The sequence below is a fragment of the Rhizobium sp. AP16 genome, assembly GCF_000281735.1.
GTDB lineage: Bacteria > Pseudomonadota > Alphaproteobacteria > Rhizobiales > Rhizobiaceae > Rhizobium > Rhizobium rhizogenes.
Genome location: NZ_AJVM01000035.1, coordinates 1 through 41,853 on the forward strand (window position 1 = coordinate 1; position 41,853 = coordinate 41,853).

The 41,853-nt window shown below is 59.3% G+C and carries 36 protein-coding genes, 2 pseudogenes and 1 riboswitch; of the genes and pseudogenes, 22 read left to right on the top strand and 16 right to left on the bottom strand.

The window, feature by feature from the left end:
* Positions 1 to 416, top strand: a pseudogene (locus PMI03_RS13480) (polysaccharide biosynthesis protein GumK); the annotation flags it as partial.
* A gap of 5 nt (positions 417 to 421) precedes the next feature.
* Here PMI03_RS13480 and PMI03_RS13485 read toward each other — a convergent pair.
* A complete protein-coding gene (locus PMI03_RS13485; RefSeq protein ID WP_007694025.1) occupies positions 422 to 1,930 on the bottom strand; it encodes a lipopolysaccharide biosynthesis protein in 1,509 nt (502 codons plus the stop codon).
* 93 nt (positions 1,931 to 2,023) lie between these two features.
* On the opposite strand from PMI03_RS13485, the gene PMI03_RS13490 reads away from it, so the two are divergent.
* Complete coding sequence (locus PMI03_RS13490) at positions 2,024 to 2,962, top strand: ATP-grasp fold amidoligase family protein (RefSeq protein WP_007694027.1); 939 nt, start codon at positions 2,024 to 2,026, stop codon at positions 2,960 to 2,962.
* A 60-nt stretch (positions 2,963 to 3,022) separates the two neighbouring features.
* Positions 3,023 to 3,511: a heme-degrading domain-containing protein gene (locus PMI03_RS13495; protein ID WP_007694029.1), complete on the top strand. Its 489-nt coding sequence runs from the start codon at positions 3,023 to 3,025 to the stop codon at positions 3,509 to 3,511.
* A 45-nt stretch (positions 3,512 to 3,556) separates the two neighbouring features.
* Here the strand turns inward: PMI03_RS13495 and PMI03_RS13500 are convergent, their stop codons facing one another.
* Positions 3,557 to 4,813, bottom strand: a complete 1,257-nt coding sequence (locus PMI03_RS13500; protein ID WP_007694030.1) for an AGE family epimerase/isomerase — start codon at positions 4,811 to 4,813, stop codon at positions 3,557 to 3,559.
* A gap of 268 nt (positions 4,814 to 5,081) precedes the next feature.
* Here PMI03_RS13500 and metH point away from each other — a divergent pair, with 268 nt between their 5' ends.
* The gene (metH, locus tag PMI03_RS13505; protein WP_007694031.1) at positions 5,082 to 8,858 is read left to right on the top strand and encodes a methionine synthase; all 3,777 of its coding nucleotides are present in this window, start codon (positions 5,082 to 5,084) and stop codon (positions 8,856 to 8,858) included.
* Positions 8,859 to 8,971: 113 nt separating this feature from the next.
* Here the strand turns inward: metH and PMI03_RS13510 are convergent, their stop codons facing one another.
* Positions 8,972 to 9,736, bottom strand: a complete 765-nt coding sequence (locus PMI03_RS13510) for a GntR family transcriptional regulator (RefSeq protein WP_007694032.1) — start codon at positions 9,734 to 9,736, stop codon at positions 8,972 to 8,974.
* A complete protein-coding gene (locus PMI03_RS13515) occupies positions 9,733 to 10,617 on the bottom strand; it encodes an N-acetylglucosamine kinase (RefSeq protein ID WP_007694033.1) in 885 nt (294 codons plus the stop codon). Before PMI03_RS13515 ends, PMI03_RS13510 begins: the two co-directional genes overlap by 4 nt.
* A 554-nt stretch (positions 10,618 to 11,171) precedes the next feature.
* Here PMI03_RS13515 and PMI03_RS13520 point away from each other — a divergent pair.
* The 8 genes from PMI03_RS13520 to phnF all read left to right on the top strand — a co-directional run bounded on the left by PMI03_RS13520 (position 11,172) and on the right by phnF (position 19,220).
* Positions 11,172 to 12,431, top strand: coding sequence for an ABC transporter substrate-binding protein (locus PMI03_RS13520; RefSeq protein WP_007694034.1), 1,260 nt, complete (start codon positions 11,172 to 11,174; stop codon positions 12,429 to 12,431).
* 216 nt (positions 12,432 to 12,647) lie between these two features.
* Positions 12,648 to 13,601, top strand: coding sequence for a carbohydrate ABC transporter permease (locus PMI03_RS13525; RefSeq protein WP_007694035.1), 954 nt, complete (start codon positions 12,648 to 12,650; stop codon positions 13,599 to 13,601).
* A gap of 12 nt (positions 13,602 to 13,613) precedes the next feature.
* The gene (locus PMI03_RS13530) at positions 13,614 to 14,453 is read left to right on the top strand and encodes a carbohydrate ABC transporter permease (protein ID WP_007694044.1); all 840 of its coding nucleotides are present in this window, start codon (positions 13,614 to 13,616) and stop codon (positions 14,451 to 14,453) included.
* Entirely contained in the window at positions 14,450 to 15,514 is a 1,065-nt protein-coding gene (locus PMI03_RS13535; RefSeq protein WP_007694045.1) for a Gfo/Idh/MocA family protein, read from the top strand. The genes PMI03_RS13530 and PMI03_RS13535 overlap by 4 nt, the downstream gene beginning before the upstream one ends.
* Positions 15,515 to 15,526: 12 nt before the next feature.
* Complete coding sequence (locus tag PMI03_RS13540) at positions 15,527 to 16,531, top strand: ABC transporter ATP-binding protein (protein ID WP_007694046.1); 1,005 nt, start codon at positions 15,527 to 15,529, stop codon at positions 16,529 to 16,531.
* Between the two features lie 174 nt (positions 16,532 to 16,705).
* Positions 16,706 to 17,620, top strand: coding sequence for a 4-hydroxybenzoate octaprenyltransferase (gene ubiA, locus PMI03_RS13545; RefSeq protein WP_039973969.1), 915 nt, complete (start codon positions 16,706 to 16,708; stop codon positions 17,618 to 17,620).
* A gap of 183 nt (positions 17,621 to 17,803) precedes the next feature.
* Complete coding sequence (locus tag PMI03_RS13550; protein WP_007694051.1) at positions 17,804 to 18,490, top strand: bifunctional 2-polyprenyl-6-hydroxyphenol methylase/3-demethylubiquinol 3-O-methyltransferase UbiG; 687 nt, start codon at positions 17,804 to 17,806, stop codon at positions 18,488 to 18,490.
* Position 18,491: 1 nt separating this feature from the next.
* The gene (gene phnF / locus PMI03_RS13555) at positions 18,492 to 19,220 is read left to right on the top strand and encodes a phosphonate metabolism transcriptional regulator PhnF (protein ID WP_007694053.1); all 729 of its coding nucleotides are present in this window, start codon (positions 18,492 to 18,494) and stop codon (positions 19,218 to 19,220) included.
* A 5-nt stretch (positions 19,221 to 19,225) separates the two neighbouring features.
* Here phnF and PMI03_RS13560 read toward each other — a convergent pair whose 3' ends face one another.
* The 7 genes from PMI03_RS13560 to PMI03_RS13590 form a co-directional block, all read right to left on the bottom strand.
* On the bottom strand, positions 19,226 to 19,576 hold the full coding sequence (locus tag PMI03_RS13560) for a VOC family protein (protein WP_007694055.1): 351 nt from the start codon (positions 19,574 to 19,576) through the stop codon (positions 19,226 to 19,228).
* 58 nt (positions 19,577 to 19,634) lie between these two features.
* A complete protein-coding gene (locus PMI03_RS13565) occupies positions 19,635 to 20,111 on the bottom strand; it encodes a 6,7-dimethyl-8-ribityllumazine synthase (protein WP_007694058.1) in 477 nt (158 codons plus the stop codon).
* Positions 20,112 to 20,200: 89 nt separating this feature from the next.
* A riboswitch (FMN riboswitch) is annotated at positions 20,201 to 20,347 on the bottom strand.
* A gap of 88 nt (positions 20,348 to 20,435) precedes the next feature.
* A complete protein-coding gene (locus PMI03_RS13570) occupies positions 20,436 to 21,497 on the bottom strand; it encodes an ABC transporter ATP-binding protein (protein ID WP_007694060.1) in 1,062 nt (353 codons plus the stop codon).
* Positions 21,498 to 21,508: 11 nt separating this feature from the next.
* Entirely contained in the window at positions 21,509 to 22,297 is a 789-nt protein-coding gene (locus tag PMI03_RS13575; protein WP_007694062.1) for an iron ABC transporter permease, read from the bottom strand.
* Positions 22,294 to 23,187, bottom strand: coding sequence for an ABC transporter permease subunit (locus PMI03_RS13580; RefSeq protein WP_007694065.1), 894 nt, complete (start codon positions 23,185 to 23,187; stop codon positions 22,294 to 22,296). Before PMI03_RS13580 ends, PMI03_RS13575 begins: the two co-directional genes overlap by 4 nt.
* 72 nt (positions 23,188 to 23,259) lie before the next feature.
* Positions 23,260 to 24,363, bottom strand: coding sequence for an ABC transporter substrate-binding protein (locus PMI03_RS13585; RefSeq protein WP_007694066.1), 1,104 nt, complete (start codon positions 24,361 to 24,363; stop codon positions 23,260 to 23,262).
* Between the two features lie 185 nt (positions 24,364 to 24,548).
* On the bottom strand, positions 24,549 to 25,421 hold the full coding sequence (locus PMI03_RS13590; RefSeq protein WP_007694067.1) for a MurR/RpiR family transcriptional regulator: 873 nt from the start codon (positions 25,419 to 25,421) through the stop codon (positions 24,549 to 24,551).
* 180 nt (positions 25,422 to 25,601) lie between these two features.
* On the opposite strand from PMI03_RS13590, the gene PMI03_RS13595 reads away from it, so the two are divergent.
* From PMI03_RS13595 to PMI03_RS13615, 5 genes are all read left to right on the top strand, one after another.
* Positions 25,602 to 26,369, top strand: a complete 768-nt coding sequence (locus PMI03_RS13595) for an N-formylglutamate amidohydrolase (protein WP_007694069.1) — start codon at positions 25,602 to 25,604, stop codon at positions 26,367 to 26,369.
* A gap of 126 nt (positions 26,370 to 26,495) precedes the next feature.
* Positions 26,496 to 28,067 (top strand): amino acid permease, encoded by a 1,572-nt coding sequence (locus PMI03_RS13600; protein WP_007694071.1) that lies wholly within the window; start codon positions 26,496 to 26,498, stop codon positions 28,065 to 28,067.
* A gap of 142 nt (positions 28,068 to 28,209) precedes the next feature.
* Entirely contained in the window at positions 28,210 to 29,580 is a 1,371-nt protein-coding gene (locus PMI03_RS13605) for a glutamine synthetase family protein (protein WP_007694073.1), read from the top strand.
* 160 nt (positions 29,581 to 29,740) lie between these two features.
* Positions 29,741 to 31,126 (top strand): aldehyde dehydrogenase family protein, encoded by a 1,386-nt coding sequence (locus PMI03_RS13610; protein ID WP_007694075.1) that lies wholly within the window; start codon positions 29,741 to 29,743, stop codon positions 31,124 to 31,126.
* Positions 31,123 to 32,271 (top strand): iron-containing alcohol dehydrogenase, encoded by a 1,149-nt coding sequence (locus PMI03_RS13615; protein WP_007694077.1) that lies wholly within the window; start codon positions 31,123 to 31,125, stop codon positions 32,269 to 32,271. Before PMI03_RS13610 ends, PMI03_RS13615 begins: the two co-directional genes overlap by 4 nt.
* 109 nt (positions 32,272 to 32,380) lie before the next feature.
* On the opposite strand, the gene PMI03_RS13620 is transcribed toward PMI03_RS13615, so the two are convergent.
* Positions 32,381 to 33,799: a L,D-transpeptidase gene (locus tag PMI03_RS13620; protein WP_007694079.1), complete on the bottom strand. Its 1,419-nt coding sequence runs from the start codon at positions 33,797 to 33,799 to the stop codon at positions 32,381 to 32,383.
* A 227-nt stretch (positions 33,800 to 34,026) separates the two neighbouring features.
* On the opposite strand from PMI03_RS13620, the gene PMI03_RS13625 reads away from it, so the two are divergent.
* The 3 genes from PMI03_RS13625 (at position 34,027) to PMI03_RS13635 (ending at position 35,718) form a co-directional block, all read left to right on the top strand.
* Entirely contained in the window at positions 34,027 to 34,866 is an 840-nt protein-coding gene (locus PMI03_RS13625; RefSeq protein ID WP_007694081.1) for a DUF4432 family protein, read from the top strand.
* A 73-nt stretch (positions 34,867 to 34,939) separates the two neighbouring features.
* Complete coding sequence (locus tag PMI03_RS13630) at positions 34,940 to 35,278, top strand: TIGR01244 family sulfur transferase (RefSeq protein WP_007694084.1); 339 nt, start codon at positions 34,940 to 34,942, stop codon at positions 35,276 to 35,278.
* Between the two features lie 95 nt (positions 35,279 to 35,373).
* Positions 35,374 to 35,718, top strand: coding sequence for a RidA family protein (locus PMI03_RS13635; protein ID WP_007694086.1), 345 nt, complete (start codon positions 35,374 to 35,376; stop codon positions 35,716 to 35,718).
* Positions 35,719 to 35,803: 85 nt separating this feature from the next.
* Here PMI03_RS13635 and PMI03_RS13640 read toward each other — a convergent pair whose 3' ends face one another.
* Genes PMI03_RS13640 through PMI03_RS13655 form a run of 4 tightly spaced genes read right to left on the bottom strand, consistent with a single transcriptional unit; the run spans position 35,804 to position 40,589 of the window.
* Complete coding sequence (locus PMI03_RS13640; protein WP_007694087.1) at positions 35,804 to 37,462, bottom strand: thiamine pyrophosphate-binding protein; 1,659 nt, start codon at positions 37,460 to 37,462, stop codon at positions 35,804 to 35,806.
* The gene (locus PMI03_RS13645) at positions 37,459 to 38,661 is read right to left on the bottom strand and encodes a CaiB/BaiF CoA-transferase family protein (protein WP_007694089.1); all 1,203 of its coding nucleotides are present in this window, start codon (positions 38,659 to 38,661) and stop codon (positions 37,459 to 37,461) included. The genes PMI03_RS13640 and PMI03_RS13645 overlap by 4 nt, the downstream gene beginning before the upstream one ends.
* Before the next feature lie 17 nt (positions 38,662 to 38,678).
* Positions 38,679 to 39,638: a DMT family transporter gene (locus tag PMI03_RS13650; RefSeq protein WP_007694091.1), complete on the bottom strand. Its 960-nt coding sequence runs from the start codon at positions 39,636 to 39,638 to the stop codon at positions 38,679 to 38,681.
* 18 nt (positions 39,639 to 39,656) lie between these two features.
* Entirely contained in the window at positions 39,657 to 40,589 is a 933-nt protein-coding gene (locus PMI03_RS13655) for an alpha/beta fold hydrolase (protein ID WP_007694093.1), read from the bottom strand.
* 165 nt (positions 40,590 to 40,754) lie between these two features.
* Here PMI03_RS13655 and PMI03_RS13660 point away from each other — a divergent pair, with 165 nt between their 5' ends.
* Both PMI03_RS13660 and PMI03_RS13665 read left to right on the top strand, forming a co-directional pair.
* Positions 40,755 to 41,501 carry a ribonuclease T2 family protein gene (locus PMI03_RS13660; protein ID WP_007694095.1) on the top strand — a complete coding sequence of 249 codons (747 nt, stop codon included), beginning with the start codon at positions 40,755 to 40,757 and terminating at the stop codon, positions 41,499 to 41,501.
* 127 nt (positions 41,502 to 41,628) lie between these two features.
* Positions 41,629 to 41,844, top strand: a pseudogene (locus tag PMI03_RS13665) (ATP-binding cassette domain-containing protein); the annotation flags it as partial.
* Between the last annotated feature and the right edge of the window lie 9 nt (positions 41,845 to 41,853).

Consider the following 41,853-nt stretch of genomic DNA (forward strand, 5'->3'; position numbering starts at 1 on the left):
TGGCTGCCGCGGCGCCTGACATAAATTTCCACATCTTCGGCGCGCATTGGCGGGGTTCTGCGCCGTCAAATGTCACAGTCTATGGTGAGCGGGCGTTCGAAAGCATCGTGCCGTTTTTGCAGCACGCGGATTTTGGCATCGCACCCTATCGTTTGACGAGGGACGAGGTCTATCTGGCGGAGTCGAGCCTGAAGCTCGCGCAATATAGCTATTGTGGCTTGCCTATCCTCTTGCCTGACCTGATCCCCTTTACCCGCGCCAATGCTGTCGCCTATCGATTGGATGGCGAAACCGCTTGGCGCGAGAAGATCGACATGGCGCTGGCGATGCAGCGTTCGTCGGCTTTTAGTGAGGGAATTTTGACCTGGGATGATGTTGCCCGGCAAACGCTCGACGCGGCCTTAGAGACGAAATAAACGCCTTAGCCTGGTGCAAGGAAAGTCAGCAAATTGTTGATCAGCGGACGGGCTGGCCCGGGCAGCTTGCCGCCAATCGTATCCATCAGCAATCGGCTATCGCTCGCCTCCAGTAGACGCAGGATGCGAACGGCAAGCAGGTAAGCGATCCCGCCAACGGGAATGGCAGTTGCGATTGCCGCCAACCCATCGAGATAATAGACGGCGACACCGGCCGACGCGGCGCAAATGGCTGCTGCGAAGATTGTTCTTGCAAGAGCCCCAAATGGGACGGAGGTATGGACGCTCGTCCATGCGGTCCAGGCGAGCAGGGTAAAGGTCAGTGTGGTGATCGTCGCGCGGGCGATGGCCGCGCCTTCGAGGCCAGCCAGCGGCACCATGGCTGCAAGCAGCAGCATTGTCAGCAAACCGCAGATAATCTGTACGCGCAATAGTAGATCGCTGCGTCCGGACGCGCTGATCATGCCCCAGGGAATGACCGAAAGGCCAGCAAGCCAGACGAAAGCAAGCAATGTCGCAGCGGCCGGAATGGCGGGCTCGAAGGCATTGCCGAAGATAAGCGGCATCAGGTCGGGTATGATGATCGCGCCGCCGAAGCTGATGGGCAGCATGACGAGGGCTACCATACGGATAACGCGCCCATAAGTCGCTTGCAGCGCCTGCCGATCCCCCTTCGCATGGGCGTCTGCAAAGCTGACGATCAGCGCCGGGGAGATCTGCAGCATGACCTGCTCGATCAGTCCGGCGAGACCGAGGCCGGCTGCGAAATAGCCGATGCCGGTTGACGAGAAGAAGAAGCCGAGAAACAGGAACTCGATGCGTGACAGCACCAGGATCTCGATGAGATCGCTCAGCCACATATAGCGGCTATAGCGGTGCATTTCTGGCGTCAACGCTCCGCTCGAAGCAGGGACGTTACGGTCGATATAACTGCGCAGGTGCAATGCTTGCGGCAGATAGCGGGCGACATAGCCGATCAGTGCTCCCGTCGGGCCGAGCAGCCAGGCGCCTGCGAAGACGAGTGGAATCTGGAGAGTACCACCGACGACCGTGCTGCGCGCCGTTTGTCCGAACCGATTGCGACCGCGCGCGATGGCGGTTGAAAAGACGTAGAACGCGTAGCTCAGAAATAGCAGCGCCGTCACGACCCAGAACCAGGCATGTCGCGCATCACGATAGGTATAGGTGATCACAGCATAGAAAAGGATGCCGGTGCCCACCATGGCGACGGAGATCATGAAGCTGCGGAATGCCGAGCGTACCAATGCCTTCCAGGCATCCCCTTCGCCCGAGAGAGCGCCGGCATTGCGCAGCAACGTCTGGGGCAGGCCCATATCGGCCAGGGCAGTTGCGGATGTCGCGATCCAGAGTGCGTAGGCAACCTTGCCGGAGCCGGCAGGACCGAGCAGGCGCGCGGCGATGACGCTGCTGACGAAACCCGCTGCAAGCGAAACCACCGTCGCCGCCAAGCTGATCAGCGAACTCTTCAAGAGGTTGGACGTATAGGCACTCATGACGACCAATCATGAGGGCAGTCTCATAACCTTGTGTTAAAGGCCGACTGATACTTCTTACTAGCGTTCAAGTTGAGATTTGAGACCGCTGCCGTGACGGACAAGACTGCCGAACAAGATGCATTCCTCATTCCCGGATATTTGCAGAAGGGATTGGGTGAACGCGTGCGCAACCTGCTCTGGCGGCTGATGTCGCCACTGCCGGACAGGCCCTATTGTGCACTCAAATATTTCGTCATTCGCGGAAAGTTCCCCAATCTAACGTCACCGCAGACCTTCACCGACAAGATCCAGGCCCGCAAGCTCTACGACCGCAATCCGCTGTTTCCGGGTTTTGTCGATAAAGCCGGCGCCAAGACACTGATTGCCGAACGGGTCGGCAGCCAATATGTCATTCCCACGCAATGGGTTGGCACGGATCTTTCCACGATCGATTGGTCTGCCATCACTTTGCCCGCCGTCGTCAAGCCGACGCATGCGAGTGGTGTCGGACGCTTTCTCTATGGGCAGAATGATATTGAGCAGCTGCTGAAGAACGACCCTTCAGCCGAGTGGCTGGCGATCGACCATGCTTCCTACAACAGGGAATGGGCCTATAGCCGGGTTGAACCTCGCATTCTCATTGAGACCATGTTGCTTGCCGACGGGCATGTTCCCTGGGACTACCGGCTTTTCACGTTCAACGGCAAGGTCTCGCATATCGAGATCGACATCCGTGAAAATGGTCGGGGCTATTCCTGCAATTATACGCCAGATTGGCAGAAATTGCCGTTCTACGATCCCGACTATCTCGGTCTCTATCCCGGCGAGGTGGCTCGGCCATCACGGCTTGAAGAGATGATCCATATCGCCGAGACGATTGCCCGCGACATCGATTTTGTCCGCGTCGATCTCTATGCTTCCGCTGATTGGGTCTATGTCGGCGAGCTGACGTTCTATCCCGGTGGTGGTTTCGAGGCTTTTGAGCCTGAAGACTACGATCTCGTACTCGGCCAGAAATGGCAGCTCGGTTTTGAGATACCGAAGAGATAGGTAGACAAATCACTTTGCCCGCGTTTCATAGGCCGACCGAATTTTAGAGGAAGGGTTTCCATGACGATCGAACAGGACCTCAGCCGCATCGCTTTGCAGGAAGAGACGTTGCGTTTCGATGCTTTCGATCTCTCAACCGCCTGGGTGCTTGGCAAATTGCTGCATGACCTTGCCAGCGAGCGCAATCTCGGGGTCGCGATCGACATCACGCTGCATTCCATGCCGGTTTTCTATATTGCGCTGCCCGGTGCGACACCGGACAACTCCAATTGGGTCCGGAGGAAGCGCAATATGGTGCTGCGCTATTTCCGCAGCAGCTACGCCAGCACGCTGCGTCTGGAAAAGCAGGGCAAGACGATCGAGGACAACGGGCTTACCAGCGCCGACTACGCTGCATCCGGCGGCAGTTTTCCGATCTTCGTCAACGGCACGGGCTGCATCGGCGCCGTCACCGTGTCAGGTCTTCCGCAGCGCGAAGACCATAATCTGGTCGTCGAGGCCCTGGCGCTGACGCTTGGCCACGAACTGCACAATCTCAACCTGTCGTAAAAGGCGAGTGCGGCGCCAGGCTTGAAGCAGGCGCCGCCTTCGATCTCAGATTTCTCCACCGGCCTCGGCGATGACTTTCGTCAGGCTGCCGGTTGCCGGGAACAAGGGGATGAGGCATGCCTGCAGGGCATGATAAATGTCGCCTTTGCCGGGGAAGAGCGTGTGGGCGGGAACGAGGTCTTCCGTCAGTTCCTCATGCCAGCCACCATTCTGGTGGTCGATGAAGGAAGTGCCGATGGCGCCCCAGATCTTGCGGTAGCTCGCCTCATGGAAATCGCTCGGTTGATGCTGGTTGAGATAGTGCGCAGCACCGGCGCCTTCGCTGGCCGGCCACCACAGCTTGTTGCGCTTGGCCGGCACGTCGGCCCAATCCAGCGTATAGAAGAAGCCGCCCCTATCATTGTCCCAGCCCAGTGACATGGATTGGGAGAACAGGCCCTTTGCAGCCTCCGGCATCCAGTCGTGACGCTGGCCGCCGAGCGACCAGAGTTGCAGGATAAGACGTGCCCACTCCAGCCAATGTCCCGGCGTCGTGCCGGACGGGCGGAACATCTCGTTGCCGCGATAGTCCTTGTCGAGCACCCAATCGGCATTGAAATGCTCGGCAACGCGCCAGCCGACGGAACCGGCGGAGCGGCGGATGACGAGATCGGCGATGCTTTCAGCCTTGTCGAGATAGGCCCTGTCACCGGTTGCTTCGAAGGCGGCCATCAAGGCTTCGGTCAGGTGCATGTTGGAATTCTGGCCGCGATAGCTGCCGCCATCGATCGGTGACCAATCCTGGTTGAATTCCTCGGCGATGGCGCCGTGCTTCTCTTCCCAGAATTTCGTATTCAGGATCTCGGTGACATCGGCGAGCATGCCGTCGGCAAGCGGATGGCCGATGATCTTGGCGGAGGAGGCGGCGAGCAGCACAAAGGCGTGGCCATAGCCTTGCTTGCTGGAATCGACCGGACCGTCATTGTTGAGCGACCAGACATAGCCGCCATACTTGGCATCGCGATGATGCTTCCAGAGATAGTTGATGCCGTGGTCGACGATATCTTCCGAGCCGGGACGACCGAGCAGCGAACCGATTACGAAGCAATGCACCATGCGCGCGGTCGAGTGAATGCCGCGCACGGGATCGACCGCATCGAGCGGCTTGCCGGCATCATCCATATCGTAGAAGCCACCCTTGGGATTGACGCTGCGATACTGGAAGAAATCGAAAAGTCCGCTTGCCTGGTCAAGCAGCCAGCGCCGGTGGTAGGCACGCGTACTCCAATTCCCCAGAGCCGCCGTTTCACGCTGTATGCTCATGCTATCCTCCTGAGACACTTTTGCCGTAAGCCCTATAGCGCCGCCTGAAAGCGCTGTCATGGCTTTATGGGATGAAACTGTGTCGGCGGCTTTGCATTATCCACCCCTGTCGGAATTTTTAGTCGATCGCATCAACTTTTCCCAAGGGCGGGAAATCATAGCAGTATTGTTCTTGCGCCAAGGCACGATAGCGCATAGATATGTTGACATAAAGATATCTTTATGTGATCTGGATGCGCAGTCGCAATCAGGCCAAGGGAATTCGCTTATGTTTGACAATCTTTTTGGTTCGGAAACGGCGAAACGCGACGGCAGCGAGGTGTTTGCAGCCTTGAGGCAGGCTGCAAGCGAGCGCATTCTTGTGCTTGATGGCGCCATGGGCACGCAGATCCAGGGTCTTGGCTTTGACGAGGATCATTTTCGCGGCGATCGCTTCATTGGCTGTGCCTGTCACCAGCAGGGCAACAACGACCTTCTGATTCTCACGCAGCCTGATGCCATCGAAGAAATCCATTATCGTTATGCCAAGGCCGGCGCGGATATTCTGGAAACCAATACGTTCTCTTCGACCCGCATCGCCCAGGCCGATTATCAGATGGAAGGCGCGGTTTACGATCTGAACAAGGAGGGCGCCGCCGTTGTTCGTCGGGCAGCGCTCCGTGCCGAACGCGAAGACGGCAAGCGCCGTTTCGTCGCTGGCGCCATTGGGCCGACCAATCGTACCGCGTCGATTTCCCCTGACGTCAACAATCCCGGCTATCGTGCCGTCAGCTTCGATGATCTGCGCTTGGCCTATGGCGAGCAGATCGATGGCCTGATCGACGGCGGTGCCGATATCATCCTGATCGAGACCATCTTCGATACGCTAAACGCAAAGGCGGCGATCTTCGCTTGCGAAGAGCGGTTCGAGGCCAAGGGCGTTCGTCTACCGGTGATGATTTCCGGCACGATCACCGATCTCTCTGGCCGCACGCTCTCAGGTCAGACGCCGTCGGCCTTCTGGAACTCGGTGCGTCACGCCAGCCCCTTCACGATCGGCCTCAACTGCGCGCTCGGCGCCAACGCCATGCGCCCGCATCTGCAGGAGCTTTCTGGTGCTGCCGATACCTTTATCTGTGCCTATCCCAACGCCGGCCTGCCGAACGAATTCGGCCAGTATGATGAATCGCCGGAGATGATGGCAGAGCAGGTCGAAGGCTTTGCCCGTGACGGCCTCGTCAACATTGTCGGCGGCTGCTGTGGCTCGACACCGGAGCATATTGCCGCGATCGCTGAAGCGGTTTCCAAATATCCGCCGCGCCAGCTCCCGGCGCATCGTCCGTTCATGTCGCTCTCCGGCCTTGAGCCCTTCGAGCTGACCAAGGACATTCCCTTCGTCAATGTCGGTGAGCGTACCAATGTCACGGGCTCGGCAAAATTCCGCAAGCTGATCACCAATGCCGACTACACGGCAGCGCTGGCCGTTGCCCGCGACCAGGTCGAGAACGGCGCGCAGGTGATTGACATCAACATGGACGAGGGCCTGATCGATTCCGAAAAGGCGATGGTCGAGTTCCTCAACCTGATTGCTGCCGAGCCCGATATCGCTCGCGTGCCTGTCATGATCGACAGCTCGAAATTCTCGATCATCGAGGCCGGCCTGAAATGCGTGCAGGGCAAGCCGATCGTCAACTCCATCTCTCTCAAAGAAGGTGAGGAGAATTTCCTCAAGCAGGCGCGGCTGCTGCGCAATTATGGTGCAGCCGTCGTGGTCATGGCCTTCGATGAGCAGGGGCAGGCCGATAGCTACCAGCGTAAGGTCGAGATCTGCGCGCGCGCCTACAAGATCCTGACCGAAGAGGCCGGGCTGCCGCCGGAAGACATCATCTTCGATCCGAATATCTTTGCGGTCGCGACCGGCATCGAAGAGCACAACAACTATGGCGTCGACTTCATCGAGGCGACGCGGACAATCCGCAAGACCATGCCGCTGGTTCATATCTCCGGTGGCGTGTCGAACCTGTCCTTCTCCTTCCGCGGCAACGAGCCGGTCCGCGAGGCGATGCATGCCGTGTTCCTCTACCATGCCATTCAGGCGGGTATGGACATGGGCATCGTCAATGCCGGCCAGCTTGCGGTCTACGACAACATCGATCCCGAATTGCGCGAAGCCTGTGAAGATGTGGTTCTGAACCGCCGATCCGATGGTACCGAGCGGCTGCTGGACGTTGCCGAACGCTTCCGCGGAGCCGGCACCCGAGAAGCCAAGGTACAGGATCTCGCCTGGCGTGAATGGCCGGTCGAGAAGCGGCTGGAACATGCGCTGGTCAACGGCATCACCGAATACATCGAAGCCGACACCGAGGAGGCCCGTCAGACCGTAGCGCGGCCCTTGCATGTCATCGAAGGGCCGCTGATGGCCGGCATGAACGTCGTCGGCGATCTCTTCGGTTCGGGCAAGATGTTCCTGCCGCAGGTGGTGAAGTCGGCTCGTGTCATGAAGCAGGCCGTTGCCGTATTGCTGCCCTTCATGGAGGCGGAGAAGCTCGCCAATGGCGGTAGCGGTGAACGTCAGGCTGCCGGCAAGGTGCTGATGGCGACCGTCAAGGGCGACGTGCATGATATCGGCAAGAATATCGTCGGCGTCGTGCTCGCTTGCAACAATTACGAGATTATCGATCTCGGTGTCATGGTGCCCGCGACGAAGATCTTGGAAACCGCGATTGCCGAGAAGGTCGATATCATCGGCCTCTCCGGCCTGATTACTCCCTCGCTGGATGAAATGGTGCATGTCGCCTCGGAAATGGAGCGGCAGGGTTTTGATATTCCATTGCTTATCGGCGGCGCCACCACCAGCCGCGTGCATACGGCTGTGAAGATCAATCCGCGCTATGAGAAGGGCCAGACGGTCTATGTCACCGACGCCAGCCGTGCTGTCGGCGTCGTCTCGGCGCTGCTGTCGCCCGAGGCGAAGCAGGGCTATGTCGACACCATCAAGGCGGAATATGCCAAGGTGGCCGCGGCGCATGCCCGCAGCGAGGCTGAGAAGGTGCGCTTGCCAATCGCAAAGGCCCGTTCGAATGCCGAGAAGTTGGATTGGGCGAACTATAAGACCGTGAAGCCGCAGTTCTTCGGGACGAAGGTGTTCGAGAACTACGATCTGGCCGAGCTCGCGAAATACATCGACTGGACGCCGTTCTTCCAGACCTGGGAGCTCAAGGGCCGCTTCCCGGCGATTCTTGAAGACGAAAAGCAGGGCGAGGCGGCACGGCAGCTTTATGCCGATGCACAGGCGATGCTTGAGAAGATCATCGCGGAAAACTGGTTCCGTCCGCGTGCCGTCATCGGCTTCTGGCCGGCGGGCGCTGTCGGCGACGATATCAAGCTGTTCACGGATGAGACGCGGACGAACGAACTTGCAACCTTCTACACGCTGCGTCAGCAGCTGTCGAAGCGTGACGGACGTCCGAACGTGGCTCTGTCGGATTTCGTGGCGCCGGTTGCCAGTGGCGTCGAGGAGTATGTCGGCGGTTTCGTCGTCACGGCCGGCATCGAGGAAATAGCCATTGCCGAGCGTTTCGAGCGCGCCAATGACGACTACTCCTCTATCCTTGTCAAGGCATTGGCCGACCGCTTCGCTGAAGCTTTTGCCGAGCGGATGCATGAGCGGGTGCGGCGCGAGTTCTGGGGCTATGCGACAGACGAGAACCTGAGCAGTGACGAACTGCTGTCGGAAACCTATGCCGGCATCCGCCCGGCGCCCGGCTACCCGGCCCAGCCCGATCACACCGAGAAGGAGACCTTGTTCCGCCTGCTCGATGCGGAAGCCGCGACTGGCGTCAAACTTACCGAAAGCTACGCCATGTGGCCCGGTTCTTCCGTCTCCGGCATCTATATCGGCCACCCCGCCTCCTATTATTTCGGTGTCGCCAAGGTCGAGCGCGATCAGGTCGAAGACTATGCGGCCCGCAAGGGAATGCCGGTCGTGGAGGTGGAGCGCTGGCTCGGGCCGGTGCTCAACTATGTGCCGGAAAAGCGCGATGCCGTCGTGGACGACGCAGCATAATTGCGAGTCGTTTCGGCGGCTTAGGTCTCTGTGTTGATAAATTGATTCAGACTATTGGCGCGGCCGGAGGGTGATTCATCTTTCGGCCGCATCTTTTTGATTCCATTTGTGATTTATGTTGTCGCGATCGTTAGCTCCGCGACGAAATCATAGGCGTCGCCTCGATACAGCGAGCGTGTGAACTCCACCGCCCGGCCGGAGCCGAGATAAGAGATACGCTCGATAGAAAGGCCAGCCGCGCCGACGGGGACGCCGAGCAGTCCGGCGTCGGCTTCCTTCATGTTGGTCGCGGAGATGCGTTGCACGGCGCGCACCGGGCGGACCTGGCGTTTTTCCAGTTCGGCATAGAGCGAGGATGTGACGATCGAAGGGTCGGGCAGGAACTCGCCGGAGACGCTGGCATGTTCGATGGCGAGCGGCTGATCGTCGGCGATGCGCAATCGGCTGAGGCGGGAGACCTTGGTATCGGCGGCAAGGCCGAGGATCATCATTTCGTCGGGCGAGGGTGTGTGCACGCCCTTATGCAGCCATTGCGAACGCGCCGTCATGCCGCGCCGCGCCATGTCTTCGGTAAAGGATGTCAGCTGCGACAGGCGCTGTTCGACCTTGGAAACGGGTTTGGTGACGAAGGTACCGGAGCCGTGTCGGCGGACGAGGATACCCTCGGCAACGAGATCGTCGATCGCCTTGCGCACCGTTACGCGGCTGACGGCGGCATATTCGGCAATGTCGCGTTCCGCCGGCAGGGCGTCACCCTGTTTCAGCGTTCCGACCTTGACGGCGTCCTCAAGCGTTCGGCGCAGCTTGACGTAGAGCGGGCCTGTGCCACCGGCGAGTAGGCGTCCTGACGAGAAGATACGGCTCAGATCCTCGGTCATGGCGTATTCCCCTTGTCATCCCGCAGGAGCTTGGCCGCCAGTTCTATCGCGCCGCTCAATGCATCACCTTTCGGCTCCCTGAGAAGCGCCTTATAGCGGCTATCAAGCCAGGGGTAATATGCCTTGGAAAGGCCACCGAGGAGGCAGATCGACGGGCAGTCCGGCCAGAGCAGAGCATCGAGGCTTTGGGTGATCGCGTTCACCGCCGTCTTGACGATATCGACAGCGACGGCATCGCTCTTTTCGGCATACTCGAAGACCATAGGCGCGTAGCGCGCGAAATCCTTCGGCTTGGCGGCGTGCGCGAATTCGACGACACGTTCGGGATCGCCTTCAAATTCTGCCATGAGTATTTCCGTGAGCGGTGAGGGGCGTGAGACCGAGTCATGCGCCAGAATCGATCGCTCTAGCAAGTCGCGACCGAGGCGCGCGCCGCTGGCTTGATCGCCGACGACAAACCCCCAGCCGCCAATCCCCCAGCTCTTGCCATCGCGGCGGGCATTGTAGACGGAGCCGGTGCCAAAGGCGCCGATGATGCCGTCGGCATCGCCGAGCGCGCCCTGAAGCGCAATCGCCGCATCGGTGACGACATGCACAGTCGCAAATGACAGGGCCTTTTCAAGGCGTTTGCCGTAGTCCCCGACATTTGCGCCGGCGGTGCCGATGACGGCGGGCAATTTATCCGTCAATCCCGGATCGAGGCCGGCGTCAACAAGCGCCTGTCGGGCGGATGCAACGACGTTGATCCGAGAGTTTTCCAGATCGGAAAGAATATTGGAGGCACCTGCCTTGCCGGTGCCGAGAATTTTGCCCGTCCTGTCCGTTACGGCAGCGCGACAGCTTGTTCCGCCGCCGTCGATACCGATTGAAAACTCCGCCATTACACCCTCCGGATACTGTCCGTTCCCCGTTTTTTAATACAATACCAAAAAAATACCATTTACCAAGAGACAATGCGCTGCTTTTTATTTTTCTGTATCATATTGAAAAATATTGGTAAAATTTTTTTGTCTGTTTTTGTTGTATCAAAAAGTTAAATTCGGCTGGACAATTGGTATTTTTTTGGACTTAATTCCTACCAAGGGAACAGTATCGAACTGATATCGGCGGAACCGGCAAAATAACAATAGCCGGAAGGCCCAGCAGCAAGGTGGCGAACCTCTGCCGTTGTCAGGAGCCGCGTGGATCAAGAGGGGCCGCGCGACGGTGTTCGTCATGATTTTCCCGTGTGTTGAGTTTCCGGTGTCTCTGTCCGGTCGTCCGGCAGGTCACGATTGATCGGGCCGGTCGGGCGCACAGCTTCGAGCGCCCTTATGCATTTGGGGTTGGCAATGTTGGCAGCCCTTGTGGAGTGTTGGCCGTTTCCTCGGATATGCCAACGGATTTTTCAGACTAAGAACAGCGCCTCACCAGGCGCTCAAAACAGGAGAGGGAAATGAAAAACAATGTTCTGAAAGGCTTGCTCCTCGCATCCAGCCTGCTGACGTCAGTCAGCTTCGCGCATGCGGCGGACGTGACGCTGACGGTTGAAAGCTGGCGCAACGACGACCTGCAGATTTGGCAGGAAAAGATCATCCCCGCTTTCGAAGCCAAGAACCCCGGCATCAAGATCGTCTTCTCGCCCACGGCTCCGACCGAATACAACGCATCGCTGAACGCGAAGCTCGATGCAGGCTCTGCGGGCGACATCATCACCTGCCGCCCCTTCGACGCTTCGCTCGATCTCTTCAACAAGAAGCATCTGTCGGACCTGACGTCGCTGCCGGGCATCGAAAACTTCTCGCCGGTCGCCAAGGCCGCCTGGAGCACGGATGACGGCAAATCGACCTTCTGTGTGCCGATGGCTTCGGTCATCCACGGCTTCATCTACAACAAGGATGCCTTCGACAAGCTCGGCCTCAAGGTTCCGACGACGCGCGACGAGTTTTTCGCCGTTCTCGACAAGATCAAGGCTGACGGCACCTACATCCCGATGGCCATGGGCACGAAGGATCTCTGGGAAGCCGCAACCATGGGCTACCAGAATATCGGCCCGAACTACTGGAAGGGCGAAGATGGCCGTCTGGCTCTGATTTCCGGCAAGGAAAAGCTGACGGACGCTCCGTGGGTCGAACCCTACAAGGAACTTGCCAAGTGGAAGCCTTATCTCGGCGACGGCTTCGAAGCCCAGAGCTATCCCGATAGCCAGAACCTCTTCACGCTCGGCAAGGCCGCCATCTATCCGGCTGGTTCGTGGGAGATTTCGCTTTTCAACACGCAGGCTCAGTTCAAGATGGGCGCCTTCCCGCCGCCGGTCGAAAAGGCTGGCGACACCGCCTACATTTCCGACCATCCGGACATCGGCGTCGGCCTGAACGCCAAGAGCGCGCATCAGGAAGAAGCCAAGAAATTCCTGAGCTGGGTCGCTTCCGACGAATTCGCCAGCATCTACGCCAACTCGTTGCCGGGCTTCTTCAGCCTGAATTCGCATCCGGTGAAGATGAGCGATCCGCTCGCCCAGGAGTTCGTCTCCTGGCGTGACAACCACAAGTCCACCGTTCGCTCGACCTACCAGATCCTGTCGCGCGGTACGCCGAACTTGGAAAACGAAACCTGGACGGAATCCGCCAACGTCATCAACGGTACGGATACGCCGGACGCAGCCGCCGCAAAGCTGCAGAAGGGCCTCGACAGCTGGTACAAGCCGGCTAAGTGATCCTGCTTTGATGCAATCCGGGTGAGGGGCCTCATAGCTCCTCACCTTTCGTCATGTCCTGTTCCGGCAGGCAGTCGAACCGACGACTATCGCAACATCAGTATCGTGCCGAGCCCAACATCGCTTCTCCATGCTTGGCTGGAGAAACCGGGTTAGCGGACGAATTTGAACATGTGCGCTGCCTCGATCAGCAGCCAATAAACCAGGCAGAGAGCCATGAGCGAAGCCGATATTTCCGCCGCATTCGATGTGGCTCCGATCAAGCGCCAGAGGCGCTGGCATATCCTTGTTTTTCTTTTTCCGGCCTTGATCGTCTATACGGCCGTAATGATCCTGCCGCTGATCGAAACGCTGCGGCTGTCGCTCTACAACGTCGTCGATGGCCAGACGACCTTCGTGGGACTCAACAATTTCAAAGTGTTGTTCGGGGACGAGCGCTGGTCGCACGACTTCTGGAATGCGCTGCGCAACAACCTGATCTTCTTCGCCATCCATATGTGCGTGCAGAACCCGATCGGCGTCGCGCTTGCGGCTCTTCTGTCGCTGCCGAAGCTGCGCTTCGTTGCCTTTTATCGCACCGCGATCTTCCTGCCGACGCTGCTTTCCTTCGTCGTCGTCGGCTTCATCTGGAAACTGATCCTGTCGCCGCTATGGGGCGTGGCGCCCGATTTGATGGGCATGGTCGGTCTCAAGTCATTCTTTGCTCCCTGGCTCGGTAGGCCGGGGACAGCCTTGATCACGGTCGCGCTGATCTCGGTTTGGCAATATGTCGGCATCCCAATGATGCTGATCTATGCCGCGCTGCTGAACATTCCGGAAGAGGTCATCGAGGCGGCCGAGTGCGATGGCATTACTGGCTGGAGCCAGTTCTGGAAGATCAAGCTGCCGCTGGTGTTGCCGGCGATCGGTATCATCTCGATCTTGACCTTCGTCGGCAATTTCAACGCTTTCGACCTAGTCTATACCGTGCAAGGCGCTCTAGCCGGGCCTGACGGTTCGACCGATATTCTCGGCACGCTGCTCTACCGCGTCTTCTTCGGCTTCCAGCTGCAGCTCGGTGACCGCTCGATGGGCGCGACGATCGCGACGGTGATGTTCCTGATCATCCTCACCGGCGTTTCCTTTTATCTTTTCATCGTCCAGCGACGCATCCGTCGCTACCAGTTCTGAGGAGCGGCGACCATGTCCAAGGCACGCACGTCCCTTGCCCGCACCGGCCTCGTGCATCTGGCGCTCATCGCCTATACGCTCGTTGCCATTTTCCCGGTGTTTCTGACCATCATCAATTCGTTCAAGGATCGCGCTTCGATCTTCCGCGCGCCCTTGAGCATCCCGACGCCATCCAGCTTCAGCCTGATCGGCTATCAGACCGTGCTCGGGCAGGGGAGCTTCCTCACCTATTTCCAGAACAGCTTCATCGTGACGATCGTTTCGATCATCTTCACGCTGCTGTTTGGCGCCATGGCTGCCTTCGCGCTGTCGGAATATCGTTTCCGCGGCAATACGGTGATGGGACTTTATCTAGCCATCGGCATCATGATCCCGATCCGCCTTGGTACGGTTGCCATCCTGCAGGGCATGGTCGCAACCGGTCTGGTCAATACGCTGACCGCGCTGATCCTCGTCTACACGGCGCAGGCGCTGCCGCTTGCCGTCTTCATCCTGTCGGAATTCATGCGAACCGTGTCCGATGACCTGAAAAATGCGGGCCGTATCGATGGCCTCAGCGAATATGCGATCTTCTTCCGCCTCGTGCTGCCGCTGGTCCGTCCGGCCATGGCGACCGTTGCCGTCTTTACGATGATCCCGATCTGGAATGACCTGTGGTTCCCGCTGATCCTGGCGCCGAGCGAGGCGACCAAGACGGTGACGTTGGGCTCGCAGATCTTCATCGGCCAGTTCGTTACCAATTGGAACGCCGTGCTGGCGGCGCTGACGCTCGCCATCCTGCCGATCCTCGTACTTTACGTGATCTTCTCTCGCCAGCTCATTCGCGGCATTACCTCTGGAGCAGTCAAGTGAGTGCATCCGAAAAACCGATCCGCGTCTTGGTCGCCGGCCTTGGCAATATGGGCCGCAGCCATGCGCTCGCCTACCACAACAATCCCGGCTTCGAGATCGTTGGCCTCGTCAACCGCTCCAGGCCGAAGCTTGCGGAGGAGCTGCAGGGCTACACGATCCATCCGGATTTCGAGACGGCGCTGAAGGAGCTGAAGCCCGATCTCTGCTCGATCAACACCTATTCCGACAGCCATGCTGACTATGCCGTCATGGCCTTCGAGGCAGGCTGCGATGTCTTCGTCGAAAAACCGCTGGCGACGACAGTTGAAGATGCGGAGCGCGTGGTTGCCGCCGCCAAGAGGGCCGGCCGCAAGCTGGTGATCGGCTACATCCTGCGTCATCACCCCTCATGGACACGGTTGATTGCTGAAGCCCGCAAGCTTGGCGGCCCCTATGTCTTCCGTATGAACCTGAACCAGCAATCGAGCGGACCGACCTGGGAGACGCATAAAGCGCTGATGCGGACGACGTCGCCGATCGTCGATTGCGGTGTGCACTATGTCGATGTCATGTGTCAGATTACCGACGCCAAGCCGGTCGAGGTGCGCGGCATGGGCCTGCGCCTGTCAAACGAGATCGCGCCGGACATGTACAATTACGGGCATCTGCAGGTGATCTACGAGGATGGCTCGGTCGGCTGGTACGAGGCCGGCTGGGGCCCGATGATGTCCGAGACTGCCTTCTTCGTGAAGGATGTGATGTCGCCGAATGGTGCGGTGTCCATCGTCATGGACCCGAACGCCAAGTCAGATGATATCGACGCGCACACCAAGACCTCCGTCATCCGGCTGCATAGCGCCGAGACCGGGCCGAGCGGCCAATTCATCCGGCCGGATCGGGACCTTCACATGGACGGCGAGCCAGGTCATCAGGAGCTGTGCGATCTTGAGCAGGCCTTCATGCTCAAGGCCATCCGCGAGGATATCGACCTTGGCCGCCACATGACCGACGCCGTTCAATCGCTGCGCATCTGCCTTGCCGCCGACGAGAGCGTACGCACCGGCAAGCCCGTTTATTTGTAAGGATAAAAGACTGTGGGATCGCTTCAACTGAAATCCATCCGTAAGGCCTATGGCACGCATGATGTGCTCAAAGGCATCGACCTCGAGGTGAAGGACGGCGAGTTCGTCATCTTCGTCGGTCCCTCCGGTTGCGGCAAGTCGACCCTGCTGCGCAGTATTGCCGGCCTTGAGGACGTGACCTCGGGCACCGTGCTGATCAACGGCAAGGACGTGACCGTGACGCCGCCGGCCAAGCGCGGCATTTCCATGGTGTTCCAGTCCTACGCGCTCTATCCGCATCTGACGGTGAAGGACAATATGGGCCTCGGGCTGAAACAAGCGGGCACGGCGAAGGAAGAAATCGAGAGCCGTGTTGCCAAGGCGTCGGGCATGCTCTCCCTCGAGCCTTATCTTGCCCGTCGTCCGGCCGAACTTTCCGGTGGTCAGCGTCAGCGCGTTGCCATCGGCCGCGCCATTGTGCGCGAGCCGGAACTGTTCCTGTTCGACGAGCCACTGTCGAACCTCGACGCGGCGCTCCGCGTTCAGACCCGCCTCGAAATCGCCCGCCTGCATCGCAGCCTGAAGGCGACGATGATCTATGTCACCCACGATCAGGTCGAGGCGATGACGCTGGCCGATAAGATCGTCGTGATGAATGCCGGGGCTATCGAGCAGATCGGCTCGCCGATGGAACTCTACAATCGCCCGGCTAATGTCTTTGTCGGTGGCTTCATCGGCTCGCCGCAGATGAATCTCATCCCGGCGGAAAAGCTCGAACAGGGGGGCGCCAAGACCATCGGCATCCGTCCCGAGCATATCACGCTATCGCGTGAGCAGGGCACCTGGGCCGCCAAGGTCGTCCATGTCGAACATCTCGGCGCCGACACCATCATCTATCTCGAATCCGACCACACCGGCCTTTTGACCGTGCGCCTGTTCGGTGAGCACCAATATGAGCCGGACGAGACGGTCTATGCGACGCCGGACACGGGACATATGCATCGCTTCGACGAGAATGGTCAGGCCATCCGGGCTTAGCCTTTAGATCCAGCAAATAAGAGAGGGCTCCGTCTCCTCGGAGCCCTTAAGCGATATGTAGAATCAGCTTAGATAGTGGTGTTGAAGCCGCCCGCGTTTCTTCGATATTGCGAAATGCAGTTGCAAAACTCCTGCTTTCATTGGGAGTTTGGCGACGCGAACCTGGATCATTCCATGACGCCTTTAAGCCGCCCGGATTTAAGTGACATTCATCGAGGCGACTGGGTGGAGCGTCGGTTGCCCATCACATGGCGGCCATTCGCAAGGTTGGCACGGCTGGACCGCCCGGTGGGAATATGGCTGACACTTTTTCCCTGTTGGGCTGCGCTAGTTCAGGCGTCGCATGGATTTTCCGATCTCCGGCAACTGGCGATCTTCTCTCTCGGTGCTTTGCTGATGAGAAGCGCCGGTTCCACTGTCAATGATATTGCCGACCGAAAGTTTGATGGTCACGTTGAGCGGACCCGCTTCAGGCCCTTGGCAAGTGGACAGACCGGCGTGCCGCAAGCCCTGGCCTTTCTGGCCATCCAGCTTGCGTTGGCGGCCTCTCTCCTGTCTTTCCTGACGCCCTACACGCGCCTTGTCACCATATGCGTTCTGCCACTCGTGTTCGTCTATCCGCTCTGCAAGCGCTTCACCCATTGGCCTCAGGCCGTTCTCGGCGCGGCGTTCAATTGGGGGATGCTCATGGCATGGGCCGAGGTTACGGGACATATTCCGCTGGGAGCGGTCCTCATGTGGGCGGGAGCCATCGCATGGCAGATTGGTTACGACACCGTCTATGCTTACGTCGATGTGAAAGACGATTCCCGACTTGGCCTCAAATCGACGGCGATCCTGTTTGGGCGAAATGGCAAGATCTGGATCGGCGTGTTTTACGCCTTGACGGTCGGTGCGTGGTCGCTCGGGGGCTGGCTGTTGGGCATGTCGTTGCCCTACGCCATCGGAATGCTGGTCATTGCGGCGCACCTTGCCTGGCAAACCTGGCGGATCGATCTTTCCCGCCCCGAGGTGAATTTCCGTCTGTTCCTGGCAAATATTTTGACGGGTGGGTTGTTGGCCAGCGCGGCGTTCATCGGAACTTGGTGAGCAGATCGACCGATTGTTCCGACAATGAGCATCTCACATTTTAGCCAATGGCTCCGTTTCGGCGGAGCCTTTTTTTATTTGCCTGGTGGCGGCTTGGAATAGTCCAGTCGTCCGGACGAATTCATATCCTTGTCACAGAGGCGCGTTATCTCTCGCTCAGTCCACTCCAACAGCGAGCGCATCATGACAAACGCAGCTTCCACTTATGCGACATGGCATACCGAACCGAATGGCGACATCGCGATGGCGGCATCGCATAGTCCGCTTTGGCGGCATTTCATCGAGACCGTGCCGGAGCGGGATTTTTCGTCGAAGACGGTACTGGATTTCGGCTGCAATCGCGGCGGTTTTCTGCGGCTGCTTTATGCAATGCGGCCGTTTCGCCGCGGTGTCGGCATCGATATTGCCTCGGAATCCGTTGCCGCCGCTGATGCCGCCAAGGGCAATATGCCGCTGCAATTTCACGTCACGACTGATCTCTCACCCTTTGCCGACAGCTTCGACGTCGCCTTCAGCTATGAGGTCGTCTATCTCTTGCCGGAGTTGCGGCAGCATGCCGAGCAGATGTTTCAGGTCATGCGCAACGGCGGCGTCTATTATGCCGTCACCGGCTGCCACAATGAAATGCCGCTCTGGCCGAAATGGCGGGAACTGATCGGCGGCAACAGCAATGCGCCGGTGCAGGACCGGTCGCCGCAGGATTACATCGACGCTTTCGTGGCGGCCGGCTTCGATGTCTCCGTCCGACGTTTCGGCTATGATGGCTTCGTGAGTGGCTCGAAGGACCGCAAATATTACCCGAGCATTCTCGATGCGCTCTCCTATCCCGCCGAATACAAGCTGTTGTTCCGGCTCGAGAAGCGCGTGTGATATGGAGACGATCGATCGCAAGAGCGGCAGCGCTCTCTGGCATCAGATCGGCGAGGTTCTGGCGGCGGATATTGCCGCCGGGACGTTTGCCGCAGGCGCCAAATTGCCGACAGAACCGGAGCTGATGGAGCGCTTCGGTGTCAGCCGCTTTACCGTCCGTCAGGCGCTCGGGCATCTGGAGCAGCGGGGATTGGTACGCGCCGAGCAGGGGCGTGGCACGTTCGTGCACAGGGGTGCTATCGATTATACGCTCTCGAAGAAGACGAGGTTTTCCAAGAATCTCATCGAGCAGGGCTTCGAGCCCGGTGGGGAATTGCTGATCCACGAGATCATTCCGGCATCCGAGCGCGTGGCGGCGCGGCTGAAGCTTGTTCCCGGCGCGCCGGTCATCCATCGCCGCGGCGTGATGACCGCCGATAACGTTCCCATCGAACTCGGCGACACCTATTATCCTGCGGAGCGTTTTCCCGATTTCGACAAGGTGCGGCTACAATATCCGACGATCACGGCGGCACTGGCAAGCTACGGTGTTCGCGACTACGAGCGCCTGTCGACCGAGATTGAGGCGCGCATGCCGACCGGCGAAGAGGCGCGGCTGTTGCGGCAGCCAAAATCGGCGCCTGTGTTGATGATCCTCAAGGTGGATGTTGATGTTTCCGGTGCGCCCATAGCCTATGCGGAAACGGTATGGTCGGCGGAGCGGGTGACCTTCAAGGTCGATTTGGGGTAGGTGTCCTATCGGTGCGACAAAATATTCACGATCCTGCCGAGTGGATCGCGGACATAGAAGCGCCGGACACCCCAGGGTTCGTCGGTCAGATCGTAGACGATATCGAACTGCATCGATTGGGCGCGCGCATAAAGCTCATCGACATCATCGACCTCGATGGAAAGATCGGGGACGATGGTTCCGGAGCCGCCTTCGCTGGCAATGCTGATCTGCGGCACGGTTGGTGCGTCGGAGGCGAAGGTGAGGATCCAGCCGTGATCCATGACAATATCGAGGCCGAGCAGGTTACCGTAGAAAAGACGGGCTCTCGCCGGATCGGCGGCGTGGAGATTGGGAATGATGCGCAGAACGGCCATGCGGTGCTCCCAACGGAAAAATGGAGGCGGGGCCTTGCCGCGCCTCCATCATCTTAACTCAGACCGTGACCGATGGCAGCAGCTTGGCGCGCTCGGCGAGGATCTGCCGGCAGGAGTTTGCGACTTCGCGGCCCTTGAGGACGAAATGCTCCTTGAAGAATTGGATATGCGCCTCCGATTCCTGGAAATGATGTGGCGTCAGCACGGCCGAGAGGATCGGTACGCCGGTGTCGAGCTGGACGCGCATCATCGCGTCAAGAACGGTATTGGCAACGAACTCGTGGCGATAAATCCCGCCGTCGACAACGAAAGCGGTGGCGACAATGGCCGAATAGCGTCCGTTGCGGGCAAGCGTCTGGGCATGTAGCGGGATTTCCAGGGCGCCCGGCACATCGAAGATGTCGATGGGGGAAGCCCCATCGGTCTTCTGCCATTCGGCAATGAAGGAATCGACGCTTTGATCAACGATGTCGGCGTGCCAACGGGCCCGGATCAGTGCAATGCGGCCCGGTTGTGTGGAAATGGAGATAGTCATGAACTCTGCCTTTCAAGGGTTTAACTCAATATCCCTTGGGCGAACACGCAAGGCCGCCGAACTCCTCGCGCGGAGGAGCCATCGACTCTGCTTGCTCTCTTCCATCCGGACTATACCGTCGGCTCCGGCCTCTCACCGGATCTGCTGACCCTTCCATTGTGTGGAAGGCGCTCGCGGGCTCGGAGACAAGTCTCCATACCGCCGGTGGGGAATCTCACCCCGCCCTGAGAACGGTCGGAATATAAGTGCAGCGCAGCAGAAATCAAAGAAAAACGCCGGGCGATTAACCCGGCGCTTGTAAAAAATTTATCCAACAGACGTCGATCAGTCCTGGATGACCAGCAGATCGGAGGATGCGAAGCGCAGTGTCACCTTTTCACCGACACTGGGCGGCAACAGGCCGGGGCTGTTGAACATGTCGAAGGAGATGGTGTTGCCGCCGACATTCATGCGCGTTCGGATGACAGAACCGAGGAAATGCGCCGAGGAGACTTCGCCGGTCAGCGCAGTGTCGCCCTTGGCCGATTCAGCCAGCGATCCCGCTTCAGGACGCAGTGCCAGCGATACGGTGTCGCCCGGCTTGTAGGCGGTGACCGACTGCTTCAGGGTCACGCCCTGATCGCCGATCATGATGCGGTTGCTGTCCGGATCGACGACCTTGCCTTCGATCAGGTTCAGCGTGCCGACGAAGGAGGCGACAAAGCGGGTGGCTGGGGTGTTGTAGATTTCGTAGGGCGTCCCGATCTGATCGGCGCGGCCGCCGTTCATGACGACGATGCGATCGGAGATCGACAGGGCTTCTTCCTGATCGTGTGTTACGAAGACGGTGGTGATGCCAAGCTGCCGCTGGATGGCGCGGATTTCCTCGCGCAGCGATACGCGGATCTTGGCGTCGAGCGCCGAGAGCGGTTCGTCGAGCAGCAAGACCTGCGGCTTGACGGCGATGGCGCGGGCGAGCGCCACGCGCTGCTGCTGGCCACCGGACATCTGGTAGGGATAGCGGTCGGCCAGATGATCGAGCTTGATCAGGCCGAGCATTTCCTTGACGCGCTTATCGATGTCGGGCTTGGCCATTCCGGCGACCTTGAGGCCGAAGGCGACATTGTCGTGCACGGTCATGTTCGGAAACAGCGCATAGGCCTGGAACACCATGCCGATATTGCGCTGGTTCGGCTTCAGCGGGCGCTGGTCCTTGCCGTTGATCGTCAGGGTTCCGGCGGTCGGGCTTTCGAAGCCAGCGATCATGCGCAGCACGGTCGTCTTGCCGCAGCCCGACGGTCCGAGGAAGGAAATGAATTCTCCCTTCTCGATGTGCATGGTGAAGTCGTGAACGACCTGAACTTCGCCGAAGGATTTCTTGAGATGGGTGAGTTCGAGAAAAGCCATGGTGGGGAGCCTTACGCCTTAATCGGAGCGGATTTTGAGAAACGGGAGACCAGCTGGAGCAAGCCCATGCTGAGCCAGGTTATGGCGAGTGCGATGATCGCCAGCGCTGAGGACTGATAGGCCTGGTTGGCGCCGACGAGCTGCATGTAGGGGCCGAATGCCGGACGATTGAGGAGCGAGGCCATGGTGAACTCGCCCATGACGATCGCGAGCGTAATGAAGGCGCCGGAAAGCACGCCGCTCATGACATTCGGGAAGATGCATTTGAACATGATGGTCGTCCAGCTGGCACCCAGGCTTTCGGCAGCTTCGGTCAACGTGCCGATGTCGATCGTACGCATCGCCGTATCGACCGAACGATACATGTAGGGCAAGGACAGCACAATGTACGAGCAGACGAGCAGGATATTCGTCGTTTGATTATAGCCCGTCAGCGGCAGGATCGACGACGAGTTATAGAGACGCAAATAGCCGAAGACGATGACGATCGCCGGGATGACCAGCGGCATCAAGGTGATGAATTCCACCAGTGGGCGTATTTGCGGCAAGCGCAGGCGAACCCAATAGGCTGTCGGCACCACAAGCAGCATGCCGAAAATAATGGTCAGTACTGCCATCAGCATGGAATAGCCAAAGGCGTAAAGGAAGTTCGGATCGGAAAAGACCGAGGTATAGGCATCAAAACTGTAGGCGTTGCGACGCATGCGCAACGAGAACTCCAGCGTGCCGATAAGCGGTACGATGAAATAGAAGGCGCCGATGGCAACCGCGATCCAGGCAAAGAATTTTTGCAGTTTCATTTTTGCCACCGTTCAGCGCGCATACGCATGAGAATGTAGATGACGTTCGAGATGCCGGTGATGACGATCATGCCGAGCGCCATGGCATAGCCGAGATTGGCATTATGCAGCACATCGCCGCGGATTTGCGCGTAGAGCTGGATCGGCACGATATTGAGCGAGCTGCCTGTCAGTGCGATGGCTGTCGCGATTGCGCCAAAAGCGTTGGCAAACAGCAGCAGCGTCGTGCCGAGCAGGCTCGGCCAGAGGATAGGCAACGCAACCATCAGCCAATATTGCCCGTTGGTAGCACCGAGGATGGAGGCGGCTTCGCGCCATTCCTTCTTCATGCCATCGAGGGCCGGCGTGATGATCAGCACCATCAGTGGGATCTGGAAATACATGTAGGTGATGGTGAGGCCGATGAAGCTGTAGAGATTGAAGCCGGTCGAATACAAATTGAAGCCGAACAACTCTACCATCAGCACGGTGACGAGCCCGAGACGGCCGATCGTGGCGATGAACGCGAAGGCCAGCGGTACACCGGCGAAATTGGAGGCTACGCCCGAAAAGGTCAGAAATGTATGGCGGACCCAAGCCGGAAGGCCGCCCATGACCAGTGCCCAGGCGAGATAGAAACCGATCAGCGCGCCGCCAAGCGCGGAAACGACCGACACCTTGATACTGATCCAGTAGGAATTCATGATGGACGGCGTGAACAGATCGGCGATGTTCTTGAGCGTGAGGCTACCGTCCGGTGTCAGAAATGCGCCGGCGACCAGGTAGATCGTCGGGAAAATCAGAAACAGCAGCGCGAAGAGCAGGAAGGGTGCAATACCCAGCCAGTCGATGACGGCGCGCTTGCTGATCAGGGGAGCAGAACTGATCGTTGATGTTGTGACGGTGCTCATGAAGTGCCCAATCTACGGCATCGAAAAACGGAAAACCTCCCCGTCGAAACGGGGAGGTCATTTCAAGTCGGATTACTGTACGTTCGAACCGACGACGCTGTCCCAATTGGTGGTGATAGCGGTCTTGCCAGCAGCCTGTTCGTCGAGCGTCGGGAAGATAGCCTTTTCATAGGCGGCAGCCGGCGGCAACTTGTCGAGGAGTTCCTTCGGAATCTTGCCGTTCTTGGCAAGATCGTTGAAGCGGATCGGGTGGCAATAGCCCTTCAGCCAGCCAACCTGGCCTTCGTCGGAATAAAGGAATTCCATCCAGAGCTTGGCGGCGTTCGGGTGCGGAGCGAAAGCCGAGATCGCCTGCACGTAGACGCCGGCGACAACGCCCGAAGCCGGAACGGTGACTTCAACCGGTGGGTTGCCGTTCAGGCTGTCGCGCCATGCGAGGCCGTTATAGTCCCATGCAACGACGATCGGGGTAGCACCCTGAGCGAGCGAAGCGGACTTGCCGATGACCGGAACGAAGTTGCCAGCCTTGTTGAGCTGAGCGAAATACTTCAGGCCGGCTTCGCCGATCTTGGTCGCATCCTTTTCGCCAGCGGCGAGGCCGGCAGCGTAAGCTGCCTGGACGGCCTGGTTGGACGTGCGCGGGTCGCCAGCGAGCGATACCGTGTTGGCATATTCCGGCTTCAGCAGGTCAGCCCAGTCCTTCGGCGGGTTCTTGACGATGTCCTTGTTCACGACGAAGGAGAGAACGCCGTAATAATCGCCGTACCAGTAGCCGTCGGCATCCTTGGCGCTGTCCGGAATGGAATCCCAGGTCGAGACCTTATAAGGCTGGATCAGGCCGTCTTTCTTGGCGGAGGGACCAAAGGAGAGACCGACGTCGATCACGTCGGGAGCTTGCGGGCCGGTGTTGCCCTTGTTGGCGCGGATGGCTTCGACTTCATCACCCGAGCCGGCGTCTGGATTGAGTTCGTTGACCTCGATGCCATACTTCGCCTTGAAGGCTGCGATAAGGTCGCCATAACCGCACCAGTTGTGGGGCAGGGCGATGGTGGTCAGCGTGCCTTCCTTCTTGGCGGCAGCGATGAGGTCCGCGCTCGGTTCAGCAGCCGCGATGGCGGTCGAAGCCATGATCATCGCGGTGGAGAGCGTCAGAAGACGATGAATTTTCGTGATCACTGGTATTCCTCCTTTTAGGTTTTCAGTGTCTGGCGTTGCTGTTAATGACGTTGCATGAAGGTTGTGTGACGGGTTCAATGAGTTGCGTTTCCAGCAAATGCAAGGATTTACTCTTATTCACGAACTGTGACGGACAATGTCTTGCTGGCGAATTTGCAGGTCGTTATTCAATACTTCTTTTCCCTCTAACTTAGCTTGCGAAACAGGCGTGTCTGTTCGAAGAGGCCTTCCAGGGTTTTCATGCGCTCGCTCGTCTCGTCCCAGGTCGAACTCTGCACGGCCTCGATCAGCGCTTCGACGATAAAGAGGGTGACGACAGAGGAATCCCAAGCCGAAGGCGCTTCTATTTGCACGCGAAACGTGTGCTTGGCATGCTTGGCGGCGGGTGTAGCCCATTGATCGGTAAAGACGATGATCTCGGCCCCATGGCGGCGGGCGGCGGCAGCGAGATTGACCATCTCCTGCTCATAGCGCCTGATATCGAAGATCACGAGCAGGTCGCCGGGGTTCATGTTCAACACATATTGCGGCCACGAGCTTGAATTGGACGAGAGCAGGGTCGTGTTCGGGCGGATGACCTGCATATGGGTGAAGAAATATTCGGCCAGCGCGCCGGTGATACGCCCACCGACGAAATAAAGCCCGCGTTTACGCTCCGACAGGAGCGCGGCGACGCTTTCGAAGGTTGCCACATCGATGTCCGTCAGCGTTTGGCGGAGATTGCCCATGATGGCATCGGCAAAGCGGTTGAGGATGTGCGTGCCGGGGGCATTGGATGCCCAGCGGTCATGCTTGGTCAGCGGATTGGAGATGGTCGCCTCGACCTCATGATGGAGGTGCGACTGAAAATCGGGATAACCCTTATAGCCGAGTTTCTGCACCATGCGCGCCACGGTCGGCGTGGACACGCGGGCGTTCTCGGCGACCGTCGTAATGCTGCCCAACCCCGAAACGGGGTAGTTGTCGAGCAGGCTCTTGGCGAGCTGCTTTTCGGCGCGTGTCAACGCGTCGAATTGGGCATGGATTACGTCCGAAACTGTCTTCGACGCATTGCTCACTCGATTTTAGCTCCCCGGGACGGTCTTATGCCAGTCTCCTGTGACGATATAACAACGCTGTCACATTTCGTGTCAATGTCACAAATGAAGAAATAATTTCAGTTTGGAGTTGACAGTGGCTGAAACCTGAAGAATTCTTTTCTTATAAATATTTTATTAAGTAGCGATGGGGCGCCTTCAATGCTGGCCCAGCAAGGCATTCTGACGGAAGCGGATGGCGAATGCGTTGCGGTCGAACGGCCGGACGGAAAGAGCCCGTTTTTCATCATTTGCGAACACGCATCTCGCAGGCTGCCGGAACGCTTCGGCGATCTTGGTCTGTCGCCTGAAGCGCTTTCCAGCCACATTGCCTGGGATCCTGGGGCATTGGCTGTTGCCCGGAAAATCTCCGACAGTCTCGATGCAACACTGGTCCATCAGCGCTTCTCGCGTCTGATCTATGACTGCAACCGGCCGCCGGAAAGCGCCGGTGCCATGCCGGAAACTAGCGAGATCTATACGATCCCCGGCAATCAGCATCTGCGCGCCGCAGACCGGGAGGCACGGACCGAGGCACTTTACATACCGTTTCACAACCGCATTCAGGCACTTTTGAAAGAGCGGGCGAACAGTGGACAAAAAACCGTGATCGTCACCGTCCACAGTTTTACGTCTGTCTACAACGGCAAGCCCCGGGCGGTGGAGCTCGGCATTCTGCATGATGACGATCGCTGGCTGGCGGATTGCATGCTCGATGCGGCGGCTGAGGCGCCGCTCTATCGTACCGAGCGCAACGAACCTTACGGGCCAGAGGATGGCGTTACCCATACGCTGAAATTGCATGGGATCGCCAATGGTTTGCATAACGTAATGATCGAGGTCCGCAACGACCTCATCGTGGATGACGTCGGCCAAGAGGTCGTGGCCGACTATCTGACAGGGCTTCTGCAGAGCAGTCTGGAAGCCTGACTAGAAGAAGAAAAGACCTCGGGGAGCAGCTCAACTGCGATCGGGCCATACGGCAAAAAGCCGGTGGCTCACATGACACACGGTCCTCCGCAATTCCGCGGAAGGCTTGGTTTTAGGGGGAATGACATGTCTGATTACACAGACTTAGACAAGAAAGAGGATGTGCATATCCTGCACTCCATGGGCTATGCCCAGGAGTTGGAACGGCGCATGAGCTCGTTTTCGAATTTTGCGGTATCCTTTTCGATTATTTGTATTCTTTCCGGTGGTATCAATTCGCTTGCCCAGGCAACGTCAGGCGCAGGCGGTGCGGCAATCGGCATCGGCTGGCCGGTCGGTTGCTTTATTTCCCTCGTCTTTGCCGTTGCGATGGCGCAGATCAGTTCGGCGTATCCGACAGCGGGCGGCCTCTATCACTGGGGCTCTATCCTCGGTAACCGCTTCACCGGCTGGCTGACCGCCTGGTTCAACCTTCTCGGCCTCGTGACGGTTCTCGGCGCGATCAATGTCGGCACCTACTACTTCTTCATCGGCGCCTTCGGCGGCTATTTCGGCATGACCGATACGACCTTGGTCCGCATGGTGTTCCTGGTCGTCATCACCGGCCTTCAGGCGTTGGTGAACCATATGGGTATCGGACTGACGGCGAAGCTGACCGACTTTTCCGGCTATCTGATCTTTGCAACGTCGATCGCACTGGCGATCGTGTGCCTGCTCGCCGCACCCTCCTATGACTTTGCCCGCCTGTTCACCTTCACGAACTATTCGGGCGTGGCAACGATCGCAGCCGACGGCACGGCGACCGGCGCTCCGGTCTGGCCGCAGGTTTCCACCTTCTGGGTCTTCGCTCTCGGTCTGCTGCTGCCGATCTATACGATCACCGGCTATGACGCTTCGGCGCATACGTCGGAAGAAACCGTCAAGGCGGCTCATTCCGTTCCTCGCGGCATGGTGGCCTCCGTGCTTTGGTCGGCATTGTTCGGCTACATCATGCTGTGCTCTTTCGTCCTGATGCTCCCGAACATGGACGATGCCGCAAAGCAGGGCTGGAACGTGTTCTTCTGGGCGATGGATGCTCAGGTGAACCCGATCATCAAGGACATCCTGTATTTCCTGATCTTCATCAGCCAGTGGCTGTGCGGCCTGGCGACGGTAACGTCGGTATCGCGCATGATCTTCGCGTTCTCGCGTGACGGCGGCCTTCCGGCTTCCAAGGCACTCTCCAAGGTCAGCCCGAAATACCGTACGCCGGTTTCGGCGATCTGGGCCGGTTCGATCCTTTCGGTGCTGTTCGTCTGGGGTTCCTCGCTGGTTTCGATCGGCGATACGCCTGTCTACAGCATCGTCGTTTCGTGCACCGTCATCTTCCTGTTCTTCTCCTTCGCGATCCCGATCACGCTCGGCCTGTTCGCATGGGGCACGTCGAAGTGGGACAAGATGGGACCGTGGAACCTTGGTGAGGGGCTGTTCAAGCTTTTTGCCGTGCTGACGGTCATCGCGATGATCATCATCTTCGTTCTCGGCATTCAGCCGCCGAATGACTGGGCCGGTATCATTACCGTCGGCTTCCTCGTGCTGACGGCAATCGTCTGGTTCGGTTTCGAGCGCCGCCGCTTCAAGGGCCCGCCGATTGGTGATGCGATCGCCAAGCGCAAGGCTGATATTGCAGCGGCGGAAGCGGCTGTCGGCGAAAGCTGAGGGTCGGACTATACGGCCCAAAATCACGAGGCCGCATCCGTGCGGCCTCTTTCACCGGCACAAACGCGGCGCCTCCCGTCAGGGAATGTGGTTTTGTCGTTTTGTTGTCCGATGCCACCATTAATGTTCAGGCGGATCAAACATGAGCACTAGCTATACGCTCGACGACCTCAGACTGGATGTGGCCGAGGGTCGCATCGATACGGTTCTGGCATGCCAGGTGGACATGCAGGGCCGCCTGATGGGCAAACGATTCCAGGCGGAATTCTTTGTCGAAAGCGCCTGGAAGGAAACGCATAGCTGCAACTATCTGCAGGCGACCGATATCGAGATGGAAACCGTCTCCGGCTACAAGTCGACAAGCTGGGAGAAGGGTTATGGCGACTATACGATGAAGCCGGATCTCTCTACGCTTCGCCGTATTCCCTGGCTCGAAGGCACGGCGCTCGTGCTCTGCGATGTGCTCGATCATCACACGCACGAAGAAGTAGCTCACTCCCCGCGTGCCATCCTCAAGAAGCAGGTCAAGCGTCTCGAAGCGCTGGGCATGAAGGCCTACATGGCCTCGGAGCTCGAATTCTTCCTGTTCGACCAAACCTATGACAGCGCCCGCGAATCCGGCTATCGCAACCTCAATCTCGTCAGCGGCTACAATGAAGATTACCACATCTTCCAGACCACCAAGGAAGAGGATGTGATGCGGGCGATCCGCAAGGGCTTACAGGGCGCCGAGATCCCGGTTGAGAACTCCAAGGGCGAGGCCTCGGCCGGCCAGGAGGAAATCAACGTTCGCTATGCCGACGCGCTTGATATGGCCGACCGCCATGCGATCATCAAGAACGGCTGCAAGGAGATTGCTTGGGCAAAGGGCAAGGCCATCACCTTCCTGGCGAAGTGGAACTACAGCGCCGCCGGCAGCTCGTCGCATATCCACCAGTCGCTGTGGAGCGCCGACGGCAAGACACCGCTGTTCTTCGACAAAGAGGCAGAGCATGGCATGACGCCGCTGATGAAGCATTACGTCGCCGGGCTTTTGAACCATGCCAGCGAAATCACCTATTTCCTCGCGCCCTATATCAATTCCTACAAGCGTTTCGTCGCAGGCACCTTCGCGCCCACCAAGGCGATCTGGAGCACGGACAACCGCACGGCGGGCTATCGTCTTTGCGGTGCGGAGACCAAGAGCATCCGCATCGAATGCCGCGTCGGCGGCTCTGATCTCAATCCCTATCTCGCCTTTGCCGCGCTGATCGCCGCCGGTCTCGACGGCATCGAGAACAAGCTTGAGCTGGAAGCGCCTTTCGTCGGCGACGCCTATGGTGCCCGCGAGGTTCGCGAAATTCCGCGCACGCTGCGCGATGCCGCTGTGGCGCTGTCGGGCTCGAAGATGCTGCGCGCAGCCTTCGGCGACGAGGTCATCGATCACTATACTCGCGCTGCCGAATGGGAGCAGGAGGAATATGACCGCCGCATCACGGATTGGGAGGTGGCGCGCGGATTCGAAAGGGCGTAAGCCTGCCGTTGATTATGAGCCCTGCCCAATTTTCGTCGCCGGACGACGGCAGGGAAGGCGGCTGCGGCAAAGCGCTTCTTTCGGCGGCGCGGGGCTTGCGGGAATCGTCTTCGCGGCCAGCCGAAAATATGTTCGTGACTATAAAAACAGGATTTCGATCATGACCATGATCACATGTGTATCACCCGTGAACGGCGAGGTTTATGCGGAGCGCCCGGCGCTGTCGCTGGAAGCCGCCAAGGACGTGGTGGCTCGCGCCCGCAAGGCGCAGAAGGATTGGGCACGTCGCCCCTTGGAAGACCGTGTTCAGCTGGTGCTGAAGGGCGTTGCCCGTCTTAACGAGATGGCCGATGTCGTCGTGCCGGAGCTGACCTGGCAGATGGGCCGCCCGATCAAGTATGGCGGCGAATATCGCGGTTTCAACGAGCGCTCCAATTATGTCGCCTCGATCGCAGCTGATGCGCTGGCGCCGCTGGTGGTGGAAGACAGCGCGAATTTTGCGCGCCGCATCGAGCGTGAGCCGCACGGCGTCGTCTTCGTCATCGCGCCGTGGAACTATCCCTATATGACAGCGATCAATACGGTCGCTCCGGCGCTGATGGCCGGCAATACCGTCATCCTGAAGCATGCCAGCCAGACGCTTCTGGTCGGCGAGCGGCTGGTGCAGGCCTTTGTCGAAGTCGGCGTTCCCGCCGATGTTTTCCAGAACGTCTTTCTCGATCACGCCACGACCTCGGCCCTGATCGCCGCCGGCAGCTTCAATTTCGTCAACTTCACCGGTTCGGTCGAAGGCGGGCGCTCGATCGAGCGTGCTGCCGCCGGCACCTTCACCAACCTCGGCCTCGAGCTTGGTGGCAAGGATCCGGGCTATGTCATGGAAGATGCCGACCTGGAGGCCGCCGTCGACACGCTGATGGACGGCGCTACCTTCAATTCCGGCCAATGCTGCTGCGGCATCGAGCGCATCTATGTGCATGAATCGCTCTATGACGCCTTCGTCGAGAAGTCGCTTGCCTGGGTGTCGAACTACAAGCTCGGCAACCCACTCGATCCGGAAACCACGCTCGGACCGATGGCGCATAAGCGCTTCGCCAAGGTGGTGCGCGAGCAGATTGCCGATGCCGTTGCCAAGGGTGCCAAGGCGTTGGTCGATCCCAAGCTTTTTCCGGCCGATGACGGCGGCGCCTATCTCGCGCCGCAGATCCTCGTCAATGTCGATCACTCCATGGCCTTCATGCGCGAGGAAACCTTCGGTCCGGCCGTGGGTATCATGAAGGTCAAGAACGACGCGGAAGCGCTGGAGTTGATGAACGACAGCCCCTATGGCCTGACGGCGTCGCTCTGGACCAAGGATGTCGAGCGCGCCTCGCGCATCGGCCGCGACATCGAAACCGGCACCGTCTTCATGAACCGTGCAGATTATCTCGACCCGGCGCTGTGCTGGACCGGCGTCAAGGAAACGGGCCGCGGCGGTTCGCTCTCCGTCATCGGCTTCCACAATCTGACGCGCCCGAAATCCTACCATCTGAAGAAAGTAACAGCATGAGCACTATCTCAGCCAATTGGAGCTATCCCACTGCCTTCAAGCTCGGTCGCGGCCGGATCACGGAACTGGCGGATGCCTGCAAGAGCCTGGGGATCAAGAAGCCGCTGCTGATCACCGACCGGGGCCTAGCCTCAATGGCGATCACCAAGACGGCGCTGGATATTCTCGAGGACGCCGGTCTCGGCCGCGCCATCTTCGCCGATGTCGACCCCAATCCGAACGAGAAGAACCTCGATGCCGGCGTCAAGGCATTCAAGGACGGCGGTCATGACGGCGTTGTCGCTTTCGGCGGCGGCTCGGGCCTCGATCTTGGTAAGTGCGTTGCCTTCATGGCCGGCCAGACCCGTCCGGTCTGGGATTTCGAGGATATCGGCGACTGGTGGACCCGCGCCAATGTTGAGGGCATTGCCCCGATCGTTGCCGTGCCGACAACGGCCGGCACCGGCTCGGAAGTCGGCCGCGCCAGCGTCATCACCAATTCCCAGACGCATGTGAAGAAGATCATCTTCCATCCGAAGTTCCTGCCGGGCGTCGTCATCGCCGATCCGGAACTGACGGTTGGCATGCCGAAGGTCATCACCGCCGGCACCGGCATGGATGCGTTCGCGCATTGTCTGGAAGCCTATTCCTCGCCCTTCTATCATCCGATGTCGGCCGGCATCGCGCTGGAAGGCATGCGGCTGGTCAAGGAGTTTCTGCCGCGCGCCTATAAGGAAGGCACCGACCTTGAAGCTCGTGCCAACATGATGAGCGCCGCCGCCATGGGCGCGGTTGCCTTCCAGAAGGGTCTCGGCGCCATTCATGCGCTGTCGCATCCGATCGGCGCCGTCTATAACACCCATCACGGCATGACCAATGCCGTCGTCATGCCGGCTGTCCTGCGCTTCAACCGCAAGCCCATCGAAGACAAGATCGCCCGCGCCGCCGCATATCTCGGCATTTCCGGCGGTTTCGACGGCTTCTACGACTACGTGCTGCAATTGCGTGCCGAACTCGGCGTTCCTGAAAGCCTCTCGGCGATGGGCATCGCGCCCGACCGGATCGATGAACTCTCGGCCATGGCGATCGAAGATCCGAGCGCCGGTGGCAATCCGGTGCCGATGACGCTGGAAAACACCAAGGCGCTGTTCCGCGATTGCTTCTGAAAGAACATCGGTGCTCTTTGACTGGATTGCGGCGCATCGACCATCTTAAGATAACAAAAGGGCCGCCGGGAGATCTCCCGGCGGCCCTTTTGTTTGTTTGGACTGCCAATCAATCCACAAATTCGACGACCACGCCGGGCTTGACCATCTTCGCGAGTGCGGTTGCGTCCCAGTTGGTGAGGCGCACACAGCCGTGGCTCTGCGACTTGCCGATCTTCGAGGGTTCGGGCGTGCCATGGATGCCGTAGGTCGGCTTCGATAGCGCCATCCAGACAACCCCGACCGGGCCGTTCGGCCCCGGCGGGATGTCGAGAATCTTGTCGTTGGCGCCCTGCTTGAAATTGATCTTCGGATTATAGGTGTAGCCCGGGTTGAAGGCGACGCGCTCGACCGTGACCGTGCCGGACGGCGAGGGTGTGTCCGTCGAGCCGATGCTAGCGGGATAAGCGGCGATCAGCGTGCCGTTGGCGTCATAGGCGAAAACCTGCTTGCGGCCCTTGTCGGCAAGAATCTTCGCGACAGTGCCGGTCTTGCTCGGTCCGGTATTGACCACCTTGATCGTGCTGCCCGGGACGGTGAAATCGACGCCCGGGTTCAGTTCCTTCAGATAGCCTTCATCCATATGGAAGCGTTCGGCCAGCATTTCCGTGGTCGAGGTATAGCCGAGCGATGGCATCTGGGCCTTTTCGGCATAGTCCTCTGGGATCGACGCGACATAAGGGCCGGCGGCGTCGGCGGGCGTGATCGTGTAATTGATGATCGGCATGCCGCCCGACAGGCGCAGCTGCTCGAGGATCGAATCCGTATCCTTCGGATCAAGCGTCTGGCCGGTCATCTGCTGATAGGCGTAGATGGCCTTGGTGACATTGCCACCCATGCGGCCGTCGATGGCGCCTGGCGAAATGCCCTGGCGAGCGAGGAAGACCTCGATCGCCGTGATCTCCATCTTCGACTTGCCCTTCAGCGTGATGACCGGTTCGGCCGGGGGCTTGCGCTGAATATCGGGCGTTTGCTGCGGATCGATCGAGGCATAGTCGTTACTGTTCGGATTCGTCTGACCCTGCTGGGTTTGTGCGTCCGTATTCGGCTGGGCCTGATCGTCGAGCGGCACGCGCTGAATGGAGCTGTCGCGAGGGATGCCGCCGGTAATGACGCTGCCATCACTCCCGTCGCCGCGATACTGCCGATAGTCGCGGTAGCCGCCATTGTTGGAAAGCTGCGTGTCGCCATAGCGGCCGCCATCGCTGTAACCGTCGTCAGCCGGTGCCTGAGGGTAGTAGGTGCTGGCCCGCATCTCGGTGGCGACGACGTTCCCGTAGCGGTCGACCAAGACACGCCGGCCACGCCCGTCGCGCGTTCTCACATAATCCTGCTCTGAATACTGATCGAGGATTCGCCCGTCCGGCGTGACCAGAACGACATCGTTGCTCCCGCCGCGATAATACTGCGCCTGCGCATCGGTCAATGCGAGAGCGGATGCCGTGGCCGCCAGGGCCAAAGAAAGGCTTATTTTCAGTAACCGGTTCACGTCAGTCGAATCCTCGGATGGTGGCTGGGCCGACACACACATGGTAATTTTGACACTAGTGTGGAATTTAAGATTATCATGCTGAATAAAATATAAAAATTTGTGTGATGAAGGCGTCAAGTTAACGTTCGGTAAGAGAAATCGCCATTTATTCTTGCCGCGCGCCATTTCGAGACCACTTTCGGACGGGTGGCCAATCAGACGCCGACCAGGGAGAATTGCGAGACATGATCGACTTTGCCGCGGCCAAGGGGCCGAAACTGATGCTCGACGAGGGCTCCGTGCTGGATATCGGCGCCTGCGTCGTCGACGGCAACAATCTCGCGCCGGGACGCGCCATTCCCGATGACGGCGACCCGCGCATCGATCATTCCCTGGAAGGTTTTCTCTTCACCTGCGGCCCGGACCACATCCGTCATCCGCAGCCGATGTCGGGTGCTTTCGAGGGCAGGCGCTATCCGCTGCATGGTTCTTTCTCCTCGCATCCGGCCAAGATTCTCTGGACCCGGTTCGAGAATGGTAATGCCGAATGCCGTGCCGATGTCGATATCCTAACCGCCGAAGGTCGAACGGCGCGGCTGGAGCGCCATTGGCGGATCGATGGTGCGACGGGCGAGGTTTCGCTTACGGATCGCGTCGTCAACACCAGCAGCGAAGCGATGCCGGTCTTTTTGATGTATCACATGAATGTCGGCGGCAAATGGTTCGATGACGGCGTGCGCCTTTCCGGGCAGATGCTGGAGAATGGCGGTTTTCCCTGGACTTTCGGCGAGGAGCATGGCGGGATTTTCTGCGTGCCGGCAGCGGGGAAAGGTGAGGATTGGTCCGAACTGAGCCTCGGGCCGATCGCCGCCATCGGCGGCAAGTCGCTGAGGGTACGGTTCGGCACGGAGACGCTGCCGTTCCTGCAGGTCTGGCGCAATCAGCGTGCGCCCGCGCATGTCCTCGGCATCGAGCCCGTATCGCATCGCTGGGTGTCGCGGGACGAGCTGGAGGAAGCAGACGAATTCAACATTCTTCAGCCCGGCGAAGCCAGGAGTTTTACACTCAACTTTGCCTTCGTCTGAGGGGCTTCAGCGGTTGACGCTCGCTTTGTGGCGGCGTAGATCATGGCCCTCGGTTTTATAGAGGAAGCGAACGATGGATATCCGCCCGATCGACGACGAATACTCGGTTTCCGGCCAGATCAGCCTGGAGGATCTCGACCAGATCAAGGCATTGGGTTTCAAGTCGCTCGTCTGCCATCGCCCGGACAATGAAAGCCCGGACCAGACGCCGTTCGCTGTTATCGAAGCACGCGCCAAGGAGCTTGGCCTCGAAATCACCCATGTGCCTGTCGGGCCGATGGGCGTGACCGAAGAGGCCGTGCAGGGCATGGTCGACGCGCTTGACGAGTTTCCGCGTCCGATGCTCGGTTATTGCCGCTCCGGCGCGCGCTCGACCGCGATCTATCAGAAGACGCATCATATTCGCGGCTGAGCGACCGCTTCCCGAACATAGAAGAGCTTTTGGGCGTTGCTGATAAGCAGCGCCCCGTTTGTGACCCGTCACCGGACAACATCAGGAGAGAAATCATGAGCATCAAGCGTATCGACGTCGGAGCCCGCATGAGCGGCGCCGTCATCCACGGCAACACCGTTTACCTCGCCGGCCAGGTTGGCGAAGGCGCAAGTGTTACGGATCAGTGCAAGTCGGCTCTGGCCGAAGTCGATCGCCTGCTGGCTGCTTCCGGCTCCAGCAAGTCGAAGATCCTGCAGACGCTGATCTATCTCTCCGATATCTCCGACTTCGCCGAAATGAACGCCGCCTGGGAAGCCTGGGTCGATCCGGCCAACACGCCGGCTCGCGCCACCAGCGAAGCCAAGCTTGCCGCGCCGAAGTACAAGGTCGAGTTCATCGTCACCGCCGCGATCGACTAATTCGGTCCGACGCGTTTTGGGAAGGCCGGTGAGTAGGAGCATATTGTCCGTTTTCAATTTGAAAGCGGACAATATGCTCCAGAGCTCACCGGCCTTTTGCTTGCGAGATTTCCGTCAAAGTGCGGGAAGGCGTGATCGCTTCCGGATTGAGCACGATCTCGATGATCGCCGGCTTGCCGCTGGCACGCGCCCGCTCGAAGGCGGGACCGAACTCTTCCGTTGCCTTCACCGTCTCGCCATGGCCGCCATAGGCGCGGGCCAAGGCGGCGAAATCCGGATTGTTCAGCGCTGTGGCGCTGACACGGCCGGGATATTCCCGTTCCTGATGCATGCGTATGGTGCCGTACATGCCGTTGTTGATGACCAGCGCGATCAGCGGCAGGCCATATTGGACGGCGGTCGCAAATTCCTGACCGTGCATCATGAAGCAGCCGTCACCGGCAAAGCAGATCACCTCGCGCTCGGGAAAGAGCTGCTTGGCGGCAACCGCTGCCGGCAGGCCGTAGCCCATCGAACCGGAGGCGGGAGCGGCCTGGGTGTTGAAGCGGCGGAAACGATGGAAGCGGTGCAGCCAGGTGGCATAGTTGCCGGCACCGTTGGTGAAGATCGTGTCGTCCGCCGTATTAGCCTCGATCCAGTCCATGATCCGGCCCATATGCACGGCTCCGGGGTTCGTTTCCGGCGTCTTCGACCAGGCGAGATAGGCTGCATGCATGCGCTCCGTCCGCTCTGCCCAGCGCGGCTCCGCTGGTGCTTCGAGATCGGCCAGGGCCTCCACGAAATCGGCCGGGCTGGCGCAGATCGCCAGATCCGGGCGATAGACGCGACCGAGCTCGGAGGGGTCGGGATGGATATGGACAAGCTGCTGTTGCGGGTAGGGGATCTCCATCAGCGTATAGCCGGAAGACGGCATTTCCGAGAAGCGGCCGCCGAGCAGGATCAGTAGGTCGGCTTGCCTGACCTCCTTTGCCAGCGCCGGATTGATGCCGATGCCGACATCGCCGACATAGTTCGGATGCAGATGATCGAACAGCATCTGGCGGCGGAAAGAGCAGCCGACCGGCAGCTTGAAACGCTCGGCGAAGCTTTCGATACCGGCAACAGCATCCTCGTCCCAGCGCGTGCCGCCGAGAATGACCAGCGGCCGCTCAGCCGTGAGCAAGCGCTGGTGCAGGTCATCGATCTGGCTGCTTCCCGGATGGGCTGATACCGGCGTGTAGGGCTTGGCCTGTGGAGCTTCGACCTCGTCGCGCAGCATGTCCTCGGGCAGGGTCAGCACAACGGGGCCAGGCCGGCCAGATGTCGCGACGGCAAAGGCACGGGTGACGAATTCCGGAATGCGGGCGGCGTCATCGATCTCGCCGACCCATTTGGCGAATTCGGTGAAGGCGCGGCGGAATTCCACTTCCTGGAAGGCCTCGCGTTCGCGGGCGTCCCGCTGCACCTGGCCGATGAAGAGGATCATCGGGATCGAATCCTGCCGGGCGATGTGCAGGCCAGCCGAAGCATTGGTCGCGCCGGGGCCGCGGGTGACCATGCAAATGCCGGGTTCGCCGGTGAGCCGACCCCAGGCGTCCGCCATCATTGCCGCGCCACCCTCCTGGCGGCAGACGAGCACCTTGATGTCGCTGTCATGCAAAGCGTCGAGCACGGCAAGAAAGCTCTCGCCGGGAACACAGGAAATGCGCTGCACGCCGTTTGCCTTCAGGGCTTCGACGATGAGCTGGCCGCCAGTCCGTTTCATGCTTTTGCCTTTCCCTCCAGTTCCGCCAATTCGGCCAGAACCTCCTCCTGATGTTCGCCAAGGCGCGGGCTCGGCCGCGTGTAGGTCAGCGGCGTCTCCGACAGGACCACGGGCGTACGTACGCTCGGGATGACGGTACCCACAGCATCCTCAAGATCGATCCGCAAGCCGCGCGCCTTGATCTGCGGGTCCGCGAACATATCCTCGATCGTATTGATCGCTCCGGCCGGCACCGCATTGTCCTCGCAGGCCTTCAACAGATCCGCCTTGTTCCATGTCAGTGTTTTTGCCGAGATGAAGGCGCGGACGTCATGGCGATGGGCGACGCGGGCCTTGTTGGTGGCATAGCGTTCGTCATCCGCATGCGAGTCGATGCCAAGGATTGCGCAGAGGCGGCGGAATTGCCCGTCATTGCCGATAGCAAGGATCAGATAGCCGTCAGCGGTCGGCACGACCTCGTAGGGCGAAATATTGGGATGGGCATTGCCGAGGCGCACCGGCGCCTTGCCGGAGATCAGGTAGTTCATGTTCTGGTTGGCAAGCACGGCGGATTGCACATCGAGGAGTGCCATGTCGACAAGCTGACCTTCACCGGTCTTCAGTGCATGGATCAGCGCTGCTTCGATCGCGGAGACGGCGTAGATGCCCGTGAAGATATCCGCGATCGCCACGCCCGCCTTCATCGGCTGCCCGTCCGGTTCGCCGGTGATCGACATGAAGCCGGACATGCCCTGGACGATATAATCATAGCCCGCAAGGCCGGCATAGGGACCGGTCTGGCCGAAGCCGGTGATCGAGCAATAGACCAGCTTGGGATTGATCTTTCTCAGGCTCTCATAGTCCAGGCCATATTTCACCAGCCCGCCGAGCTTGAAATTCTCGATCACCACGTCGGCGGTCAGGACCAGCCGGCGAACCAGCTCCTGCCCCTCTTCGGTCTTGAGATCGGCGACAACAGAACGCTTGCCGCGATTGGTGGAATGGTAGTAGGCGGCGGAGAGATTTTCTCCATCCTTGCCCTCGACGAAGGGCGGCCCCCACTGGCGCGTATCGTCACCACCATCGGGATTTTCCACCTTGATGACATCGGCTCCGAGATCGGCCAACATCTGCCCTGCCCAGGGGCCGGCGAGAACGCGGGCCAATTCGATAACGCGGATACCCGTGAGTGGCGGTTTCTTGGTGCTGTTGGCTGTCATGTCGATCCGGATGGCGGCTAGGGTGTGAAAGTGACCTCAGATGTATCGGATACCGGCTTGGAAGCAAAGCGCCGCTCGCGCCAGAGAATATAGAGGCCGGAGCCGATGATGATGAAAATGCCGACCCATTTGATCAGGTCGGGGAAGTTGCCGAAGACCAGCCAGCCGAAGATCGTCGCCGAGACGATCTCGAAATATTGCAGCGGCGCCAGCGTCGAGGCCGGGGTGGATCGATAGGCATAGATGGTGAGGACGCCGGCGATAGCGGCAGACACGCCGACACCCAGCAGATGGAGCATGGCGATGCCGTCCGGTACGACGGGGTCGATGATCGACGAACCCGTGTCCTGGCCGATCGTAAGCAAAATGAGGCAGATGATTGTACCCCAGATGCCGGTCTGGAACTGCATCGGCCATGCATCTTCGCTATGCGAGACGACGCGTGTGATCATCACGTAGACGGCGATGCAAAGCGCGGTAACGACGGGCAGCAATGCGACAAAACCGACCTCCGCGAAGCTTGGTTGAATGATCAGCATTGCGCCGAAGAAACCGACGGCGCACGCCGTATAGCGCCGCCAGCCGATGGTCTCCTTCAGGAAGATGCTGCTAAGGATGGTCAGCATCATCGGCTCGACGAAGAAAATGGCGATGGCGTCGGCCACTTCCATGACCTGCAGTGTCGTGACGAAGGAAACCATCGACAGCGTCAGCACCGCGGCACGAATGGCATGCACGCCGCTTCGGCGCAGCGACCACAGTCCCCATTGTCCTCGTAGCGCCATCATCGGCAAGGCGAACAGCGACTGAAAAATGAAGCGCGCGGCTGTTACTTCCGCCGGCGGAATTGTGGTGGCGGCAAGCTTTGCGAAAATGTCGATGATCGGTGACAAGATCACCGATAGGAACATCATCAACAGGCCGAACGTCAGCTCCGACTGACGAAAACGGGGCAGGGAACTGCCGGTGGCATTCATTTGAAAAGTCCTTAGGGGTCAGGCCTTCGCCGTCACTTGCCGACACCAGTCGGCAAAATCGGAAATGGCCGCGGCCGCGCCGATCTCGTTCAGCGTCTCATGGCGCATGTCCTGATAGATGGTCAGGCTAATATGCGAGAAGCCGGCCTTTTTCAAATGGTTTGACAGCCAGGACATCGCCTTTCCATTATCCGTTGCCGGGTCCCGGCCGCCGCCCACCAGATGGATCGGGATGTCGCGCCGGAGCCGGTCAAGATAGGTCTTTTGCGGTGCGCGGAAGGTCAGTTCGAAGAGGTCCAGCCACAGGGATACCGAGGCATCGAAGCCGCAGAGCGGATCGGCGATATATTTGTCCACCTCTTCGGGGATGCGCGACAGCCAGTCGAATTCGGTGCGCCGGTCGGCGATCGATTTACCCCAGACGCCAAAGGTCAGCTTCGGCAATAGCCCGCTCGGCACGTCCGACCCTTTGAGCATGCGTTCAGTCTTCAGAATGACCTGCGCCACGCGCCCGGCGAGACCGGGATTGAAGTTTGAATTCCAGACCGTAACGGCATCGAACTTGTCGGGATGCGTCACCGCCACATTCAGGCTGATCAGCCCGCCCATGGAGTGGCCGAAGAGGATGATCGGCAGGCCGGGATGGGCGGTCGCGGCAAGTTCGCGCATCGCCAGAACATCGGCAATGATTATATCGACGCCATCTCGCCGGGCAAAGCGGCCGAGCGGCGCATCGGCGGCCGTTGTCTCGCCGTGGCCGCGATGATCATGGGCGTAGACATGAAAGCCGCGTGCCGCCATGGCCTCGGCGAAGCCCTCGTAGCGACGGGAATGCTCGGCAAGACCGTGGCTGATGAGAAGAATGCCATGCGCTTCGTCCCGCGCCGGCAGGTGATGATAGGCGAGCGTCGCGCCCGTCGGGCTGTCCAGATGCCTGGTTTCGGCAAACATGCGCATTTCCTCCGCACCTAGACGAAAGGTTATCACCTCACGGATTGCAATGGAGTGTTGGCGAAGCGCACAGAAATAAATCTCCGTGACGTCTTTGAATCGGGGTTGCGTCCGGTCGATCAAACTGCTTTCTTGTTCTCATATTGTTCTATCTGGAGACATGGAATGAGGCATTGGGTTCGAGGATGGGTGGTCGCGGTTCTGTCGGTGGTAATGGCGGCGAGTGCAGTGGCGCAGGAGAACAGTCGGGGCCGGACGCGGTTCATTTTGGCGGCAAGCTGGGAGCCTGCTTTCTGCCAGACGAACCAGAAGAAAGCGGAGTGCCGCAACCAGTCATCCGATAATCATGACGCAAAGAATTTTTCGCTGCATGGCCTCTGGCCGATGCGACAGGAATATTGCGACGTTTCCGACGATCTGAAGCAGGCCGATCGCAGCAGCGACTGGAAGGACCTCCCGGCTGTCGAACTGTCGGCGGAGACCAAGGCTGCACTGGATAAGGTCATGCCGGGCACGCAATCCGGTCTGGAGCGGCATGAATGGATCAAGCATGGCACCTGCACCAAACTCAGTGCCGATGATTATTTCGGTGGAGCCGCCGGTTTGATCGATGAACTCAATGCGTCTGCCGTGCGCGATCTCTTTGTGCAGAACATCGGCAAGACGCTCGACGCCGATACGATCAAAGCCGCTTTCGATAAGAGCTTCGGCGAAGGCGCCAGCGACCGGGTGAAGATGAGCTGCCGTCGTGTCGGTAAGGTGCGTGTGATCTCCGAACTGACGATTGGGCTCTCCGAAGACGCCATTCAGCCCGCGCCAGGGAGTGAGCCGCGGCTCGCGGATCTGATCCAGAGTGCTGGCCGCACGTCGTTCGGCTGCGATCAGGGCGTGGTGGATGCAGCCGGTTTTTGACGTCTAGCGGTCCCTCTGAAGCGGATAAATAGCTCTCGGACAAGGTTTCGCCGTTGCCCGAGAGCGGGCTTTCGCCTACATAGCGGCACAATTCGCAATGTTATCCGCCCGTGGAGTAACCCAAGCTATGGCACGTCAGTTCATTTATCATATGGCCGGTCTGAATAAGGCCTATGGCGCCAAGAAAATTCTCGAGAATATCCATCTCTCCTTTTACCCTGACGCCAAGATCGGTATTCTCGGCCCGAACGGCGCTGGTAAATCGACCGTGCTGCGCATCATGGCCGGCCTCGATAAGGAATACACCGGCGAAGCCTGGCTGGCCGACGGCGCCACCATCGGCTAACTGCCG

Coding starts and splice junctions, on each gene's coding strand:
- PMI03_RS13530 (WP_007694044.1), top strand. CDS start 13,614: ATGTCCAAGGCACGCACGTCCCTTGCCCGCACCGGCCTCGTGCATCTG.
- PMI03_RS13485 (WP_007694025.1), bottom strand. CDS start 1,930: ATGAGTGCCTATACGTCCAACCTCTTGAAGAGTTCGCTGATCAGCTTG.
- PMI03_RS13495 (WP_007694029.1), top strand. CDS start 3,023: ATGACGATCGAACAGGACCTCAGCCGCATCGCTTTGCAGGAAGAGACG.
- PMI03_RS13610 (WP_007694075.1), top strand. CDS start 29,741: ATGACCATGATCACATGTGTATCACCCGTGAACGGCGAGGTTTATGCG.
- PMI03_RS13600 (WP_007694071.1), top strand. CDS start 26,496: ATGTCTGATTACACAGACTTAGACAAGAAAGAGGATGTGCATATCCTG.
- PMI03_RS13625 (WP_007694081.1), top strand. CDS start 34,027: ATGATCGACTTTGCCGCGGCCAAGGGGCCGAAACTGATGCTCGACGAG.
- PMI03_RS13560 (WP_007694055.1), bottom strand. CDS start 19,576: ATGGCCGTTCTGCGCATCATTCCCAATCTCCACGCCGCCGATCCGGCG.
- PMI03_RS13500 (WP_007694030.1), bottom strand. CDS start 4,813: ATGAGCATACAGCGTGAAACGGCGGCTCTGGGGAATTGGAGTACGCGT.
- PMI03_RS13645 (WP_007694089.1), bottom strand. CDS start 38,661: ATGACAGCCAACAGCACCAAGAAACCGCCACTCACGGGTATCCGCGTT.
- PMI03_RS13575 (WP_007694062.1), bottom strand. CDS start 22,297: ATGAAACTGCAAAAATTCTTTGCCTGGATCGCGGTTGCCATCGGCGCC.
- PMI03_RS13515 (WP_007694033.1), bottom strand. CDS start 10,617: ATGGCGGAGTTTTCAATCGGTATCGACGGCGGCGGAACAAGCTGTCGC.
- PMI03_RS13635 (WP_007694086.1), top strand. CDS start 35,374: ATGAGCATCAAGCGTATCGACGTCGGAGCCCGCATGAGCGGCGCCGTC.
- PMI03_RS13660 (WP_007694095.1), top strand. CDS start 40,755: ATGAGGCATTGGGTTCGAGGATGGGTGGTCGCGGTTCTGTCGGTGGTA.
- PMI03_RS13520 (WP_007694034.1), top strand. CDS start 11,172: ATGAAAAACAATGTTCTGAAAGGCTTGCTCCTCGCATCCAGCCTGCTG.
- PMI03_RS13650 (WP_007694091.1), bottom strand. CDS start 39,638: ATGAATGCCACCGGCAGTTCCCTGCCCCGTTTTCGTCAGTCGGAGCTG.
- PMI03_RS13570 (WP_007694060.1), bottom strand. CDS start 21,497: ATGGCTTTTCTCGAACTCACCCATCTCAAGAAATCCTTCGGCGAAGTT.
- PMI03_RS13565 (WP_007694058.1), bottom strand. CDS start 20,111: ATGACTATCTCCATTTCCACACAACCGGGCCGCATTGCACTGATCCGG.
- PMI03_RS13640 (WP_007694087.1), bottom strand. CDS start 37,462: ATGAAACGGACTGGCGGCCAGCTCATCGTCGAAGCCCTGAAGGCAAAC.
- ubiA (WP_039973969.1), top strand. CDS start 16,706: ATGACGCCTTTAAGCCGCCCGGATTTAAGTGACATTCATCGAGGCGAC.
- PMI03_RS13510 (WP_007694032.1), bottom strand. CDS start 9,736: ATGACCGAGGATCTGAGCCGTATCTTCTCGTCAGGACGCCTACTCGCC.
- metH (WP_007694031.1), top strand. CDS start 5,082: ATGTTTGACAATCTTTTTGGTTCGGAAACGGCGAAACGCGACGGCAGC.
- PMI03_RS13595 (WP_007694069.1), top strand. CDS start 25,602: ATGCTGGCCCAGCAAGGCATTCTGACGGAAGCGGATGGCGAATGCGTT.
- PMI03_RS13605 (WP_007694073.1), top strand. CDS start 28,210: ATGAGCACTAGCTATACGCTCGACGACCTCAGACTGGATGTGGCCGAG.
- PMI03_RS13615 (WP_007694077.1), top strand. CDS start 31,123: ATGAGCACTATCTCAGCCAATTGGAGCTATCCCACTGCCTTCAAGCTC.
- PMI03_RS13580 (WP_007694065.1), bottom strand. CDS start 23,187: ATGAGCACCGTCACAACATCAACGATCAGTTCTGCTCCCCTGATCAGC.
- PMI03_RS13630 (WP_007694084.1), top strand. CDS start 34,940: ATGGATATCCGCCCGATCGACGACGAATACTCGGTTTCCGGCCAGATC.
- PMI03_RS13655 (WP_007694093.1), bottom strand. CDS start 40,589: ATGTTTGCCGAAACCAGGCATCTGGACAGCCCGACGGGCGCGACGCTC.
- PMI03_RS13525 (WP_007694035.1), top strand. CDS start 12,648: ATGAGCGAAGCCGATATTTCCGCCGCATTCGATGTGGCTCCGATCAAG.
- phnF (WP_007694053.1), top strand. CDS start 18,492: ATGGAGACGATCGATCGCAAGAGCGGCAGCGCTCTCTGGCATCAGATC.
- PMI03_RS13550 (WP_007694051.1), top strand. CDS start 17,804: ATGACAAACGCAGCTTCCACTTATGCGACATGGCATACCGAACCGAAT.